Raw genomic sequence first — 57,671 nt, forward strand, 5'->3', positions numbered from 1 at the left:
AGATACGGAAACTCAAATTAGTTCGCTAGGGTATCGGGTCGGAGAAAAATTTACTAAAAAAGGAGTTGCTACAGCAGCCGTAAAATTAATTTTAGATGTAGCGAAAAATAATGAAATTACTGAAGTTCATGCTAAAACAACTACTAATAATCTCGCATCACAAATTGTACTAGAAAAAAGCGGATTTTCTTCTTATCAAAACGAATCAGATACAACTTCTGTAGAATTAAATGGAGAACATGTGAAGTTTGTACACTATATTTGGAGAAATACTTCACGCTTATAATAAGGAGGACTTATTCATGAATGATTTACGTTATCCAATTGGCCAATTTACATACAAACGTCCTATAACTGAAGAAATGATTGATACATGGATTCAAGAAATTGAAGATTTACCAAATGAACTAACAAAGGCAATTAAAGATTTAGATCAGAAGCAGTTAGATACACCATATCGCGTTGGAGGTTGGACTGTACGTCAAGTAGTTCATCACGTCGTTGATAGTCATATGAATAGCTACATACGCTTTAAATTAGCACTGACAGAAAAGAATCCCACTATTAAGCCGTATAAAGAAGAGAAGTGGGCAGAGTTACCCGATTCAAAATTACCGGTAGATGTTTCACTAGTAATGCTAGATTCATTACATAAAAGATGGGTTAACCTTTTATATTCTCTAGAAATTGAAGATTTAGAAAAGACATTTAACCATCCTGAAACTGGTGAAACAAAACTTGCTGTTGCAATAGGACTATACGCATGGCATGGTCGTCATCATACCGCTCATATTACCTCGTTAAGAAAGCGACTTAATTGGTAACATGGAGATTACATTAGAGAAGGCGACAGAAAGTGATGCAGAAGTTATATTTCAAATGCAAATAGACTCATTTAGCCCTTTATTACATAAATATAAAGACTATGAAACAAATCCAGCAAATGAAACTATCGAAAAAACTATTTGTAGAATAAATCATGTAGACGGTGGCTTCTATAAAATAATAGTGGCAATGAATCTTGTTGGAGCGATATGCATTTCACCAAAAGAAACACCCTATAAATTTTGGATCAGTCCAATGTTTATTCACCCGAGTTATCAAGGAAAAGGAATTGCCCAAAAGGTACTTACATTAATTGAGGAAATGTTTCCTGAAGCAACGAGCTGGGAACTTGCTACTATTTTAGAAGAAGAGAAAAATTGCTTTTTATACGAAAAGATGGGTTATAAAAGAACAGAAGTTATAAAGAAATTAAATGATGAAACTACACTTATTTATTACAAAAAAGAAAGGTAAAGCATATAAAATACGCTTTACCTTTTTATGTTATTTTAGATTAAATATACAAAAATAATGTATGTTCTTCCAAAATACTCGGGTTAGTAATTTTAAAAATGAATAAAAATACAAAAAACACTACTTAGTCGTAAAGGTTACTAACGCTTTTTGAATGCTTAAAATACTATCGTCACCTTTAAATTCTTTCGTAATTGGATCCTCCATACTAGACACCCAAATTTTAAGTTCTGCATCTAAATCAAAATGCCCAGCCGTTTCGATGCTATATTGTGTAATACTTTTATAAGGAATAGAATGGTATTCTGTTTTTTTGCCAGTTACTCCTTGTTTATCTACTAAAATAAGACGACGATTTGTAAATACGATTAGATCACGAATTAATTTATAAGCATGCTCTACTTTTTCATCGTCTAGCATAATCTTCTCTAAATCACGTTCTACACTTTCAGAACTCGTATTTGATGCATTTCCTAAAATACCGCTAAATAAACCCATATTAAATTCCTCCTTTAATATATGTGGAATGAATTACTTATATTGTAACATGTTACTCACAAAGATATTATGACATTACTTTAGTAGTTTCTGGTTATTGTTGTAATTAGTTTATATAACCTCATCTTAAAATCTTATGCTAATATGAAATTAAGAAAAAAGAAGCAGAGGGATATAGCATGAAGAATATAGGTTTAGTATTAGAAGGCGGAGGAATGAAAGGTTTATATACTGCAGGTGTACTCGAATATTTCATGGAAAAGAACTTATTCTTTCCGTATGTAGTCGGCGTATCAGCAGGAGCCTGTATGGGAGCAACTTATTTATCACGTCAAAAAGGGAGAAATAAGAAAGTAAATACAGAGCTAGTAGCAGATCACCGTTATATATCTTATCGAAATTTGATTCGAAAACGCGAATTATTCGGAATGGATTTTTTATTTGATGAAGTACCTAATAAAATTGTACCATTTGATTTTCAAACTTTCTTAAAATGTAATGAACAGTTTGTCATAGGGACGACTGATTGCGAATCAGGACAAGCCATTTATTATAATAAAGCAGAACACGGAAATGATATTTTAAAAATCATTCGCGCCTCAAGCTCTGTACCGTTTATAGCACCTGCTGTAGAATATAATAATCGAAAATTATTAGATGGAGGGATTATAGACCCTATACCAGTTTTGAAAGCCCAAAAGGATGGTTATGAAAAGAACGTTGTCATTATGACAAAGCCAGAAGGATATGAGAAGCAGCGAAATAAATTTTCAGGCCTGGCTAAAATTTTATATAGAAAATATCCGAAAATCGCAGAGAATTTAGTAAACCATTATCGTTTTTATAATGAGACGATATCTTATATGAATCGAGAAGAACAAAAAGATAATTTTTATGTAATTCAACCAAGTGTACAGCTTCCTATAAGCGGAATAGAAAGAAATAAGGAAAAGCTCGTTAACCTATATAATCTTGGGTATATCGATGCTCAATATCATTATGAAAACTTATTAAATTGGATAGAGAAATAAAGGGGTGGAAAGTTGAAGTTAGGAAAACGAATTATTTTTAAGGAATTGCAGAAAATGCATAGTCCACTTCATAAACCGTTTCCTTATCGTGCTACAGCAAAATTGCAGCGAGATTTAAAAAGTAAATTTACCGAAGATGACTGTATAAACGCTGATTTTAATCATTATTGGATGCATACAGCGGCTACTTTAAATTCTGTACTAAATGGAAACGAACAGAACATTACGTTTCAACAAATAAAGTGGTTAAGAAAATCGTTTTTCGAGTGGTTTCCGCAATATCGTTTTCTAGAAACAGAAATTGTGAATTATCCCATTTTGTATAGAGATTTCATAAGTTATGAGAAGACCAGAAAGCTATTACTTTATTACCTTACTGAATAAAAGCGAAAACGTACAGGTTACATTACTTGTACGTTTTTTTGTTCATAAAACATTCAATATTAACAACTAGTTTATATAGGAATTCTAATGAGAAGAAAGAAGTACATATAATAGAATGATGCAGGGGAGGAGAGAGGAATAGCTGTTTTACTTTAAGTTATTGTCCAACTCGAATACAGTTAGTTATTTATGTTAAAATATTTCGAGTGAAATCAAGCTTTTAAGGATTTCATTAAACATTAAACAAAACAAGTTAGCAACATAGAAGGGATAACATTAACATGAAAAACGTATCAAATATAGATAAAGTAGAATCAATAAAATCTTTACAGTCAACAATTAGTAAACTTGAAAATGCCTTATCACAGATGACTCAAAAAGGATCAAATACTACTTTAGTGAAAAAAAGACTCAAAGCAGCTAGTATCGGCTTAGCTATGTTAGAAAGTGTTTGGAAGCAAGAAACTCATCATTATACTCAGGAAGATTTAGCAGAAGCTCGTAATGTTCTAATTGGTTTGCTTCCATCAATTGAAAAGATTTACGTTAAGTCAAAGCTTGGGAGTCCTCAAAGAACGCTTTTAGAAAGAAGAATAAAATCGTTGGAACTTTCTATTCAAGCAATAGACAATTATTCTAGTAAATAACTCATTTAAAGAGTCTTATTACAAAAGTGTAGCAAGGCTCTTATATCATTCTATCAAAATTAAATAACCTTACTGCCACATTGCAGCAAGGGCAAAACATCTTGATCTACCTCATAATTATTCTCAAACTTCACATCTTCAAGAACATTTCATTGTCTTTAATAAAAATCCATGCATTAAGTAATCTTCAATCGCAAAAACACTCAATTATTTAATTTACGAAAATGGAATACCGCCATGTATTGCTGTAGATCATGTTAATCAGCTAGAAGAACTAACTTTTGAAAACGATATTCCTTGGATTGAAAATCAAATTTCATCTATAAATTCTATTGCAACTCAACTTCACTTTTATATGGTAGCAGGACAACTTGAAAACAAACCTCTTTTAACGGCCAATAACCACTTGTATAGAGCTTTAAAAGATAAAGGGTACAAAAACCACTTATGAAGAGTTTCGAGACGGTCATGATAGCGTGTGAGGGTGAAAAAAGTTGTTAGATGGATTGAAAGCTTTGAAATAGATAAAAACCACACTATAAAATAAAAAGGAGAGAAAATCTATGAATCAAGAAGAACTAGATAAAAAACTAAAAAAACAAGAGATTTTAGTAAAAGATGAGAAAGTTTGGTCCTATACGTATGAGGATCATATTAGTTCTATCGTTAAACAAGCAGAACAAAAAGGAGCTTTTGATAATTTACCTGGTAAAGGGAAACCTCTTAATCTTGATAAAGATCTTTCTTACAATCCTGAAAAGCAACTTTATAGAACTTTAGCAAATAATCATGTTTTACCTAGGTGGATTGAGCTTTCAAAAGAAATTGATGATTTAAAAGAAAAACTAAAAGAAAATACAAATACTGCAGAAGCAGCGGACTTAATTCGAACTATTAATAAAAAGGTATTAGAACATAATTTACTTTGTCCACCAAGCGCGCAAAAAATGAGGGTGAAAATGGATTTTTAACGATTTTCAATTAAGCTATCGCTTGCTATATAATTAAGTTAGGCATTTTCAATTCATTACTAAAGGGAGGCAAATGTAGTGAAGAATACGTATCCACTTCAAATTCCGAAAGAACTAGAACAGTATCGTAGTATTTTAGAAGAAAGTGTGAAACCGTATGTTAAAGTGTCTGGAACGCAAGCAGAGACAACGCTTTTTGAAAGTAAGTTTGGTGGATATCCGTATTTACCTATAGATCAAGAGCATCCTAAAGACTCAAACGGACAACCTATGATGTTACTTGCGCAGTTAAACTTTGAAGAAATTCCGCATGTTGAATATATGCCTCAAAAGGGAATGTTACAGTTTTTCGTAAGTGCTGGTGATGAGCTTTACGGAGCAGATTTTGATCATCCAACAATCCAAAAAGACTTTCGAATTATTTATCATTCTACAATTATAGAAGATTTAAATAAGGTTATTACTGATTTTAGTTATTTAAACACCTTAGAATTAGAGGACTTTATCATACCTGAAGCAGCGAAATTAAAGTTTGAATTAGGTTATCAACCCGTAACGTCAAGGGATTATCGATTTGAAAAGATGTTTAGTGAGGATATTGATTGGGAAGAAATTGTTGATGAAGAAAATAATACAGAATTAGGCGAACTGTATGATGATTTATGTAAAGATCAAGGACATAAAATTGGTGGATATCCATTTTTCACACAGACAGATCCGAGAGAATGGGAAGAAAAATACCAGCAACATGACATATTATTGCTGCAAATCGATACAGACGATTCATTAAATATTATGTGGGGCGATTCTGGGGTTGCTAATTTCTTTATACGTAAGGAAGATTTGTTAAATCTAGATTTTTCCAATGTCATTTACAATTGGGATTGTTACTAGAAGATATAAATAAAATAATAGCAAACAAAAAATCTTCCTGAAGGTGAGGAGGATTTTTTTATGTTAAAAATAAGCGTTATGTTAACTAGAATAAAAAACAATGATTGTAATGAAAGTCAAGTCTAAATAACAGAAATAACAACAAATAATGTAAAGTTGTAAAACATGTGCAAATAGCAATAAATTCATTAAGTAAAACATAAAATAAAATTACTAATTTATATTTTGTATAGAAATAATTTTTCTGTATAAAAATTTCTTGCCAATCAAAAATGTTTTTAATTCGTTAAATCTTAAGCGATTATTGATTAAGATTTGCTGTGATGAATTTATAACAAATAAAAACGATAAAAGCTGAAGAAATTTGTTTAGATAAGATTTCATGTGAATTTCACTAAAAATCTCTGTTTCGTCTCATTAAGTATAGTTTACTTGGTTTTTGATACCTGATATTACTTTGTTTCTATAACTGCCTATAATATATATTATGTTAACTAACTTTAAATAACAAACTTATTATATGTAAGTTTGTTTTTGTGATTAGCCTCCCCTCGTTCTTTTTAATCATTCTGTTTGATGGATTGTTTAGTTGTTTGTTTTATAAGTTGTTGATGAAAATGTCTCCAGATATAAATTATATTTAAGACAATAAAAAATGCAATTCGTTTTAACTGAACGCATTAACCGAATTGCATGGATATGATTCATAATAAGTTTTTAAAATTAGTTTGCTACAGCAATTGCTTCGATTTCAATTAAAAAGTTATCGTTAATTAACTTTCTAACTTCTACAGCTGAACTTGCTGGTGGATTTTTAGGATTTTATATTTAGTTATCGCTAGTGGACATTGTTAAATTAATCTTTTCATAATCTCTTTTAAATTGATTATCATTTTTTAGCCAACGTTTGAAAGCCGATTCGCTTATTTCTAAATTTGAACAAGTTGTAGTATTACATTTATTTTTCATATATTCTTCAAGGAAATTTTGTTTTCTTTGTTTAACGGCAGTTTGAGTTTGTTTTAATTTTCGATCTTGTAATTGATCTAAATTCAGACTTTCTTTCTGAAACACTTCATATTTTCTATGCAAATAAATATCTTTGTCTTTATAAATCCAATTTGAAAATAGTTGTATTGATTTTCTTCCAGATAAAATAACGCGATAATGTTTGTTTTGATTTAGTAAATCGGCTCGTAAATTGCGATTTTGAAGAATTTGATGTAAAGAATTCATAAAGTTATATGATCCACCTACGAAATTAACTGTATAAGTTTCATACTTGACGTAACCATCCCCATCAAAATACCCACGAACAAAATGATGCAAATATTCTTCTGGTACAAAAGGAAATTCGATGTTAAATGATTTACATGGCATAATTCCGTGTATGTTCATAAGGTCGTCTTTTATTGTTTTGCTATTAATATTTAGCATATATACGCCTGTTTTTTTGTTTTGATAAAGTGGCTGGTTTGTTTTGAGTTCTTTTTTTATATCTTCTAAAATATAACTTTCTTTTTGAGATATACTGACACATTGATTTTCCTTCTGTATAACACCATCTGCTGCTATAAACCCTAAAATATAAGCCATGTTATTTGACCACGTTTTAAAATAATCTTCTGTTATGTCATACTTTCTCTTCCAACTCCCTATAGCGCGCCTTGGTACGTTATTGTCTGATAAAACCATACGAATATACCTTGCAGACACATTAGCAAGTGTAGCGATCTCTGAGGTACTCTTCCCCTCTGCATATAGCTGCGTTATTTCAGATTTTGATAGTTTACATTTTGATTTCTTTTTTCGTTTTATGTGCACTTACATCCTCTCCTTCCTTTCTTTTATTAGAGACATATTTTCTTCTATAACATACAACAGAACGTATGTTCTTTGTTGCGTATAAGAAGGAATTTACTAAATAAAAACAATTTACATGTACTTAATATTTGTCTTAGCTGCTGCTGTGCGATTTGTACTTTATAGATACAAATAATGAATTTGACGGATTTATGAAATACAAGGTATTTTAGATGAAAGGTAAAATAATATAGTTTAAACTACAAATAGCTACAATAACAACATACGTAAATTGTTAATCGTAAAAAGGAGAACGAATGAATAAGAAATATACAAATCAAATTCATACTGATATGAGTTTTAAACCGAAAGATATTATAAGTTTAATGACGGATTACTTTAAAATAAAATCAAAGCTGCGTCCTATAAAGGATTTGCCTATCGTTTTATCAAATAAAGATAATGAACCGTTAGAGAGTGTTACATGGTTTGGCCATTCTGCTTCTCTTTTGAAAATAGAAGGTAAAAAACTGTTATTAGACCCGATGTTTGGAGATGCCTCTTCCCCATTTCCTTTGTTTAATAGTAAACGCTATAGTGGTGCTTTTTCTTTAGAACGTGATGACCTTCAAGAAATTGATGCGATTATCATTTCTCATAATCACTATGATCATTTGAATTACAAAAGTATTATGCAGTTAAAAGATCGCGCAAAGCACTTTTATGTTCCAACTGGAGTTGCACAATATCTTATTAAATGGGGTGTTTCGCCTAGTAAAATTAGTGAGCATAATTGGTGGGACGAAATTACGTTTGATAATATTAAGTTAGTATGTGCGCCTGCAAGGCATTTCTCGGGACGTGGTATGACAGATAGAGATCGTTCATTATGGTGTTCATGGCTTATTCTTGGTCAAGAGACTAAAATTTTCTTTAGTGGTGATAGCGGTTATGCCCCTCACTTTAAGGAAATTGGTGATAAATACGGTCCATTCGATCTTACATTAATGGAATGCGGGCAATATGATCCGAGGTGGTCTGCTATTCATATGTTGCCTGAAGAAACGGTACAAGCTCATATTGATGTTAAAGGAGAATTACTTCTTCCAATTCATTGGGGTGCTTTTACGTTAGCATTACACGAATGGAGTGACCCGATAGAACGTGTTACGAAAGAAGCCAACCGTTTAGGTGTTAAAATTACAACGCCTCAAATTGGCGAATCTATTACGTTAAAATCTACAAACTATCCTTCAACAGCTTGGTGGAGAGAAATTTAATTATAAATAGAAAAAGAGCGAACTCTCTTATAAGGAATTCGCTCTTTTTCTGTATTTAAACTTATTTCACTATATTTGATTTCCCACTATCTAAAATTCTATTTGCTGGTACACTGAACATTTCAATCACTGTATTCATACTTTTATCAGTTAGTTCAATGAGTTCGTTTTCATGTTTTATTTTATTTAAATCCCACACCATCCCATGAAATTCATTATACTGACCACTTACTTTTATAATGCTTTTTGTTTTATTTGAAGGCTGTATTTGAAGATTTGTAAATTGATTCCCACTAATTTCATTTGGCGTAGTTACTTGACTATCCATATAAATCATATTCACACAGTCTTCTAAAGAAAAGTTCATAAAACGATTAGCATTTATCCAAGCTTGTCCGGTGCTCGGTTTTTTTGCTACTAATTTTAGTCCGGTTTCCATTCCTACAATTTTAATGTTTTCGAAGTTAATAAACGAAATTTCATTTTCTTTTCCAGCAGAGTATAAAGAAATTCCGGTACCTTTATTCGTTTCCGTCCAATTAATAATATTTATATCTTTTATTTGTGTTTTGTTCCAAGTGTTATAATATTTATTTTTACCGTCTAAATAAATAACTTCAGAGTTAAATTTAGGATCGTCAATAGCTATATACGCTCCTTCAATGGATGCGTTTTTCTCTAGTTCTAGAACTCTAAAGTTTCCCTCAACCACAAATTGTGATCCATAACCAAATAATAATTTCACACCTTTTTTAACAGTGATTGGTGACGTGATTTTATACTTTTTATCATCAAGCAATACGGTTTTTATTTTACTAGACGCTGCTTTATTAATAGCAGATTGTATTTTTATTGAATCATTTGCCCCTTTAAAGTCTTCTACATACAAGTTAGTACTTTTAGCTGCATAGTCTTTTTTGTTGTATTGATAAAAAGCAAAAATAATTAAAACTATACCAATGAGTAAAACAATTACTTTCTTCATCGTACTCACCCCATATCGATTAATCTATGCTTTTATATTTAGGTTATTATTATTTTGCTTTGTATTTCAGATTACCATTGCTGCTTTGTCTATGATTGAATTATATTATGTAGGATTTAGTAAACTGTTTGCTTTACTAATACATCATTCTTATAATGTATTAATTTATGATTTCATAAAACAAAAGTCTGCTTGTACATAATGTAATCCCTTCCTCTATCCCTAATAAGCTCTTACTGGTGATATAAGATGTACTGCTGCAGATTGCTCTCCTGCTTCAATCAATATCGGTCTCATAGAACCGCCAAAGCTTAAAGTAATCGTTTCTTCTTTTATTGCTCTTAAAGCATCAACCATAAAACGCCCATCGAAAGATATATTTAATTGTTTTTCACCTTGAATCGCATCTATTTGTTGCGTTTCGGATATTTGCCCAATTTGAGAAGCGTTTGAAGAAATTTTAATTGTAGATTCGTTTATGATTTCTAAGTTAACATTGTTATTGGCCCATTCACTTGCTAATAAACTTGATCGGTCTACACCTTGTAATATCTTTTTTCTATCTATGTTAATAATCGTTTTAAAGTCATTTGGAATAAGGTTAGAAATATTAGGATATTTCCCTTCAATTAGTCTTGAATATAATGTAGTTGTTCCAAACGTAAATATAATATGACTCTCTGAAAGGTAGATATATACGAATTCCGAATTGCTGTTCATTAATTTTAGAAGTTCACTAATGGTTGCGCTTGGTACAATACAATTTGCTTTTACATCTGAGGAAAGCAATGTTTCACGTATCGCTAGTCTATGTGAGTCAGTTGCAGCACAAATTAACTTATTATTAGATAACTCTATATGCACCCCAGTAAGAACAGGTCTAGATTCATTTTTCGCTACCGCAAAGACTGTTTGTTTAAATACTTCAATCAATTGCTCTGTCTCTACTTTGATTTCTGCATGATTGTCTATAAGCGGTACATTCGGAAACTCATCTGCAGGAAATCCATTTAAACTTAATGTGATTTCTTCTGATTGTATCGTAATTAATTGCTCATTCTTACTTTTTATTGCTATATCACTTGGCATTTTCTTTATTATTTCAATGAAATACTTTGCAGGTACAACAATAGTTCCTGCCTTTAAAATAGTTGCAATCTTTTCGTCTTCAATTGAAACAGGAATGAATTTTTCGATAAAAATATTCGAGTTACTTGCAATTAAAGTAATTCCAGATTGATCTGCAGTTATTTTTATACCAGATAATATAGGAATTAAAGATTTTGTTGATATCGCTTTGTTAACTTCTGAAAGTGCTTGAGTAAATTGTTTGTGATTAACGATGAACTCCATGTTTTCCCCACCTTACATGAGATAATATTTTTATGAAGATTGATGAACGATTGTTCCGTTAAAAAAGTACGGTACTGTTTCTTTCCTTTGTAATAAATCTAGTAAATGTTCTGGTATGCGTAAATATGGAGCTGCTATATGTAATTCCATCCAAGTAATCTCTTCGATTTCTTTTGGTCTTGATATATATGTCTCCCCGCCAATTATTTCGCCTAGAAAATTAAAGAAAATTGCATGATGATCTCTTTCCTCGAAAAAGGCTTCGCTGATAGAACAAATCCCTTTTACGTTTATATGTAACCCTGTTTCTTCTTTTACTTCTCGAATTACTGCTTCTTCTAACGTTTCTCCTAATTTAACTGCGCCACCTGGTAATGTATAATAAGAACCATTTTCCCCTTTGTTTTTTACCATTAAGATCTTTTCATTAGTTTTATCGTACAAAATCGCGTATGTAACATTAACTTTTTTCATATGTACCTCCTCTATTTTTAATAAAAGGAATTTTCTGTCTTCTATCCATTCTACCATTAACTCCTTTTAATATATATAAGTTAGTAAAGTCTTGCCTTTACCGCTATTGATGGAGTTAATAAAAATAGGCTACTGATATAAAAAAGAACGTACCTTAGGAAGATTATCCAAAGTACGTTCTTACAGTTTTAGTATGAAAATTGATTCAATTAATACTTAAATTAATAATAACCTCGCCCTTATTGCATTTGTATTCCAAATACTAATGTTAACAAATTCTATGTACTTTTTAGCCGTTTTTCTAAATAATAATGATTATGTCCTTTCGGATGATCTTCACTTACTCCAATTACTTTATATCCATGTTTCTTATAAAAATCAGGAGCTTGGAAACTAAAAGTATCTAAATTAATTAACCTACACCCTTTTTCAATTGCAAACTCTTCAATAAGCTTTATTAACTTGCTTCCGTAACCTTCATGCCTATACTCTTCAGAAACCCATAGAAAGTCAACGTGTATATGGTGCCAAAAAGTTATTGCTGTTACCCCACCTACTATTTCTTCTTTTTCATTTCTTACTATGAAACTAACCTTTTCTGAAGGTGTTTTTTCTTCATCTGCGAGATATTTTTGATTATATTCAATTACTTTCTCTCTTATGTAATCACTATCTTCTTGTACCCACTGCTGTACTATTTTCATTTTAAGTGTCACGCTCCTTTTTACTTATCTATTCAATTTTAAAATGATATTGTCCTGTCTTTAATGAGTTGGTAAAGAAGCAAAGTTAATGGAATAAAAAAGAGCCCTAGTATGAGGACTCTTTTTAAAATTAAGCTACTTTCCGATGTAAATGTTTTAGTTCCTTTTTCTTTTCTACATTTGGTGGACGGATTAATATTGAAATAATGAAGGAAATAACACTTAAAACACCAATTATAATGAAAGTTGGTTGAAATCCTCCAAGTATCGCTCCAATGAATGATCCTGCAAGCGCACCAAATCCGAAACCTTGGTAGACAATCCCGTAATTTGTACTATGGTTTTTTAATCCAAAGAAATCTCCGACAATAGCTGGGAATATAGTTATATTACCGCCGAAGCAAAAGGCGACACTTGCTACACAAGCAAAATAGATTCCGTAATTTAGCGGAATAAAACTTAAAGTAAAGACTGACAATCCTATAATAATAAACGTTGCAGAGACAATTTTCATTCGCCCGATTTTATCTGATAACGTCCCAAGAATGATTCTACCTACTGTATTAAAGATTGCAATCATAGCAACGGCGTTTGCAGCGGTTGCTGCGCTAAGTCCAACAAGTTGTACGCCGATATCTTTTACCATACTGATTAAATACAAACCACCCATACACGAGGTGAATAACATAAAAAATAGCAGATATACTTGTTTCGTTCGCATCATTTCACGCGGAGTATAGTCATTGTGTAATGTTTCAGTTACAGCATTACTTACAATTGCCTCACGTAAGAAGAACGATCCGATTAACACTAAAAGTAACACGATAATACCCCAATATAAGAATGCTTGTGATACACCAAGGTTATCGATAAGATTTCCGTTTATATATCTAAAGATTAAGCTGCCCATTCCATACGCTGATACAGATATACCTGAAATAAGCCCTTTCCGATTTGGAAACCATTTAATTAAATTAGATAGTGATGTAATATAAGCTGTTCCATCCGCATAACCAACAACGACACCAGCTAATAAATATAATAGTGGTAAAGAAGAAACTTGTGAACTAAGTATTAAGCCGAGTCCTAAAACAATTCCTGCAGTAGCAATAAGTTTTCGAAGTCCTAATTTTTTCTGCAACTTGGCTGCAAATAAAGTTGAGAATGATAAAGAAAAACTAGTTATGGAGAAAGTTATCGCTACTGAATTAAGATTCCATCCAAACTTACTTACAAGGGGTTGATTAAATAAACTCCATGTATAAATTGTTCCAAGGCCAATTTGAACAATGATTGTACCTAGAACAATTAGTAACGGATTTATAGAAGTTTGTTTCATACTAACTGTCCCCTTCTTTTTTCTTGACATGAATTTTCACAGTTAGTATATCCATCATAAATTGCAAGATACTGTACGGAAAATGGTAATTAAGTTCATATACACAAAAAGACACTTCATAAAGAAGTGCCTTTTGCAGGTTATATCAGATATTTCTAAAGAAAGCTTTGTTAAGATAAGACATTTTCAAATGCTTATGTATATATGTTATCAAATAATTTCTTAAATGTTATGAGACTTAAGACGTATTTTTCATTCATCATATAGTCGGATGAAAAATTAATATTCGATTTCATCAAAATCTTTCGGCTGCGGTACAGTTTGCATATTAGCTGCATCTTTAGGATCGCTATAAATTGCATTTTGCTCTGTATTTACATCTTTTATATTTTGCTTTTTATTTTTGTTCACTTTATCTTTCATTTTCAATCACTCCTTTTTGTTATAGGAGTAATTATGCCCTATTACCGTTACTAAATGTATCAGCGACTAAATTACTAAATTCACGTAAATAATATAAGTAATTATCACCACCGTAGTTATATCTTTTATTATACACTTTTGCAACAACTACATTATATTCAGGTATTACTAAAATAGTCGGTCCAGTAATCCCTAATATTTGATACGACCCTTTTGGAATACGTTCACCAAGTTCGCTTAATTGTGCAGGTTCATTTTGGATGAACCAAAACACCCCATTTTGTGGTAGCTCTTTGTTTATAAATGTTGGGCTCTGCAAACTCGTAGCGATTTTTATAACTTCTTTTGGAACAATTTGTTTATCATCTATCATACCTTGATTTAAATGAAGATTACCCCACTGCGCAAATTCTCTAGCTGAGACAAATAAATTTTTTTCAGTACCGTCATCTACCGTACCAATTTCACTAATTGCGTCTTCATTTGGATTATTAACAACGTCAACTAAATTTTCATCTCGCTGAACTCTCCAACCTGTTTCTTGAAAATTAGCAGGTTTAAACACACGCTCCTTTAACAATTCAGGAAAACTTTTGTTATATAGCTGATAAATAAGACGTGTCATCATTCTTACATTAATATCTCTATACGCCCATGATTGTCCCGGTGCAAATTCACGAAAAATTGTCCTGTCATTCGTTTCTTCTAATCCGTGCGAATATGTTACTAAATGGCTTATCGTCGTTTTACTAAGCAATGCAGGATCAAAGTCTTTAAAATATTTTATCGCTTCATCATCAATAGAGTTTATTTTCCCCTCATAAAGCGCATACGCTATCATTAATCCTAAATAACTTTTTCTAGCAGAAGCAACGTTAAATTGTGAAGATGCTGTTACTCTCTTGGTTGTAGATGTATTTGAGTGATAACCACTATAATGCTCTAGTACGATTTTATTATCTTTTATAATACAAAGTGCTGTAGCAGAACTATGATTTTTTTCTTTTATATCCTCTACCCAAGAAATCAACTTATCATATATATACAAATAAATCCCCCTTAATACACATCAAAATTACAGCATGAAAGAAAAGTGCAAAATAGTTTTTACACCTTTCTTTCATATAAAATAACTTGAATTTTCTATACTTAAATAATCCACCAGTTCCAGCAATTAAAGCAACTGAAACATCCTGCGCATCCTATGCATCCGCCGCAACGACCTGCACAACCACCACATCTACCGCCACATCCACCGCAACGTCCACCACAACCTCCACATCCGCCGCAACGACGTGCATCGTCTTGAATGTAATAGTATGGATATTGACTTTGTTGTTGATCCCAATACACAACATTGCCAGTTTGATAATCATTAAGGTTTAATGATTGTAGTTCTTGTTGAAACTGATTCATTATGAAACCCTCCATTTATAAATGTAAATTCCGTCCAAATATTAAAGTTAATAAATTCTTTTAAACAAAGTAGAAACAAGACTATAGACTAAATGCGTACATCAACAAAATATGAACTTACACTAGGTGATGTACCTTGTTTTTCAGCCTATTTTCTTTATATTCATTCGATGGACGTATTTACTATAAATAAAGTGATTTAAAAATTACTAATCCAACAATTTAGGAGTTCATCATTTAACTTACTTTCTAGTAATTCCTTTACTAAAGGCATTGGCATGATTTCATAATGATTTAAGGCTTCTTTATTATAAGCTATCCAGTGAAATGCTAAATGAGACTCGCTAGATTTCGGTGTTAAGTCCGTATGTAAATCTTGTGACTCTACTTCAAAAATGTGGTTAATTTCATGATGAAGAACTTCTTTATCTTGCCATTGATTTTCTATGACGCCTAAAAATTGTTGTATACTACAGTTTACTCCAAGTTCTTCTCTTAACTCTCTTTTTAATGCATTCTCTGCTGATTCTCCAATTTCAACATGGCCACCAGGTAAAAAATAATGATGGCCGATATATTCAGCAACTAATAATTTTTCATCTTTTATCATGACTGCTCGTACAATATGATGAAATTTACTTTTCAATTGATATTCCTCCTAGTTATTTAATGTATAGTTTCTCAAAATAGTCATTTAGTATTGGTATAATATAAATCATAGGTGTTTCATACGGATGAATATCATTAATAACTTCAAGAGCATCTTTTACAAGTTCTCGTTTACACTTTATTTCAACTTTACATTCTTGTCCTTCGCATATTTGACCAATTTCTCCATTAAAAGGAGATGCCTCTTCTAAAGGTCTCCAATATCCTTTCACTGAACTATAGGAAAGACAATGGTCATATTCGCCCGTTTTACATGCTCCAATTTTATTTAATTCATCCCTTAATGTTTCAATATATTCTTCAGGAATGAACACTTCAATTTTCACTTCAGTAAATTGCATATTTCATTTCACACCTTTACTTCCTAATAGTTAAACAAATAAACGATATACTTGCTCACCATCATACTCCTGTCCTAATGATATGAAACCATATCGTTCATATAATTTCTTTGCAGAGATATTATCTTTATGTACGGTTAATCTAATTTCTTTACATGCCTTAAACGTATTTTTTATTATATTAATACTTTCTTGTAATGCTGCTTTTCCATAACCATTACCTTGTTGCGATTGATCAATAATAAATCCGTTAATCCAATACATATCCGATGTCTCTATTACAACAGCATGCATAACAAAACCAACCATAAGGTCACCATCGTATATAGCGAATGGTATGTACTCTACATTGTCACCATCTGGTTTTATATATACTTTAGCAAGTGAAACTGCTACGGATGGAACAAATTTCAACTGATTTCCTTTCACTTGTAGCTTTAATGCTTCTTCCCAATTTTCTCTCGTAACAACCTTTAACTGGACATTCAATATTGTAAGCTCCTTTATCTAGAGGATGTATTTTTATATTCAACGCATTGAAATAATTCCCTTTTTCGACAGCAACTTATAACATAATTTTTATAAAATCTTGAATGAATTTTTCTGCATCTATTTCTAAAGCTATACGGGCTCCTTCAGATTTAGAGTTAGGGCGAAAATCAGCAAATGTTTGTCCTTTCGTATCTCCGTATGTATCTACATTTACTGTACGATGCACAAATTCAAAAAAACTTGGATTTACTAATCCACTTATTGCAACCACATCATGTAGCAAAGGCCCTTCCATAGATGGATTAAGTTTTTGGTATGCGGATAGATAGTAATCATACATTGGTTTCATTATCATATGAAATGGATTCTTTGTATTAGCTTGAATATAGTTAAATACATTTGGTGTTAACACAGCTTTGTTTGTTACATTTAAAGGGAATATGAATAAATTCTTTGCTTGATGGAAAACAATTTTACTTGCTATCGGATCTCCATACACGTTTGCCTCTGCTAATGGCGTAACGTTTCCTACTTCTAAAAAAACACCACCCATGAAATAGATTCCTTTTACATTTAGCATTAAATCATTCCATAAATTAAAAGCAATTGCTAACGAGGTAGATCTTCCTACATCAACAATCGTTAAATCTTTTCCGTACTTTATAAGAATCGCAGCAATACTGCCGAAATTATATATTGGAATAGATAATATATTTCCTGGAACATGGATGGGCCCTAATCCTTCTGCTCCGTGAATTTCAGGATAGTACGTAGTGATTTCTTCTGTCAGTGGTTTTGTTGCACCACTAATGACAGGAATGTCTTGTCTATTTGCTAACTGTAAAATATACGCTGCATTATGTGCAGCATGTATATGCTCAACATTTCCGTATCCAGTTACAATACCTACAATTTCAATTTCGGGATGCAGTAAACCATACATAATGGCAAATGAGTCATCAATACCTGGGTCTCCGAAAAATAATACTTTTTCCAAGAAATACTCTCCCTTCATAAAAACATAGAGTCATCAATAACTATGTATATGAAAAAAGCAAGTATATCTATGCGAATTTTAGAATGGATAATGTTTTACAAAACATTAAAAAGGAACTAGCGAATGCTAATTCCTTTCTTCAGTAACCATTCTCAAATTTAATTAATTATCGTATCCTTCATAAATTGCATCATTTATTAGATTTTGTGTTTTTTTATCATCAGGTACAGGCTTCCACCAATTTCCTGTAATAAATAACATAGTTAATAAATTATAACTATCACTAAAATAACTTTCTCTCTTATTCTTCATCCAATCCCAACCGCTATTTACCCACTTTTGATTATTGCTACTCGTTATACTTGCAGCAATAAACGGTGAAACAAATACAGCAGTTGGATAACTACCAATATTGGATCCATTTAATTGATAACCATCCACAATTTTAGAAGGATTTCCATTCGTTTTATTTTGAATCCATGAAGAGACTTTATCAGAAATGACTTTACTTCGCTTCTCGCCGTACATCGCATAGTCCATTACAATTCTTAAAGGTACTCGACTAGCATTATAATAATATGCATTTGTATATTCTGACTCATCTAAGAAGTCTTTAGGTGCAGGTTGTGGTGGGTTTTTTACAACAAAATCTGAAATAAGTCCTGTATTTGAAGAGTACTTATTACTAAATTGCGTATAAACATCGTACAAATTATTAATAACAGTAAGCCAAGTTTTATCACCTGTAAATTCATAAAATGCTCTAAGATGTGACATCATCCAATCAGATGGTCTCGTATCAAGTGAACTTTTAGAATCCCAATCTCCTAAATTTAGTCGGTTATTATTTGTAACATTACTAGCTTTAATACCTTTTGTAATCATGTCTTGTGCTTCTTTCAAATAATTAACTGTTCCATTAGATCCCCACTGCTTATGAGCAAGAAGAAGCGAATACGCAATATCTAAATCTCCATCAGTAGCAGAATCAAAATGACCTTGTGCTTTTTTACTATCTGCGACAACCCATCCCATTAAATTAGGATTTTGAGAGCTTTTAAAAGTTCTTGCTGTTTTAAATAAACCGTCATAGATTTTTTGAGCATTCGAATCATAACCAGCCATTAATACTGTAATTATCATCCCATACCCTTGACCTTCTGAAGTTCCAAGTGGCTTAAACCCATCCGCATCACCTGTAATCTCTCCTTTTACGTAATAACCACCAGGTAAAGAAGATAAATCATTTTTCAAATATTTCTTTTTCCAATTATCGTAGTAACTTCTTACAGAAGCATTTAAACTTTCCTGTGTAACATGATTCGGTTTTATAACACCTGCATAATTAACTTGCTGGGGAAATGGTTTCATTTCCTTTGCAGCAGCTACTTGTTGATTAACTACGGGAATAGAATTTTGTATTGAATTGTCCGTTACACTTGCTGCGGAACTAGAATTAGAAAAACTAGCTATTCCGATTCCTACAATAGAAATACATGTGAAAATATTTCTTTTTCCATTCATTATGTTGTCAGCTCCTTTTAAAATGCTTACTACATAAAATGTAACATACAATATTTAACTGAAATACAAAATATTATATTTATCAACATAAGAAAGAAACTATATGAAAAAGTATCATAAGATCATTATTGAATTACATTATACGGATTGATTATTTGCTAAATTCCTATATTTTTCTTTTCTTAATACTGGTATATGAGCAATCACAATTCCAAGTATAGTAATTCCTCCGCCAATTATCGAAACTAAAGTTGGCACTTCTCCTAACCATATCCAAGCAATGAAACACGCAGTTATTGGCGTTAAATATAGAGAACTTGTTGCTTCAGAAGCACCAGCACGAGATATAATATAGGCCAATGCAATATACGGGAGTACTGTTGGAAAGACACCTAAATATATAACGCTCAAGTTAACTTCAAGAGGAGCTGCTAGTATTTCTTGATAAACTCCGGGTAAGAAAATAAGCATACATACAGTACTAGACAAAATTGTATATATGGTAAATGGTAAGAAGCCGTATTTTTTTAAGTAAGATGTTTGGAAAACGAAAAATAGACTTTCTGAAATCGCCGCTAATAATATAAATAATCCCCCGCTATTCAATTGAATAGCATCGCCCTGGCTAAATGAAATTAAGGCAATTCCTGCAAAACTAATTACACCACCAAGCCAACCATTTAATTTCATTTTGTCATTCAAAAAAACAGAAGCAAGAATTGCCGTCACTATTGGAGTGACTGAAATTATTAAACTTGCAGATCCAGCATTTACTGTTTTTTCGCCGTAGTTTAATGCGATGTGATAAATAGTAAATCCTAGAGCACCAAATATGAAAATTGCTGGGATATCCTTTAAATCCGGTAGTCGTAGTTTGTATATAAATGAAAATAACAAAAGTATAAATGAGGCGATTAATAAGCGTAGTAAAGTAAGGTGTTCAGGCGTATAAGATTCAAGCCCCAGACGAATTGCTGGAAAAGCAGTTCCCCATATAAGAATTGTAAAAGCATGAGCACATATAATGCGTAAATCCCATTTTTTATTATGCATGTTTTCTCTCCCTCCTTAATAAACCAACCATTTTTAAATTACCAATTATTTCTTTTCATCATATTTAATAGTTGATACAATGTCTTCAACCAGTTATTTATCGGAAAAACCAACCACTTTGAATCTTTTAAATTAACGAAGGAGTTTTTTATATGACAACCGATAAAAAAGTGCCCAAATATCGGCAGATAATAGACTATATGAAAGAAAAAATTGAAAACGGAGAATGGCCAATTGGAAGTAAAACCCCTAGTCAGCGGCAGTTAGCACAATTATTTCATGTAAATCGAAGTACTGTAATAAATGCGCTAGATGAACTTATGGCAGATGGTTTAATTCAAGGACAAATCGGAGCAGGAACAATTGTAACAAATAATACATGGTCATTATTAGCAACTAATCCCCCGCCCGATTGGAGTGAATATGTAAAGGCCGGTATTCATAAACCAAGTAAGTTAATGGTGCGAGAAATAAATGAAGCAGAAGCAAATAAAACGCTTATCCATCTTAGTAAAGGTGAACTTGCACCTCATCTTTTCCCGCTCGAAACTATGCAATCTATAATAAAAAACGTCAGTGAGGAATTAGATTATTTCGGATACGAAGAACAAAAAGGTTTTTATCCGTTACGTGAAGCAATAAGCAAATATGTAAAATCATTTGGAATACATGCATCACCGGATTCTATATTAATAGTCTCTGGTGCACTCCAAGCATTACAATTAATATCGATTGGTCTTTTACATAGAAAATCAACTGTTTTACTTGAACAACCTTCTTACTTATATTCACTTCATGTTTTTCAATCAGCAAATATAAATTTATCCGGTATATCAATGGATCATCACGGTATTTTACCTAACGACTTATTAAAACGAATTAAATATAGTCAAAAGAATAATATTTTATATTCAATCCCTTGTTTTCAAAATCCAACGGGGATATTGATGTCCAAAGAGCGAAGAAAAGAAATATTAAAAATATGTGAAAAAGAGCAATTGCCTATCATCGAGGATGATATTTACCGAGAGTTATGGCTTGATGAATCACCTCCAGCTCCTTTAAAGTCGATGGATAAACATGGACATGTATTATATATTGGTAGTCTCTCTAAAACACTTAGCCCAGGACTTAGAATTGGATGGATAATCGGACCAGAACCTGTTATTGATAGATTGTCAGATATAAAAATGCAAACAGACTATGGATCCAGCTCTTTATCTCAAAGAGTAGCTGCTGAATGGATAAATGAAGGTTTTTATGAAGAACATGTAGCAAACGTAAGAAAACACCTGAAAGAACGAAGACAAATAATGATACGAGCTTTAAATAAATATTGTGCAGATATTGCATCATGGGATATTCCTAGTGGTGGATTTTTTATATGGCTAAAGGTTGTACATAACATTCCGATGAAAAAACTATTTTCAGAGGCACTATCAAAAGGAATTCTTTTAAATCCGGGACGTATTTATGAAGAAGAATCAGATCAGTACATTCGTTTATCATATGGATATGCTACTCCAGAACAAATGACTAACGGAATTAAATTGCTCAGTGAATTAATTCGGAAGTTAACGGCATAAAAAAAATCCTCTTTTGTTTTTGGAGGATTTTTTTTATGTATCTTATTTACCACAATTTCATTTCCTGCCCTAATAAAATAAGTTCTTCATAAGGATCTCCGTCAATATTTAATACTTGAGCAAAAGCAGGTTCTGTTTTTAAACCTTGTTCCTTTAAGCGAATAACTTCTTCCCTTATATGGGGATGCTGCATTAATAGCATGTGTTCCACTATCATGTGTCTATATGCATTTTGATTACGCACTGGCTTCGGTTGAGCAAATAATTCAAATTCAAAACCTTCGAATTCAAAATTCACCTTTATCGATTCAGTACCTTTAATTTTTTTCTTTTTTATGTTGAACCCTCCATAAGAACCATATAAAGATCTCATTTCCTGCTCAAAAACATCAAAGTTATATACTTCCATTACAATATCTAAGTCAGATTGAGGAGTATCAATTCTTATAGGGATTGTCCCGCAAAGAACGGGATTATATAAAGCTAAATCCTCCATTATGTTTAGGCTATTCAAAACATCATATATTTTTTGTTGTTTCTCATTGCCCGATTGTAAATATGTAATAGATGTAAACATAGAAGTCTCTCCTTCATTTAACATAATAATCATCTCACTAAATATTTAAATCATTGGGTTTTGTTCTAGGAGTACCTTTATTTCAATATATTAAGCCGAACTAACTATATTTTTCAACTTTTCTCCTATACTGCAATACTATAAAAATAAAAAAGGAGGAATTATTATGAGCATTTTTAACATTCTTTTAACCATACACATCCTATTTGGAACAATATGCTTAATCACTGGTATTGTAGCGATGGTTGCCCAAAAGAAGAAAGGAAAACATACCGAATGGGGCGAAATATATCATGCATCCTATGTTGTCATTACCCTTACGGCAATAATATTATCCATTATCAACTGGGATAAAATCGCATATTTATTTTATGTAGCAATCTTCTCTTATTCATTTGCGATTTATGGATACCTTGCACGAAAAAAACGTTGGAAAAATTGGCTCCATCACCACATTAGAGGTATGCTAGGTTCTTATATTGGTGCAGTCACCGCACTTTTAGTAAATATCGGCATCCATATTCCCATTTTAAATTTACTTCCGCCAATATGGTTTTGGTTTTTACCCACCTTAATTGGTATCCCCCTCGTAGCCAGTGTATCAAAAAAATATAAAAAGCGTAGTTGAAATTAATTACATTTTGATTACTTTCTGATTATTAGAATGAAAAATTATACTCTATGTATCACGAATGATATTATGAGTGTTCGCCCTATGAATATTTAAAATAAAGAGCCGCCCAACTGGACGGCTCTTATTTTCACTTTACAAACGTAACATATTCACCAGAAACCCATTGATTTCCACCAACATTATACCAACCATCTTTATATCCAAACGATTGATATTTTTCACCTTGATACACGTTTTTCACAATGCCGTAATTTGTTCCAGGGCCGGTACGAACACGCAATACATCCGCGATTATAGTAACTACACCTACACCATCATTTGTTGATTGTGAAGTTGCTGGTACATTTCCTCCCGTATAACGAATGTATGATGGATCGTTATAAATCCACTGATCGCCACCTAGATTTAACCAGCCATTTGATTGTCCAAATACTTTGTAGGACTCTCCTTTCCCTAATTGACGAATAACGCCATATCCAGTACCAGGTCCTTTTCGTAAATTTACATTACTACCGTTAATATAAGCAACCCCTACATTATCATTCGACGTGGGAGGAGTCACTACATTTTGAGCACCTTTTCCAAAAGTATCCGTTCCATACCCTTTGTAGTTATATTGCAAATGCGGGCTATCCACAAATCCTTTCCAGTCACCGCCCCATTCAAAACCAATTTGTTTAGCATAACGAATTGCTGATGCCCACGGTTCTTTGTTATAGCCATTCCAATCTTCTGTACCATTCGACTGAATTGGAACAAAATCTAATGCCTGTCCTACTAAGTGATATGAGCGCATCGTTTGTGATGCTCCTTTACGAACATATTCACGTTGTTGCTCGACTGTACGGATTGTTTCATAAATTAATACTTCAATTCCATTGTCGATACAGTACTGATACCACTTAAAAGCTGCAGCTTTCGTATTATCCGCTAATTTATTCAGATTATTTACGTTTCTAGTTTGGTATTTCAATATGCAACATCTCCTTTTCTATTATCATATGCAAAACTCGTCTCATGGGTTGTACATATACCTAGAACGATCCGAAGTACAAATACATAAGAAGCCAATTCATCTAAATAGATTTACATTTCTAGCTTCAAACTTTGTAAACTGAAATCTAAGCAATAAAAAAAAACCGCAACCCAGGTCTTCCAGTTGCGGTTTTTGGTATTTTCTTTTTATATGCAACATGCCATCTTACATTGATAACCCTAATATATAGGTTGTGTAAATTTCCCTTTTATGAATAACACTTCTTATTCATGACTTTTCAAATCCAATATTGAATGTAAACGATCCGGATAATTAGTAAACATCCCGTCGACTCCCCATGAAAGTAACTTTTTCATATCTTTTTCATTATCTACTGTAAATGGATGAACTTCTAATCCGTTTTTCTTTATTTTATTTACATAATCTGAATCAATATATTTGTAATTCATACCAAGACCTATGCAGTACGTTTTATACTTTTCTATCTCTAATTCTGTTAATTGAACTGCTTTTTTATAAGGTAATAATTGTACTAAAGATATATTACTATTTAAGCTATGAATCTTTTGTAGACTTTCTTCACTAAACGATTGAATAATTATTTTATCCTGTATTTCGTAGTGATTAATAATTTCTAATAATTTTTCTTCCATTCCTGGATATTCATTAGGTGATTTTGTTTCAATATAATAGTTCGCATTTTGCCCAAACGTTTCAACAATTTCTGTTAATGTCGGGACTTTAGCATTTTCAAATTCTTTCTTTGCTAAGTTCGGATATTTTTCGTTGAAAAAAGAATCTGCATTTAGTTGCTTTATTTCTACTAATGTATGCTCTTTCACTAGCCCAGTACCATTTGTTGTACGATTTAAGGTTTCGTCATGCATTGCCACTAAATGCCCATCTTTTGTCATTTGGAGATCAATTTCTATATAATCTCCATTCATTTTTTGTCCTAATTTATATGCTGTTATTGTATGTTCAGGCGCATATGCAGAAGCACCTCTATGTGCGATATTTTTTATATGATTTGATTGATTAATAGCTTTAGTATACTTATGTTCATTTATTTTCTGAAAAACAAAGATACTTATTACTATAAAGGCACAAATTATTGTAACGAGATATATCTTTTTCATAACGATTTATAAGCTCCTATATAAAGACGATTTAACTTGAATGATTTACTCAATTAAATGTCGATTTTCCAATACAGTCATTTTGCCGATAGCTTGAAATCCCGATTTTTTATAAATATTGATTCCATCGGGTGAAGCTTGTAATACACAATACGTATTTTTAAATTTATGTGATTCTTGCAGCAGGAAATTGAACATAGCAGATCCGAACCCTTGTCCTCTCATTCCTTCTTTAGTTGCTATGTCATAAATACCAATACTATCTTTTGAACATATCAATGAACCAACAGTTACGACTTCACCTTCATATAACCCTAAAAATAATTTCATATTCTCACTGTTACATATATCAAGATTAGAAATTTGATTATAGAATGCTTGTACATGTATACCTTCTTCTGATGTGCCGAATAGATTAGCTAACGTTTCTCCAAATTTATTTATTTGTCCAGGTGAAGATGCTTGTTGAATAGTAAAACTTACTGGCATGTTTATTGTTGGGGAAATTGTTTTTAAGTCTGCTACCATCGCAATATTCTGTTCCACTTCTTTTAAACCGATTTTAATTAACTCACTTTTTATATCCCGCTCTTGCTCCTCATCCCATAACCAAACACTCATTGGAAAATTTCTTTGATAATAGTATTCTACCTCTTTATATAATTTCTCGATCCCTTCCGTTAAATTATTGTTTAGTAGAGTGATGATATTAAATGTATCGGCAGGTAATCCACAATCAACAGCAATATAATCTTTCGTTTTTTTTATACTCATTCCGGGCACAAATTGTGCAACATATGAAGTTTTAAATGCAAAGTTATCTAGTAGTAGTTGTTTATAATTCATCAATAGTTCTCCTTTTCATAAAAAGTAACACTCGAATTTTTCTATATTAAATATAACATATTAGAAATTTACCATTTTCTATAAAAAGTACCTCTTTAAATTGTGCTCTATAGTTTAAAATAATTAAAAATGATATAACGTTGTCGGAATGAAAAAAGTGGTATATAATAAATATTAACATTACTAGTAATTATTTTAGGTATTCCTAGAATAAAGGAGCGATACATATGAAAATTACTATTTATTTCGGAAGTCATGAAGATCAAGATGTTCGTACTATGGACTGTCATTTAGATGTAGAAGATACAGAAGAGATTGTTTCTGTATCATAATATAAATAGTTAGGGTAAACCCTATCCCTTACAGCGTTTAAGGCACCTTTTATAAGGTGTCTTTTTTGTTATATTTTCATCAAAAACCCTTTACTTTATAGCGTTTTAATAGTAAAATATAAATATACGAACAAACGTTCTTTTTATTTTAAACGTACATGAAGGGATGATTTTAACAATGGCTCCATTAAAGCGCAGAGGAAGAAAAAAGCAAGCACCTATTATTTCAAATACAGGCTTTATCGGCTCTGTCTTTATTGATACATTGGAGTTACAAAAGAAATCCTATTATTTCGCTCGTAAAAAACTTCAAATTGTTCATCACGTACTAGATGGTCTCTCTGGAGCAACAAGTGCTTTATTTAAAGAACATAACATTTCAGCATACATGTCATGTGTGTATTTACATAAACAAAAGAAAATTGGTTTTGTTCTTTCAACAAAACCATTTGAACAAAGTGATGGCGTTGCTTATTTTGTAAATTATTTAATCGAAAAGAATTTTTATGGCGGCCATGATGAAGATGTAGAATATCAAGAAGTATTTAATACAGGTTTTATCGGTGTAGTATTCGCTGATTTATCTAGTATAGATCGCTTTAATTTCGAGTTTGAAATGGGTATGCTAACGAAATTAATGAAAGATATGATTATTCCGGTTAAAGAACTCTTTTTACGCCATAATGTACCGGCTTACATCTCCACTTCTCACTTAGAAGAACAAAACAAATTAGGTTTCGTTCTCTCTGTAAAGCCATATGACGAACGCGCTGAAGCAGATTTATATTTTGAGGCATATTTAAAAGAACGCGGATTATTTATTGGTGATGAAGAAGATGATATTGATAAGATTGTCATTAGAAAAACCGCTGAATTACGATAGAAAAGCGCAGGATGCTGATCCTGCGCTTTTTATAATTTATGAAACTAATTTACCAAATAAACGGTATTAATTTTTTTGTTTTCTGTTTATAGACTGTAAATTGTTCTCCATACTTTTTCTGTAAGTAACCATCAGATTTTGGAATATATTCAAAAACGAATACAAAGAACAGGCCTAGAGGTATAAATAAACTATAAATATTGCTAGCGATAAATGCTAAACCTAACACCCAAAGGCAATCCCCCAGATAATTAATATGAATCGCATATTTAAATAAACCACATGTATATAGCTTACCTTGATTTACAGGATTGTCTTTAAAGGATTTTCTAAGTAGCTCTGAAACTGTGTTTAACATACTTCCTCCTAAAAACAATATCCAACCTATTGTAAGTAATATTAAATTAGGATCCTGATTACTAGTAATCATTAAGATTGGAAAACCTAAATAATAAATTCCAAAAGCAATACTGTTCATAATGGCTTCTTGCCATGAAATCCCTCTAGGCAACCATATAAACATCATAGCCGTTAATCGTAAAGCGGTGATAATCAAAGCTATAAACAGCCCTATTGAAATGCCTGGTTTGAAATAAGTAATGAAAAGTAAGTAATACGCAATGATTAGATAGATAATCTCAGTAACTAAAATTAATATTTTTTCTTTTATTGTTGGCCGGTTTATACCATACATTGTGATACGCTCCTTCCTTTATTCATTTTATAGGAAAATAAACTTCTATGATATTATTCTCCTCCTGTGTGCTATAAGGATTCGTTTTATAAACTTCAAACGGAGCTCCATTCAGTTTATAGTTATTTTCTTCAATCCAAACGTGTAGCTTTGTATGAATAAAAGGTAATTCTTCGTAAGAACCAATAAGCGTAGCCATTGCGCAAAGACCGGGATTAAACACTTTTGTTTTATTTGTGGCTTCTGCAAGGGGAATCGCAATTTCCACATCATAATTTTCAGGTACATATTCTGAACTATGGAAAATAGCAAGTGGTTTTGCAATAGGTAATAAATTTTCAAATGAAATTTTACTAAACAACTCATTAAAGTGTGTTAGGAAATCAACGGTATTAATTTGTTTTCGCTGAGATGATATATTATAGGTTAAGTGATTTACAAGATTAATCTCAATATGATTTAAGTAACCTATGATACTTTCCTCTTCATCTAATTGTTGAATATCACGCTTTAATTTTTTTAATAAAGAAGAATAATATGTTATCTGCTGTGTTAGATCTTCTTGTTTGGTTTTCATTTTAGAGTTAAGCAATTCAGTTTTCTCCCGATTTTCTAAAATATCCTTAATTTCTTCCAGCGAAAATAAATAAGTTTTTAATCGTGTAATCAATAAAGCTATTTCTAATTGGAAAATATCATAGTAGCGATATCCATTCTTAGGGTCTATGAAAGCTGGTTTTAAAAGCCCAATTTCATCATAATAGCGCAGCGTCTTCATTGTAAGATGAGATATTTTTGAAAACTCTCCAATTGAAAGCATAACACTCACCTCCTGTAATTAATTATTTTAAATATACTGCTTCCTGTAAGGGGAAGGTCAATCAACAAAGTTAAATTTTCTTATTGTATTTAGAACGATATTCATCCCCCTCAACCTACAATTTTAAAGTAGTCTCCAAAACGAATATGTAATCTTTTCAAAATTGTTCATGGGAAATCAGCCGATTTTTTCATTTTATAGTATTTGCATTTCTTATCTTGAAAAATGTAGCAGTATCCATTATATAAATAATCTAAGATCTACTAAGCGCTATAATCTTTCGAATGAACTTCTAATATGAAACAATTCGATGAAACTTTAATTACTATTAAATATAAGATTCCCCCTACAATTGTAATCATGTAGGCTGGAATATAATTTAATAATAGACCGGATAGCGCCATTGCTATAGGAAGCATCATTTTACTTATACTTAATCCAATGCTGAGAACCCTCCCTCTATATTCATCAGGAATCTCTTTTTGCATGAAATAAGCTATAGGTATATCAATAAGCACTATAATTAGTCCTAAAAAGAACATAACAACACAATAGGTAATAACGTATACAAAATCATTTACCTCAAAACTTTTGAATAAAACTGGAATTCCTGAAATAATCATAAAAACCGCCAACATAAAGCTTAACTTTTTCAAAAGATAAGCGTAAGAAAAACGATCGGTTATCTTTTTTACTAAAATCGCACCAATTATCATGCCTACTGGAAAAGTCCCTTGAATCATACCAAATTGTTTAGAACCAAGATCGAGAACTGTATTAATAATGTATGGCAATGGAACAGTTACAGCAAACCCTAAGAAGAAATTAAGTGAAATTAAAATACTGAACGTATTTTTTAAGCTTTTCCGCTCCATTAAGTAAGAGTATCCCTCCTTTATATCTTCAATAAAATTAATTTTTCTAATTGAACATTCCTCATTTATGTTTTGCTCAAACAATTTAAAGTTAATAAATAATATGGAAATAGCCGAAAGGATAAATGAAATACCGTTTATAATTATAAAAATTTTAATATCAAAGACTGCAAAAACAATACCACCTAACATAGGACCTAGAATTAAAGATATAGAATCGATAATTTTACTTATAGAGTTAATACTCATTAGCCTCTCTTTGGAGACGATATTTGGTTTTGCAGCTTCTAATCCTATTCCAAAAAATGTTGTAAATATCGTTATAAGAAAGGTAGTAGCATAAATGGTGAATAAGTCTAATCCATAATTACTGCTAAATATATAAACAGTAATTAATAAGCTTCCACTTAGTAAATCCATACAAATGACCAATTTCTTTTTATCAACTTTATCTGCAATTACACCAGCAAATGGATTCATAACAATCATCGGAATAGTTCCTAAAATAAGCGTAATGGCAAAATTTAATGCTGATCCGGTTATATGTAAAACATATAATCCTAATGCAAAACTATAAATAGAGCTACCAAATATTGATACTGTTTTCCCGAATGAATAGAGACACATATTTCTTAGTTCTTGGTTTCTTTTTTTATTTTCTATATGTAATCGGAAACTTCCCATCACTTTTCCCCCTACCTAACTTTGTGTTACGTACATTGTAAGTTCTTGGGTCAACCCAATAGCAATATGTACTATTTGAAAAGTTTTAAGGGGAAATAAATAAAAGATGGGGTTAACCCCATCTTTTTCCGAAAAATGAATATGTATAAATTTCTTCTCCTTGAACAAAGAAATCCTCGTACCTTCCCCCTCGTATCAAATAATTTGAAGTACTTTCATCAATAGATTGAAACTGTAAATTTTCGATTTCTTTTGTTACTTTTGCAGATGTAAAATTCTCTCTGAGTCTAGGTGCAATTTGGCTATTTATGCTGAATTTATTAAATAAAATAAATGAACTTAATAAATAACAATTGTGTTTAAAAAGGGAATTTAATTCACACAATAAGAACTCCTCATATTCAAAACTATAATTACTTGTACCTGATTGATCAATTACAATATCAACAGAATTATTCTGAATAGGTATGTTTAGAAAGTCGGCACAGATAAATACAATATTTCTTTTCACATTTCTTCTCTCAATTACATCTTTTAAAAGTAAAAGTTTATTCAAATCTCGATCAACAGCAATATATAAACACTCTTCCGGTAGTTCTTCATAAATATTTCGTAAAAAGAACCCAATACCAGACCCTAAATCAAGTAGTATTTTTTCATTTAAATCTAATTGCATTAGTTTCTTTTTCGCCCATTCCCCTCCTCTTTGAACATTTTCCAAAAAAGCAGTATCAGTTTCATGAATATAATCCGAAATAGAATCTTCAAGTGATTTCTTTTCATACGCTTTCACTGAGTTGCCAGCTGTTAAAACCCCTGAAATAATCGTGTATTCTTCACCACAATTACAAGTTAACTTTCCCTCAATAATTTGATTCTTATTAATAATGCCATCTTCAAGAATTAAATTTCCGTTACACTTAACACATTTAAATAAATGAAGTACTTTTAAATCTATCCCTAAAATTGAACTCGAAATTTCAGTTTCTATAGATAAATTATTTAACGTTTTCTTTAATTTATCTTTTCGTTCCTTTAAGGTTTTTATCTCTTGTTCAATCTTTTCATATTTTACTTTAAATAAAGATTGATAAAAAATATCCTTTTCATAGTCTAAGGATTTCCCTAAATTTTTATAAAGAAACAGTTCTTTAATTTCATTCAAGCTAAACCCTATCCATTTGTACTCTAATATAAGTTCTATATCCTTTTGACAATACTCGTCAAAAAAATAGTGACTTCCTTTTTTCTCAGGAATAACGAGTCCGAGATCCATATAATGTCTAATCGTATCTACACTTACATTATTTACTTCTGCAAACTTACTGATTTTCATCCTAATCACTACCATTTATATATTTGTTTATACATACTTCTTTATTATTTTAAAAAATCCTTTCATCTCCCTATATAAAATTGTTTATATTATGAAAAAGATGTAATTAATTTTAGAGTTCCGCCACATATCCATCAAGCTAAGCTTATTTAAGTTTAGCTACTCTTTTTAATCTTGAATTTTAAAAAAGAGTAGCAGGTAGTACGGTTATGTCTATATATCTAAAAAACTTAAAATTAAACTATGAGTTCATGGATAAATTAAAAACTGCGGCGTAAGTACTACAGTTTCTTCCTTCTTCATTGAGTTGAAATATGTAAAGTTACGTACTTTAACTGTAGCGGACTTGTACTACGCGTTCATATTAATTTTATAGACGTTTAAGGATTTTGTTTTATGGTAAGTATTTTTGCTGTGAAATCAGGATTGTAAATATAGATGAACGTGATTCAAATCAAAAAAAGGTACTCCTAGAAGTACCTTTTTTACTATTCTACATGTGCGAACGCTTTCGAAATTATTGGATATAAATTGATGTACGCATTGTATTAAATGGTGCATTTATAGATGTCTTTTGGTACTCAAAAGTTCCTTGTTGGTGTCCAGAAGCATCCCATTTATAATACCAGCCAACGATTGGTCTTCCGCCAATTATAGTGGAATCAATACTTTTTACATTAGAACCATTCATTTTAGCAAATGGGTTTTGGCCATAGCCCATTTCTTTCGTTGTAATATATAAGTATTTTCCCCCGTGGTTACGCGATGTGCTGAAGCTGTTCTGATTAATTGTTTCTACCCCGCCTAGCTCAGACTCTACTTGTACGACGTTTAGTGAAGTAAGTGGTGCTGCTGGTCCAGCTGAAGCTTCTGTTGCCATTCCTAATCCGACGAACGCTGTGATTGCTAACGATGAAATCCCTAGTGCTGCTTTTTTAAACATAAAAAACATCCCCTTCCATCTATTGTTTTCTCTTTCATTTTCAATATAATCCTAATAACCTTATATGTAAATAGATTGTAGCTGTATAAATATTAGTGCGAATATTCTATTATATATTTCTGCAATTTATTATTTTCATTATTAACTAGCGTATACCGAATTTAAACCATATGAACCATTGTCGCTATTTTTTTGGTTCATAAACAGATGCCTATATTTCTTGTTACTGTATAATAATGTTACATCAAACTGATGTCAGCACACATAGAAACAATAAAAGAGAGCATATTTTAAAAGATTTATTAAAACAAGCTCTCTTTTTATTAATTTGAATGAATCTTTCAGTAAAAAAGTACATTGATTTGTATCCTTTATGTAACAGAAATAATCGTTTTAAAAATCTTGTTTTTATGCTTTTTCCTATTATTCTTAAAGATAATTTATTGAATATTTTTATTGTATTCTAATTGATTTTGAATTCCTGATCTATCAATTTGAATCCAATACTCTGAAATTTTCCCGTTTTCTATTCTATACACTGCACTTGCTATTTGAATTATAGGGAGACCTGTAGGTTCATACCCATCTATTTCTCCTATGTGTGTACCTACTTGTTTCCAGCGTACATATACTTTACTATCTTGTACTAATAATTCTTGAATTTCTAAAGAGAAATTCCCATATACTTCAACCATCTCTCTTACATGCTCAGCGTAATCTTTTGGCGATCTATATACTGTTTGTTCCTCTTCAGATATAACTTGATGTGCCAATACTTTATCTGCCATATATCGATTTGAAAAATCCGGATTACTCCCTGAACGCACTTCTTTAAAGAAATTTCTGATAATTATTTCTGGTTTCATTAAACATCCCCCTTAAAAATAAATCCAATACTAATAACCCCTGAATGTATCGGATAAGTGTTATATTTTCATTCTCACTCTTTCTCAATAAGTATGTCAAGTTTGAAGTGTTGACATTAAAAATTGTAAATTTGCATAGGGTTAGCTGAGCAATGGTTTAAAAATGCAATATTACTAAGTTCGATGGAGATATGTCGAGATCCCATTTTGTTTTAATTAAATAAAAAACCCGTGAATAATTCACGGGTTTTACTTTAATAACTAATTGCTATTGTACCTTCACCTGCATGAACCGCAAATGAAATTGGTAATGGATATAATTTGAAATCCATTTCAGGGAATGCTTGTCTAATATCTGCAATCCATTCTTCGGCTCCATCTTTATCATTAGCATGGAACATATGAAGTACTTTTGGTAATTCTTTTTCAAGTTCATTTTTAATATATTCTCGACATTTTTGGATTTTACGAACTTTCTTTTCAAGTAAAAGCTCTCCACCTTTTACTTCTAATATTAAGTTAACACTTAATAAACTTCCAAGTAAAAATTGAATGCCCTTTACACGACCACTTGCATAAAGGCCTTTTAAACTTTTCGGGAATACGTGGAAAGGTCTTCTTTTTTCATCTACTAATGTTTTGTGTATATCTTGTAAAGTCATACCATCATTGTATAACGATTTCGCTTTTCTAATTAGTTCATCCATTGGATAACTTGTTGTTTCACTGTCTAATACCGTTAATGGAAAACCTGCCATTTCTGCAGCTAGCTTCATATTTTGATAGGTTCCACTTACTTTTCCGCTAATAGCAACTGCAAATCCTTCTTCATATTCTTCTTTGCATTTCGTAAATAACTCTACCATTTCCCCAATATTAGGTTGTGAAGTAGTGACTGTTTTACCTTCGTTTAACGCATTATAAACACGTTCACGTACACCTTCTTCACAATCTTTGTACGACATTCCATCAATAATAACTTCGATTGGGATAACAAAGTTATCTCCTTCTGTTTTTAAATTCGCAGTTGTACTATCAGTAATCCAAGCAACACGCTTCATGTTGTTCCTCCCTTAATTCAATTCCTCTTTTCTAATTTTTCTATATATTTATGTTATAAAAAGAGAATATCCCTGTAATAGTAACAGGACTTTATTGTTTTGGCTATAGTAGATGTATATTAAATGTGACTATTTCTTGTCTATTTCACAAATAAAAAAGAAAATCAAGGAATTTGCTCGATTTTCTTCTTATCATATACTATTTAAAAGTTTCATTATCTAAAATTACAACATAATCATTCGTTAATCTTCCAGCTTCTTTTGTATAACTAACAAGCCTTTGTATATTATCACAGCAAATTTTTGCTCCCCATACGAGTAACGGTACGCCAATAAAATCGATATGGAACCTTCTAGAAAACAGACCACCAAAAGTCATTGGTAAAGGTACAGTTGGTGATGTATTAGAAAAAATAATTTTTTCATGACTTTGATAATGTTTTTGCAAGATTTCTCCTAAATGCTTCATCGCAGGTACAACAACTTTTGATGCGCCACATCCAATCGTATATACAGGATGACCATGTTCATCAATTCCATGAAAAATAATTTTTCCCATATCTTCTGTTTTCAATTTATTAAAGTAATCTACATTCAAAATTTCTTCTTTCGTTAACTTACGATCCGTTGGTAATTTATTTAAATGATACGCTGCAGCAAGTGAAGTTGTATGAGTACCGCCGAAGTCTGTGTAAATGTATATCATATTATCATCCCTTGTTGTAAAAGTTCAATGTTAATTAGTATTACCGTTCTTAGCAATGTTAAACAAGGGATGAATGTATTTACGCTTTTTGTGTTAATTCATTATATTTTTTCCAAATATAATAACGTCTACTAATCACGGTGCCTAATGTAATACATAAAAAGGCGTTTGTTACAACCATTAATGTCTGGTGTGTACTACCAGAAAACATACTTTGTTTAATTATAATTTTTGCTCCTAAAATAATAAGAAGGATTATTGTACTTACCCAATTTCCTTTTCGTAGTACATGACCTGTTTCACTATCTACTCGAAATGTTAAAGCTCTTCCTCGTATAATTCCAAGACCTAAGCCGATTCCAAGCATTACAACAAACAGTAGTCCTTGCAGCAAAGTTATTTGTCCCATATGAATAATGGACTGGATTGTTACAAAGCACAACAAAGCCGGAATGAGACAAATACGGTTTATTTTCACTTTTCGTTCTTTACTTTGCATCAAAACAATAATAAGAACAACAAGTAAAATATCCATTTAGAATCCTCCTATAAACTTGTTTATCTTTAAAAATTATATTCTCCTCTTTTCATTCCATACTTGAAATACGATAGCTACTTTCAAGTGTAAGATGGAAAATGTGATTTCTCATCAGCCTTAAGCATTATTTATAAAAATAAAAAGACGTACTTTTTACTCGTACGCCTTTAATAACTCGTTTAAACTCCTATTTATCAACTAATTCCACACCTTTAGAATTAGTTTTACCCAACACTCGAATGTTAAATTTATTAATGGCTTTTAAAAAGATATTATAAATAGAATATCCAATAATAGAACCTATAACATTACAGATCACATCATCAATATCAGTAATACGTCCCACTCCACTAAATAAAGACTGAATTAATTGTAGCAATTCAATACTAACTGATATAGTAAATCCCAATAAAATAGTATTTTTGAACTTTTTATATTTATCCCATAAAATTGGTGCTAAAAATCCTAAAGGCATTAATAATAAAATATTCCCGCCTACATTTCTTACAATTAGACCAATCATAAATAGGGCATCCCCATCATAAGCACTACCAATTTGATTGATGTCTTTAATAATTGATGCAAATGGAATTATATTGACCGAGCGATTCAGATTTTCAATATTAGAAGGAAAACCGATTGGTAAAGGGAATAAAGTTACTGCAACAACCATACAAATGTAGACCACGAATAAAAAACTTATTATTTCTTTCCACCAAATCATATGTTTTTTATTTTTTGTACCAATTAATATTCCACGTACAATTAAATAACAAATAACCCCTAAAATAATAAACAAACTACCGTTGATCATATACAAATTGTTAACACATCCTTTCATATGAATTAATAATTTAAATTTACAATTATATAGTAATGTTTTTTAATTTAAAAATCCATATAAACATATGTAATTGTGCAGAATTACAAAAACCCCTTATTTAATAAATAAAGGGTTCCTCGTTAACTAAAATATTTTTCAGAACAGAAACAATCATAAACCCGTTTAAATTATTTTCGTATCTCTTCTTTTATATCCATATAATTAAAAAGTTCTTTCTATTTCTGTCATTAATTTTTCAGGTCCTGCCCCTTTATTCGATGGAATAACTAAAGTGATTCCTAATTCTGGATATATGGCCGAGCGAAAACTGACGCCTGGATCATATCCCATTACATGATATTTGAATACCTTGTTTTCTCGTGTTTCAATCCATATTCCATATCCGTAAGACTGTTTATCATTTACATGAATGTGGGGAGTTAAAAGTAACTTTGTATATTCCTTTCCTAAAATTTCATTATTAAATAGTGCCGCCCAAAATTTCAACATGTCTGGTGCAGTAACATATGCACCTCCATCAGCCCCTCCTTTTATTGGTATAGAGTAAGCGTTTGTTCTCCAATTTTGGTTGGTTTCGTCCTTTATATATCCTAGAGCTGTATGTCTTGGTAATTTATCTAACGAAAAATAGCCAGAATCATTCATGCCAATCGAATTAAAAATGTTTGTTTCTATATACTCCGTAAATTTAAGTCCCGTCTGTTCTTCTATTATTAATCCAAGTATGATAAAACCTGCGTTGTTGTAGTGAAACTTACTCCCAGGTGTAAACATCATATTACTGTTTTGGAATAATGGTAAAAAGTCTTTTAAGCTCTTTAATAGATACATAGGTGTTTGTTTCCAAAGATCCTCGAAGTTATCCATAATACTTTCATCAAAATAATCTGGTATACCAGAGCTATGCGTTAGTAGTTGATGTATTGTAATATCTTCATCGAAGTTTGGAAGTTTTATCTCTAGACAATCCTTTAATTTTGTATGAAAAGAAATAACACCTTTTTCAACAAGTTGACAGATGCCAATTGCAGTGAAAATTTTACATCCTGAAGCAATGCCAAATCTTGTTTGTATCGTATTGTTTATACATTCACTTTGGTTTGCGTAACCCATTGCTTTTTCATAGATTAAGTCTTTTTCTTTTTTTACTAAAACTACCCCAGAGAAATCTATTTTCTTTTGTATTTCTTTTACAATTTTATTAATTTCATCTTTTGTTTTTATCACGACAACCACCCTTGTCTTTCGGTATTGTTCTTTACCCTTATTAATTTTTCCATATAAAGGGGAAAGAACCCTTTTATTAAATACGATAAATTGTTAATGAGAACACAAAGTTCATTTCGAATGTATGCCGCTATTTGTGGGCAGTAGGACCCCCATCTCAAAATTCAGCGAAAGCAAAGAAGTTAAGTGGGGACCCTGCTGCCCGTAAAAGCCCGATTGGTGAGGGCTGATAATCAGTGGGGGATGCCCCCCTGATTAAAGTTTCACTTTATTGATTCAGTAGAATACAACTTAGATTGTGATGGGAATAAAGTAAACACACACAAGACGATAGTAATAAATAACATGATCAATGAACCTACAATAACTACAAGTTGTATAGAAATGAACTGAGTCGCAACACCAGATAATATTGTAATAAAGATTGTTACTAACGCAATAACAAGTCCATATATACTTCCGATCCGTCCCATTATATGAACGGGAACGTTATTTTGGTAAAACGTATAAAAGCCTGTATTTGCATATGCCATAGAGAAAGATAAAATAAAGAATCCAATAGCAGCTATTAAAAATATATTTGAAAAAGCATAAATTAAATAACCAATTGCGATGAATAATGATCCTATTCCAATTAGAAATGAAGGTGCTAATTTCTTTGACAAAATTGTATTTGTTATGGCACCTAAAATAAATCCTGCACCAGCTATACTAACTAGAAAACCATATTCACTATCTGTTAGTAGTAATACCTCTTTCGCAAACGATAGTTCAAGTGAATCAGTAGCAGTTGCTAATACGAACATACTTTGAAATAAGAAATACACACATACGACATACACATGTTTTCTACTAAAATTTATAACAGTGTTCCAATCTTTTTTTAATACTGTAAGAGATAATGTATTACTTGTTGTATCCGAAGCTTCTTTCTTATCAAGATTAGGTAAAAGTAATGTAATTAATCCTGATAAGAGAAATGCTATAGCATTCATATATATAGCAAACTCTGGTGTACCTGCAATTAATAATCCCCCCGCTACTGCTGGTCCAATTAATGATGCACCAGATCCTATTAAAGTACGTAATGAGTTGAAACGTTGTCTTTGCTCTACTGGAATTAATTTCGTCATATACGTCATAGCAGTTGGCTCATAAATTGCACTGGCCATACTTATAAAGAATACGAATACATAAACAATCCAAAGTGACGGAAGTAAAGGTAAAATAGCGATAAATAACGCACGATATATATCGAGGTGAATCATTAATTTCCGTTTATTTAAACGATCAATCATACTCCCAGACCAAGCGTTTGTAAATAAAGTGGCTAATGGTTTTATTACATATAAAGTAGCGACAGCTAAGGCTGAGCCACCCATATGATAGACAAGTACATTCAGTGCTATTAAGTAAATCCATGCCCCTAAATTCGCAATACCAACTCCGGACAATAGTAATAAAGGATATTTCCAATCTTTAAGTAAATTTTTCATTTTTGGCCCCCGCTTTCAAAATTGTTTTACAACAATAAAAAAATCCCACCCCCAAGACTTTTAATCTTAGGGACGAGATTTATCATCGCGGTGCCACCCTAGTTTGTTAATATGTCACCATACTAACCTTATCAGGTACTGCATTCTAATTCATGCTTATACCATAGCTCTATAACGGGAGCTCCCGTCACACCATCCCCTAATAATAAGTTCCGATATGCTGCTCAGAGGCTTGGTTCAATAAAGAATTTTTACTCCTTTTCAGCTACATGGAGCTCTCTGTGAAAAATTCATTTTATTTACTCTTCTCTTCACTGCATTTATTTTTTCCATATTATCACATATGCATTTAACTGTAAATAAACAATAATCAGATATTTAACAACGTGTCACTTTTAGTTCTTTTATTTATTATTTTTTCTAAAAATTACGGTGCGTGAAATTACTCGCAACTCTAACGAAAGAGCTATTTGCATATAGCTCCTTCCAAATGCCTGGATTAATTCGTATTCGCCTCTGTTAACGGTTGTAACGGCGGTTCTAATTCTAGTTCTAGTGTATCTCCTTCTTGTAAATCTTGTCCTTTTTCAATACTTTGACTCGTTACATAACCCGTACCAGAAGTTTTCAAATCTAATTTCAAAAGTTTAGAGAAATACATAACATCACGCATGGACCACCCTTTTACATTTGGCATTTGTGCGTTATTCCCTAATAAAAATATACGATCACCTTCACTCATTACCTCGCCAGACTGTGGATATTGTTTTATTATTTTTCCTTCTCCTAAAATTATCGGTTGGAGTTTCTCTTTTTTTACATTATTCTCTACCGTATCCATCGATTGATTTACATAATTTTGTACTTTTAATTGAGATTGTTTTGCTGCATCAGCTATTTGTTTTTCTGTATACGGTTTCACCTTTAAATATTCAAGGCTGTTTTTTATAACAGGTTTAAATATTTCAGCAAGAGGCTGAGCTCCATACTCATCTCCTTTTAACTTTGGCTGCTTAATAGCTAAGTATACGATTAACTCCGGATCATCAATTGGAGCCATTCCTAAAAAGGAGAAAATGTAATTCTCTTTCCCTTCCATATATCGGCCGTTTTCAGGATTCGGGATTTGTGCTGTTCCTGTCTTACCTCCAATTGGATAACCATCTACTTTATACATTGTACCAGTTCCTTTTGAAGATGTTATAACACGCTCCATTAAGCTTCTAACCTTGTCCGCTGTTTCTTTTTTTATCGGATTCCCAATTTCTTTCGGTTGATTTTCCATAATAACTTCTTTGTTTGTTGGATTTACAACTTTATCAACGATATATGGTTGCATCATTTTCCCGTCATTTGCTATAGCAGTAGCCGCTTGGATTAATTGAATCGGAGTTACTGTAGAACCTTGACCGAAAGAAGTTGTAACCTGTTGAATTTGTGTATTTAATAATAAAGTATTTTTCCTTTCTCCAGGTAAATCTATCCCTGTTTTTTGATTGAATCCAAATTTATTCATATATTGCTTAAATTTATTTGGTTTCAGTAACTGATCTTCTAAAATAGAAAAAGCTACGTTTGATGACCTTTCAAATCCTTCATCAAATGTAATTGATCCCCATCCAAATCCACCATTATGGTCTTTTATATCAGATGAACCAACGGAATATTTTCCAGATTGAAAATATTCTTTTCCGTTATATACACCTTCATTAATGGCAGCTGCTAATGTAAAAACTTTCATTGTTGAACCTGGTTCATATGCATTTGCAATCGGGTCATTTAAAAAGTATTCGATATCACCTACATTAGGATTGTAACTAGGTTTACTAGACATCGCTAAAACCTTTCCTGTTTTTGGATCAGCAATAATGCCAATTAACATAGAAGGATCATAATGTTCTTGCGCTTTGTTCATCGCTTCTTCTAAAAAACTATTAATTTGTTTATCAAGCGTTAAATATACGTTATTCCCATTTTTAGCTGGTTCTACTTTACCTATATCATTTGTAAGCGGAATTCCCCTTCGTGTACCCACATATTCTATATTTCCGTTTGTAGAGCGCAAATATTTATCCAAACTCTTTTCAAGCCCAAACTTCCCTTCCGTATTCCCTTTATCATCTGGTCTAGCAAAACCAAGTATATAGGATGCAAAGTCTTCATTCGGATACACTCTTGCTTTTTCTGACATAAAAGATACACCTGGTATTTTTAAATCATTAATTTTTTCCTTCTTTTCCCTAGATAAGTTCCGACCAATTTTCCCAATTTCAACTTGCGTACGCCCTTCATGAAAGTTTTTTAATACTTCTTCTTTATCAATTTCAAGCGCATCGGCTAATTGTTGTGCGGTTTCATCTTTATTTTTCACTTTATCTTTTCCTTTTAAATTCACAACAACTCGATACGTTGTAGAATCTTGTACTAACACCTTTCCGGTTTGATCATAGATAGTGCCACGATTCGCTTCTAAAACACCTTTTTTATTATGTTGTTCATTCGCGAGATCCTTTACATTCACATTATGCACGACTCCTACTGCCTGAATATAGAATATACGCAAAATCATAATAAGAAACAAAACAATAAAAGCAATCATCATATATCGAGCGCCTTTATTCGTTTGGAGTTTTTGCATACTTATCTCCTCTCTTTTGGAATGGATTCGTACGAAGATCCGTTTTAAAATTTGTAGTTTTTGTTTACGATACTATATGTTTCGAAGTTTTCTTTTTAATTCCTTTAAAACAATGCAAAACTAACTGTTGTTATTTTGTGTTATTATTTTATATATTTAAAATACGGTGCGTGAAATTTCAGAATATTAATTAGTACAACTTGATTACAGAGCACTCTAAACTCTTTTCGTATTTCCTATAAAAAAATTCCCCTCTGGATGTCCAAAGGGGAACTTTTTATAGGAAAATTATGCGATATGGTTATATTTCGCTAAGAAAGGAATTCGTCTCGCTACTAATGCATACATTTTGAATACAAGTTTCGCTATTGGTTCAAACATACGTGTACTTTGCATTACTAAAGCACTCGTAATAAGTGTTAAGAATGCTGCACCAAGTATATCTAAAGGATAATGAACACCTACGTACATACGTGATATACCGACTAGTACTGCCCATAATAGCGCGATATATTTCAGTTTTTCTCCTCTAAGAATAAATACGAAGGCGATTGAAAATACAAGTACAGAATGATCACTAACGAATGATGAATCTGCTGCATGTGGTACTAATTGATGTACATCATGTGATACGAACGGACGCGGATGGTAATATACCGCGTGTATAAGAACATTTACTAATAATGCAATAATAACCGAAAGCGTCGTATATAAAACTGTATATTGTTTTCTAATTGCCTTTTCTTTCTTTCCATTATTAAACCATAAGATAAACATAAATAGAACGGCTACGTATGCAGCGCTATTTGTAATAGCAATCATTAACGTATCTAATAGTTTGGATGAATCAGCAAAATTATTAAACCACTGAAATACTGTGTAATTCATTAAACTCTCTCCTTACATACAAGTGTTCTTGATTTACACAGTATACAATACCATTATGAAAATAGGCTTAAACTTTTTTCATCTAATTCTCATTTTACTATTACTCATGTGACAATTATTAAACAAATTTTATACGCTATTTATGTATAAAGCCGGTAAGCCTTTATAATAAGGCGGTTCGTATTTTTTTCATGTTTGAAATACATAACATATTCATTTAAATATACTAATTGCAAAATCATATTTTTTAATTCATTTGAAGTACAATATTTCCGAATTGTTCCCCATGTTCCATACGGCTTAGTGCTCGAATTGCTTCTTCTAACGAGTAAACCTTATCAATAATTGGTTTAATTTGATATTTTTCAATAAACTTTATCATCTCATTAAATTCCTCACGGCTACCCATGGATGTTCCCATAATATCAATTTGATTATAAAATAATGCGCGTAATGGTAATTCAATTTTATCTCCTGAGCTTGCACCAAAATTCACGATTCTTCCATTTGGCTTTAATACATCAAAATATTTCAAGAAAGTTGCCGGGCCTATACTATCTATTATTAAATCTACTTTTTCACCTTGTAAGCTCTCTTCCCAATTTCCGGTACTATTAAAAGAAATATCTGCACCATATTTTTCAGCAAGTTCCCTTTTATTCTCTACCCTTGAAGTAACACTCACTTTTGCGCCGATTGCTTTCACGAATAACATGGCAAATGTAGCTACACCACCGCCTATTCCCGGAATTAAAACATGTTCACCGCACTTCAATCTACCCTTTGTAAAAAGTGCTCTATATGCTGTTAATGCGGATAAAGATAAAACACCTGATTCTTCCCAAGTAAGATATGCCGGCTTTTCTACTACATTTTCAGCCGGTACAATTACATATTCAGCAAACGTTCCATCTTTCGGTCCACCTAGCACTTCCGGTAACTCCGGTACTTCAGTAGCATGTTCCCATCCAATACTAGGATTAATAATAACTTCTGTATGTAGTGTAATATTTGAAACTCCTTCTCCTATTTCTGTAACAATTCCTGAGCCATCTGACCCTATTACTAATGGTAGATCCATTTCTTTTCTATTGTTTATAATAAATAAATCCCTATGATTTAACCCTGCAGCTTTTAACTTTATTTTTACTTCACCTGCATTAGGACTTATCTCAGGTGAAAATTTATATTCTAACCCCTCTAATCCTTTTTCATATTGATGTACAATAGCTTTCATTACTTAATTCCCCCTTAATATTTCCAATGTACTAGAAATATCAAAATAAATAAAATAGTTTGCCTCCAATAATTAGAAATTATATATTTTGTCATGAAAAAAACAAAAAATCCTCTCCCTATAAAAAGTATAGGAAGAGGTTTCAAAACTAGTTAGATAAGAATCTATAAATTTATTGAATTCTAGCCAATTCTAATATTTTTCGAATAAATGGCGCTTTTGCCTTTGTATATGAAACACGATCAAAAGCATATGTAATAGCAAGCCTCTCTTTTAATTCTCTATATTCTTTACGTGCCCATTCATGGCTTATTAGAAAGTCACGAAATAAAATATTGTTTCTCCACTCATCACTATTATAAATATAAATATGCAAATGATGAGTACCCGCTCTCCATTTTCCCTTTCTAAAAAAACGCCAATTGGTTGCATCTTTTGGAACATACTCATATCCAATTTCCGATAGAACTTCAATCCAGTTTTCAGTAATTTGTAAGTCTGTTACGCCAATCATCATATCAATAAGAGGTTTAGCTCCTAATCCTTCTACTGCTGTGCTTCCTATATGTTCAACAGCAATTATTTCTTGTCCTAACAAGGAACAGAATTTCTCTTTTTCTTTTATATACTCTTCAACCCAGTCTTTTTGATATGCTTTAATAACAATTTGTTGATCCATTGTATTCACCTCTTTATAAGTGTTTATCATTATATTTATAAAATTTTATATTATTAGCATAGGATTTCCATAAAATATGTCGAATAGTGGCATGTACAACATAATTATATTAAATGTGAGGTAATCTATGAAAGATAATTCCGTGGAAATTCAGTTAAATAACGTAACATTCCAATTAAAAGAATATCATAATTTTGATTGGCTTATTAAATTAGGGACCGTATTTGCAGTTTTTGACCAGCAAGACTCAGGTAATATAAGTTTTGGTGTAGAAAAAGATGGGCATAAGAAATTTATCAAATACGCAGGAGCACAAGCAATTGCATTTGAAGGAACAACGGGTCACGCTATTAAAAGGCTAAAAAATTCAGTTACTATCTATGAAGATTTAAAACATGAATCGCTCATAAGACTAATTGATCATTTTCCAGCTCAATCTGGATATGTATTAATTTTCGATTGGTTTGATGGTGAATGTCTTCATTCGCATTGGAGTTTCCCACCTCCTGAGAAATATAAAAATCCAAACTCACCATTTTATAAATTTAGGCATTTATCTGCTATAGAACGAATTCATTCCTTACATTCCCTTTTTTCTTTCCATACTTATGTAGAAAAGAAAAACTATGTAGCGATAGATTTTTATGACGGTAGTATTTTATATAATTTTAATACAAACGAAACAAAAATTTGTGATATAGATTTATACAGTAAGAAACCTTACATAAATAAAATGGGCCGGCTATGGGGTTCCTCCCGTTTTATGTCACCAGAGGAATTTGAACTAAACGCAACAATTGATGAAAGAACAAATGTATTTAATATGGGAGCAATGGCTTTCTCACTTTTAGGCGGTGAAAAAGATCGTTCTTTTATAAAATGGGAAGCAAGTAAGGAATTATATGAGGTAGCGTATCGTGCTGTAAATAACAATCGAGCAGAACGGTATGCATCAGTTACAGAATTCTACGAAGCGTGGTTAAAAGCAGCTAACGCAGAAAATATATAACCTTAAATTATTAAAAGAAATATAGAGTTTATACTATACTTGTTTTGTTTTCTTTGCTATTGCAAACTTCAAAAAAGCTGCAAGTAGGAGGAGGAGCGGTATTCCCTGAATAAAGAGACATCCTCCAAAAAAATCAAGCGTAGTGCTATATGGAGAGTCTGTTGCCATCACACCTATAAATAAAGCCATTGGACTTGTGAGTAGATTTATCCCTAAACAGATCATTATCAATGATAGATTTTTAGCCTTAATTTTTGATGAACCAGACAAGAAAAATAAAAATATCGCAGTACCAAATATAAGAAACAGTGTTACATAAAAACTTACCATAATATCCCTCCATGAATCTAATTGTACCATTAGAAAGGACAAATTTGAATAAATAGGATATTTATGTAAGTCAGATATAGTGTCTCTTTATCAGTGGCAAGAAAAAAGTGGATCCCTACTCTCTCACAAGGAATCCACTCTTTCTATTTCTACAACTCTATTTATATACGTTCCTCTTTTTGTCCTTACGAGAACTGCCATCACTAGATCATTAACATAATTATCTTTAGCGGAAGTTAAAGGTTTTTATTTTCTTGCTCAATTAAAGCACCTGTTAGTTAAAGATTATGGATAATTAATTTGAAAGTTTTTTATCTAAATACACCTTTTCTTTTGGAAAGCCAATCTTCTAAGGCATCTTCGTGTAGTTTTGTGAATAATTTTGGTATTTGGTCTATTGGGAAGTATTTTAAATCCAAAGTCTCAATACCATCTACAGTAAGTTCTCCACCAATTGGCTTACATTGAAAACAATGAGTGATAGTCTGAGCTTTATCTCCGTTCGGAAACTCACCAGAATATTTAGAATAGACACCTATAAGATGTTCAACTTCAACATTTAATCCTGTCTCCTCAAATATTTCTCGTTTAGCGGTTTCTTCAAGAGATTCTCCAAGTTCCATAGCACCACCTGGAAGACCCCATTCATTTCTATCTCCCTGTTTTTGTAAAAGAATTTCATTTCGTTCGTTATAAACAATACCTCCAGCAAAATTAAGAAATATTAAATCATGTCCTACTTTTCCCCGGATATAACGAATGTAGTCCTTATTTGTAGTCATAAATTCCCTCCTAATTTATATATAAAATACAAATTAATTATATATAAAGATAGAAGAAAATAGTAACAAAAATGATAATATTCCTTATTCTCATAAGGGATTTGCCCTTTACTTTTTATCAATCTATGCGTTTATTAACCATTTCTTAAAACAATTTTATCGCAGTTCTAAAAATTGGTGTCCTCTAGTTTTCTAGCCGGACTATATTCTATTTTCAAGCCCATTTCTATCTCCCCATGAATAAAACTCAACGTTCTGTTTATACTACAACTACATCTAGAGACACATCACTGTTTAGAGCGGCTAGGTTTTGTTAGCTGCTCTTTTGTGTTTTACACAAATAAAATCAATAACTCAGCATACAATATCTATGTAGCTAGACTATTACCTCTGTATCGAGCAGTTAGGCTGGGCTAAATGCTCTCTTATTTATGACAAAATAAAACTTTTAAACAGAATTACTTTCGTATAACATTTTCAATCTCGCTTACACTATAACTGTAAATTTAAGTTACACATCTATTACTTGTAGGGCCTAATTTTCTTTTGTGTAACAATTGGTTAGCTCATAAAGTTAACCAATTTGTTGCCTTAAATATTTTTTATTTCTCAATACTTAATACCTAGAATTAATTCTAATTTATTGGCATTAAACTATTGACATTGATTTTCCTCATATGCAATTTTTGAAAAGGCCTTTTCTCTCACATTAGGCTCTTTTATTTATTAAAAAAAGATTATTTTATATAGATTACTATAAGCATCCATAAAGCCAAAGCACCAATGATAGCGAGTACTATACGTGTAGATAGTATCCTTACTTCAAAGTCTGTTTTCTTGGAGGGTTCAGGATATGCAATTATGTAAACTCCCTTTAATAATGCAAGCCATGCAATAACCGTTAGGAATCCCTGCCAGTTGAATACCCATACATTATGTAGAATTACAGTACCTAATCCTAGGAAAATTGATAGAAAACCATACATAATACCAAACCCTCTGTCTTCAACCACTAATTTTTTTAAGTCACGTAGCACCGATGGACGGACGAAAAGTATTCCCGATACGATAACCGTCATCCATCCCCAGAACAGCCCTAAAAAAGTACTAGTTTCCATTATTATTTCACTCCCCTCAATTATATTTATATTTCAGATATTCCTTCCTTTAGAACAATTCCAGCACTTTTATGTGTAGGTTAAAGTCTGCTCTTTTTTAATACAAACATTCCGTATTCAATGCCCATACTTAATCACACCATTTCTCTACAAAATGAAATTTTTATTAATCTTCCTCATCTCCGTAACAGTTATATAATTCCTAGCATTCTTCCGACTTGCTATTCTACTTTGATTCACTGGTCTTGTATAAAAACGAACTGTTGCATGAAGTACGATCATATACTCAGCGTACTCCTGTATAGTTCTAATCCATAGAAATGATTCACTTTTATAAACGACGTACTCCTTTACGTTCAATGTTCATTCTCCCTTTTGATTAAAATAGCGCTTTTATTAAAAGTTTCTATCTTTATCATTCCCTATCCGCTTCTACTGTGCCAAAGCTTGTACTATTTGCATACGCTATTAATAAGTAAGAAGATAGGAGGTGTAAATAGAATGTCTTGCATTATCACAGGGTTAACTCAGCCACTTTGTTTAACTCTTATTTATAATATTTCTAACGGTAAACTTGTATCCTCCTCCGTTGAGTACGGATCATGTTCACTATCAACAGAATTTGATTATGATAGTAAGAATCTAGTTATTAGAGTGCCATTTACTGGTGAAGGTACACTTGTATTTAACAATAATTTCGAAGCAAGTTGCGTCACAACGAATATAACTCAACCGTAATCAAATTTATTTATCCTTAGGGAAAAGTAGAATTGTACTTCTATTTCCCCCCTTCTCCCTCCTTTAGTAAGATAAAACTCGCATTGATAATTCAAATAACGATTTTGTTTCAAAATTGCACCATCATTAAAAACATACATACAATATGATGTGAACCGTTTTTTCAATATACATCTTAGTCATAGGGCGCTTTAAAAGGCGCTCTTTAGTTTTGAAATAAAGAATTTGTTCGCTTTTTTGATACATTTATGAAACATTCATATGTTATCTTCAGTACGTTCTTTTCTCTTTATAATGCCGTGTGAGATATACTCAGATTTGAAGCCCTAGCCCCCCTAAATCTAGGGCTTCTCTATTCAAATAACATTTTTATTTAAATTTAATAAAACCTCCCTTTATCCAAATAGATTCAAATTTAGCTATTTAGCATATATAATACTTTTAAACAATTTAAATTCTATACATAAACAATGGAGGCTTTAAAATGGGGAGTGTCCAAAATTTAACACCACAACAATCAATCTCAAAAAAACAAATTGACCCTAATAAGAATCAACAAACGAATAAAAAGCTAAAACGTCGTCTGTTATTAGCACTTGCTTTTATGCTACCTATGGTTATTTCCATTCAAATCTACATTTATAAACAAGAAGATATGATTCAAGAAAAACAAATTACACTTAATAAAGAAAAGAAAAAATTGTCTGAATTAGAACTAATAGGACGTTATTTTGAAAACGATGTTAAAACTTTAACAGAGAGCGAAGAAGGTATTTTAAAGTTCGCAAGGAAACTATATGGATTCTCCAGACCTAATGAAACTATATTTCAAATAGCTGAATGACTTTTCAATACATAAGCGATTGTCATTAATCAAGGAGTGAGTTAATGATCATCCCTTTTTATCAAAATTCTATCAAATAACTATTTTATTAAAACATTTCACCTTTTAACTGGACAAGCATATATTATTGTATGGAGTCATCCACTCATAGAAATCTACCTTTCTTGTCCAAGAGCACGCTTATATGCGTGCTCTTTTTGATTGTATATAAAGACTTCACATACATTAGAAATATACATACAATACTCTTTTAACTGCTGTATTTGCTCTGGATCACGTATTGGTTGAACAAAATTCATTATTCATTGCCTCCCTTTTCTTCTGTCCCGTAAACTTCTAATCCAAGTGCAAAAGCAAGTTTATAAAACGCTTTAGACTTCCAGCGTCGATAAGTGCGCTTTGACATCCCTATTTCGTTATAAACCATGTAATTACATACGTCCTCTTCTTCTAAATAACGTTTATAAATAATATCTCTTTGAATGCTTCCTGCACGCCCGTTTTCTAATCGATTTAGAAACTGATCAATACGTACTAAAATTCTTTCAAGCCACTCTTCTCGTTCGTTTTATTGAATATTTGCTATAGCAACATCTTCTAATGGTTTTCCAACTGTAAGTGTAGGACCATGCTCACGTATTTCATAAGAAGGAGTGACTTTCATTTCTTTACGTATTGTCCCAAATTGTCTTTGTATACGTACGCTTTCCAACACACCTTCTAATTCTTCTTGTGTCGCTGTTCTATCAATTTTTGGTAAGAAAGATAATTGTTTAGTCATGTAAGATCACTCCTTTTTATTTTTAGATTACTTTTGTCTTATCGCTCCGCGTCTTCGTTCATAACAAGGTCTATGCATTCCCATTAACTCTTTAATTTCACGAGTACTTAATTTCTCTTTTGGTTTTGTTTTATTTTTCTTCTTTCCTTGCTTGGATTGCTTTTTCCATTCGCATAATTGGGCTTTTAGTGCCTTCATATTTCCCCATCTCCCTTTTCAAAATAAAAAGGACACCTATTCCTAAAACAACTTTAACTGCTGCTTTAATGAATTGGCGTCCTCTAGTTTTCTAGCCGGACTGTATTCTACTTGCGTTCACTTTCTATTCAAAGGATTATTTTTTTGGGTTTTATTAAATAAACCAGTCTCTTAATACATCTAAGAAACTGAAAAAATTCACACTAGCGGCCCTTTATATGGAATACGTGGCATATTAATGAAATCATACGTCACAATATCTTCTATATTTGCCAGATAGGCATGTAAGCTTTCAATTAACATAAGATTAGGTATACTTTCTTTTTCTTTTATCAAAATAATAGGCTTTTGGAATGCATATGCGTAACCAAGTTCAAAAGCCGTGCCACTATCTACACATCCATTCACAAAATCATGAATTGCCACTACTACATCCGCTCTTCTTAAATATTTTAAATCATTATGAAAAACTACAGTTCTCCACTCCGTAGATCCAAAAGTTAAATGTTCATGTTGATAAAACCTAGCTGAAAAAATATCTGCAACAAAAGGATTGTTACCAAGCGCATTTTCTAGTCTCTTTATCCTGTTAATTTGTTCATCATTAAAAAATGGACCTGCTATAAATACCCTAACTACCCTGGTATTCTTTTTTTTCATACCACCTATACCTCCTTTCGCCCTTATAAACTTTAAATATTCCGTGTATTACAAAGATATTATCGTTTATTTTAAAATTATGAATATCTATCCCTTGAATAAAACCAAATATTCTGTCAATAATGAAAACACATGATTATCTTTCTCCGATTTCCTTATTTGAGTAGTTAGCTTTTGCTAGCTGCTCTTTTATTTGCGAACACTTTAGACAAGATTTCATACAATATATCCAGTCCTTTCTTATAATTTGAGCTCGTCACTTTCGTTATAAAAATAGGGTTATGTCCTATAACTTTTTTCAGGAATCATCCATATGTTATATCTGAAAAAGTGGCTCTGCTTTATAAAAAGGTGGTTGCGGAAACTACCGCCTTTTTATTTATGACAAAATGAAATTTTTATTCAGTTTCTTCTAATTCATGTATACATGCCATACATAACTCACTAACTTCATCGATCCAATCCGTTTCCTCTAAACAGTTACTGCAGCGTTTCATTCTACTTCATCCTCCAATACCTTGACAGTTATATAATTTCTAGCATTCTTTCGGTTTGCTATTCTCCTTTGATACGCTGGTCTTGTATAAAAACGAACTGTCGCAGGAAGTACGCCCATATAATTAGCGCATTTCTGTATAGTTCCGATACATAACAATGATTCACGTTTATAAACGACGTACTCCTTTAAGTTCATTTCTAAGTCCCCTTTTCTAATAAAATAGCGTTTTTGTTTAGTTTCACTCTAAAAGTAAAATTTTCATTTTTTCATTCAATCAAGTTCATAAAATATTCTTTTCCCCCGATAAAATAATGATTAGGTGTCCCACGCGCATTTTATCCACTGGAAATAATACCTTTCACGTACTTACGTATTAGAAACTTCATTTCTGCTTCTTCTCCACTAGCAATTTTGTTCACTTTTTTGATACATTTATGAAACATTCACATGTTATCTTCAATATGTTCTATTCTTTTTGAAAAACCATGTGAGAATACCAAAATAAGAAGCCCTAGAGCCCTAACTCTAGGGCTTCTTGTTTTCAAATAAGGATTTTGCTAAAAAACTACACATTTATTAAGAACATGCATAAAATATAATGTGGTATTCTTTTTCAATATTAATGTTTATCCGAGAGCGCCTTGAATGGCGCTCTTTAATTTCCAAATAACATTTTTAGATAATTACGAGAGCGGATTTTATTATGTTGTACAAGCACTACTTCACTTTATTAAATAGACTATATAGATATTTAAAAGAAGGGAGCTTTAAATTCATATGGCTGATTACTTTTATAAAGATGGTAAAAAATATTATAAAAACCAATCACATTCCAACAATCAAAAAAATAACTGTTTTATTGAAACTCATACGATAGCTGGTTCTGCAGAAAATGAAAATGGAAATATACCTGTTTCAGTTTTCCTTGAAACCACCGCTCCACAAACTGTATTTGAGGATTTTACAAACAATCATAACAAAACATTAATTCAGTTATTCGTTGTCGGTATGAGTGCACCCGTTCAAGTAACTATTCTAACAAAAAGATCTAGCGTACCAATTACTACTACATTACAACCTGTTCAAACAAAAATATTTCAAGTTGAAGATTTTCAAAGTCTTACTCTTACAAAGCAGGAAGGTTCTACTAGTGTAGTTAGTTTATTTGTTCAAAAAACATTTTGTATATGCTGTAACGATAATAACGATTCATGTGATGAATATTACCAAGAATGTAATTGATAGATTAAATCACCAGAAAAACCCTTTATATAAAGGGTTCTTTTCCTTTTACTCCCCTCATTTTCCCGTTTTTTATTAAAATAACGATTTTATTATGTTTCCTAACTTACAGTAATGTCCTTAAAAAACATTCATATATATTTATCAGATGCACTTTTAAATCCCAGAGTATCAAATACTTTTAAGAGTTGACTGACCAATAATATTCGAATTATCTTTAAAAACTTATTAAAAATAACTTAGATACAAAAAAGCTACGTTTTATATAGGATAAAAAATTATCTTAAGTAAAGGAGCTTGATTATTTGTGAATTATCAAAATGATAACAACTCTAACATTCACAAACCTTGTTCTTGTCCATCTCCCACGGCTAACAGTTTAAATGTTGTTCAAACTACCCCATCAATAGTTTCTGTAAACTCTGCGATTCCACTAGATACTGTGGTAAATTCTAATGGCACGGCAATCTCATTCACACCACCTACAACTGTTTTACTTGAAGGTGGAAGAACCTATTTAGCAATCTATGAAGTGCAAGTTATCATTCAACCAGGAGGTAATTCAGCAGGTATCACTATGTATCTGAATAATAATCCAATCATTGGATCAGGTACTTCTCTAGGATATACAGCCGGATTCACTTCTGTATCAGCCCCCGCAATTTTCACTACACCTCCAGGTATAACAAGTACTCTTACTGTTAATGTAGGACCATATTCTAATACATTAAATACGTTGGGCTTAACTCTTGCTGTTGTAGCATTGACATAATGAAATGTAAAACTCTCTACTATGATTTTCTTTGTCCTTTAACTGTTTTTTGGGCTAGCCTCTAGGAACTCAACATAACTACATATAGAAAAAGAACATTATTTGGTTCGATAGTACTAGGTGACTCGGCTAGCACAATTGCTGAGTCACCTATTTATCTATAACAAAATAAAGCATTTGTTTAATTTATTACTTGTTCTTTTTAATGCATTATTCTATTACAATTCATTTTCATGTTATAATTACCAACAGTACATATTTTAATAGGCACAACAAATCTCATAAATATAGGAGGACCTTAATGATCCTAACTCAAGAAAAGAACATAAAATTAATTATGCATTTTCTTACATTATTATCTTTTTTTATTCTTATTTTCTTTAGTGTCACAATTTTTTATATACCTTTGGTTTTCTATTTTGTATGTAAATCACAAAACATTCGGAAAAATATTCTTGAAGCTGTTTTTTTTCAACTATTCATTTGGATAATTACAGTGATTTGGAATCTTTTCATAATAAGAATCTTAATGCTATTTTGGTCTAATTTAGACTTGGCTTCAAATAACGCTTTGATTATTTTCGGGGTAGCTTCTTTATATCTAATACTGTTTCTCTTGTTAATTTTTGGACCTATAAAAGGAATTTTATATGTGCTACAAGAAAAAGACTTTCATTATCCTATTATTTCTAAATGGATTAACAAATAAAAATACGTGTAGAAGAATTCAGAGTTTCACTGAATTCTTTTTTTATGGATCTTTTAAAATCTTTTACATCTTCCTTCATTCCTTCTTTTTAATAAACTTCAACTTTTATTACAATAACGCTTTTTTAAAATACAATCGTTTTTCTATAAACTTTGTAACCTTCATTTCCTTTCCTATGATTACAATTTCCTACTAGCAACCAAGTATTGGCTATCCCCCCATATGAACACCTCAATTTTATTGGCATATACTTTGAAGGAAAAAACATTTCAATTAAACATATACCTACAAATTCAGTTGCTAATAATTTACCAAAAATTACTTAACATTTAATTTTTTAAAGGAGGTATTTATGAGATATAATCGAAAATCAAATTCGTGTGATAAATTTCAGCAACCCTGCTTTGTTTCTATATCCCCTTGTGATCAAATTAATTGCTGTACACCTGTTTTTTTCTCGAATGCTCAACAACAAGAATTATTGCAAATAATAAATCAATTAAATCAAGCCACCCTTTCTTTTTTCACAACACCAAATCCAACAACTATACAAATACTCCAATCAGCATTACAGGCATTAAATGATTTATTAATAGCAGTACAACCAAATACACCAAATAGAAATTTAGTTATAAGAACTATAAATCAATTAATTAATTCTTTACCTACCGCATCTCTCACTCAAATCTCAGCATTATTCCAATTTCTATTCCAAAGCTTGTCTTCACTTATAAGTTGTTCAAATATATCGGACCCCTTATTACAGCAAACATTCAACTTAATTTTACAAGGAATCTTAAATAGTTCGCTATTAAGTAACATCGGAACACCGGGGCCGACTGGAGCCACTGGACCTAGAGGATTTCCTGGACCTAGAGGCGCTCAGGGTTCTCAAGGTGTGCAAGGAATTCAGGGGCCTGAAGGACCTGAAGGACCTCAAGGTGTGCAAGGGATTCAGGGACCGGAAGGGCCTGAAGGGCCTCAAGGACCTCAAGGTGTAGAAGGAATTCAGGGGCCTGAAGGACCTGAAGGACCTGAAGGACCTCAAGGTGTACAAGGGATTCAAGGACCACCAGGACCACCTGGGCCTACTGGTTCAGGGACCGGAATGGGAATTCCTGGACCACCGGGACCTACTGGGCCTCAGGGTATCCAAGGGATTCAAGGACCGGAAGGACCGGAAGGGCCCACTGGACCTCAGGGTGTACAAGGAATTCAAGGGCCGGAAGGACCGGAAGGAGCCACTGGACTTCAGGGTGTGCCAGGAATTCAAGGGCCGGAAGGACCACCAGGAGCCACTGGACCTCAAGGTGTGCAAGGAATCCAAGGGCCGGAAGGACCACCGGGACCTACCGGAGATTGTGATTGTCCACCGGGACCTACTGGACCGACCGGACCTACTGGGCCAACCGGACCTGCATGTAATTTCCTAGTATATGCTACAAATGCAGGACTCATAGATGACCCTACAAATGATACAGTATCTGTAATTAACACCGGAACAAATATAGTAGTTGATACAATTACTGTAGGTAATGCACCACTTGAAGTAACGGTTTCACCAAATGGAGCTCGTGCCTATGTTACTAATATTTTTTCTGATACCGTTTCCGTTATTGATACTGCTACGAATACTGTTATCGCTACCATTCCCGTTGGAACTGATCCAATCGGTGTAGCTGTTTCTCCAGATAACACAACTGTTTATGTTGGAAATCATGGTAATAATACTGTTTCTGTTATTAATGCAGCTACCAATGCAGTTATCACTACCATTCCTGTTGGCCTCGCTCCACAAGGAATCACTGTTTCACCAAATGGGACCTTTGCATATGTTGCAAACGAATTAAGCAACACAATTTCTGTTATTAATACTGCTACCAATGCAGTTATCGCTACCATTCCTGTCGGTATTCGTCCTAGAATAATCGTCTTCACACTAGATGGTACTCGTGCTTATGTCACAAATCAAAACAGCAATACTGTTTCTGTTATTAACACCGCTACCAATGCAGTTATTAATACAATTAACGTAGGTACCGAACCTGTTGGTATAGATATTACACCGGGTGGAAATCTTATTTACGTTGTAAATAAAGTTAGCAATAATGTATCTGTAATAAATGTGGCGACAAATACTGTGATTGATACAATTTCTGTTGGTTTATCCCCTGATCAAGTAACTATCATACCTGATGGCACTCGAGCATATGTTACAAATCAAGCTAGTAATACTGTTTCCGTTATTGATATTGCTACGAATACTGTTATCACTAATATCCCAGTAGGTGTCGCTCCAACCGGAATAGCTACTGGAACTATTTGTGAATAAAATAAAGAAATGAAAGCCACAGATAGTTTTTATTAACATTGATAGTATGTGATATTCTTTCTTTAACTACGTTCAAACAACCAGGATAAACCTCTATATTCTGTTAATATTCTTTTCTGTTTTGTCTTACAGAACCTGCCGAGCCGCTAGCTGTTGTTAGCTGCTCTCTTTCTATAAAATCCAAATCAAATACCAATCAATTTACTGAAATTGATTTTTTTGGAATTACATGATAATATTTACCTATAAAATCATTACCCTTATACAAAGAGCTATGAGCCTTTCCACTCATGGCTCTTTTTTATTACGATTTTCACTTCACATCTACACGATCAACTTTACCGTTTATCCAAACCGCGACTTGCTCACCAAATCCACTCATTGGTGGATTGACTACTGTTACATTTCCGCCCTTCACTATTAAAAGTTTGTTGCTACCAACATCAATTTCTACTTTTTTCAAATATCCATCTCCCTTTTACTACCGCATGTACTCGACAACATCAGTTTTAAAGCCACTTCCCAAATAAACCCTTACTGGAATTACTACACGA

At 32.0% G+C, this 57,671-nt stretch carries 64 protein-coding genes, 2 pseudogenes and 1 other annotated feature (1 of these 67 only partly in view); of the genes and pseudogenes, 20 read left to right on the top strand and 46 right to left on the bottom strand.

Translation table 11 applies throughout. The annotated features are described in order from the left end of the window. The 3 genes in view from BM089_RS20395 to BM089_RS20405 are tightly spaced (at most 16 nt apart) and all read left to right on the top strand, a layout consistent with a single transcriptional unit that may run on beyond the window. A protein-coding gene (locus BM089_RS20395; RefSeq protein ID WP_078401728.1) for a GNAT family N-acetyltransferase crosses the window boundary here: on the top strand, positions 1 to 286 show its 3' portion. It extends 242 nt beyond the left edge of the window; only the last 286 of its 528 coding nucleotides appear in the window; the start codon falls outside the window, past its left edge; the stop codon is at positions 284 to 286. 16 nt (positions 287 to 302) lie between these two features. Continuing rightward, on the top strand, positions 303 to 824 hold the full coding sequence (locus BM089_RS20400; protein ID WP_000999070.1) for a YfiT family bacillithiol transferase: 522 nt from the start codon (positions 303 to 305) through the stop codon (positions 822 to 824). Between the two features lies 1 nt (position 825). Next, positions 826 to 1,299, top strand: coding sequence for a GNAT family N-acetyltransferase (locus BM089_RS20405; RefSeq protein ID WP_090977900.1), 474 nt, complete (start codon positions 826 to 828; stop codon positions 1,297 to 1,299). A gap of 120 nt (positions 1,300 to 1,419) precedes the next feature. On the opposite strand, the gene BM089_RS20410 is transcribed toward BM089_RS20405, so the two are convergent. Further along, complete coding sequence (locus BM089_RS20410) at positions 1,420 to 1,797, bottom strand: PH domain-containing protein (protein ID WP_000522472.1); 378 nt, start codon at positions 1,795 to 1,797, stop codon at positions 1,420 to 1,422. Positions 1,798 to 1,976: 179 nt separating this feature from the next. Between BM089_RS20410 and BM089_RS20415 the strand changes: the two genes are divergently transcribed. From BM089_RS20415 to BM089_RS20445, 6 genes and pseudogenes are all read left to right on the top strand, one after another. Further along, positions 1,977 to 2,828, top strand: coding sequence for a patatin-like phospholipase family protein (locus tag BM089_RS20415; protein WP_029442485.1), 852 nt, complete (start codon positions 1,977 to 1,979; stop codon positions 2,826 to 2,828). A gap of 12 nt (positions 2,829 to 2,840) precedes the next feature. Next, the gene (locus tag BM089_RS20420) at positions 2,841 to 3,212 is read left to right on the top strand and encodes a YxiJ-like family protein (RefSeq protein WP_000765936.1); all 372 of its coding nucleotides are present in this window, start codon (positions 2,841 to 2,843) and stop codon (positions 3,210 to 3,212) included. A gap of 281 nt (positions 3,213 to 3,493) precedes the next feature. After that, on the top strand, positions 3,494 to 3,859 hold the full coding sequence (locus BM089_RS20430) for a hypothetical protein (protein WP_029442483.1): 366 nt from the start codon (positions 3,494 to 3,496) through the stop codon (positions 3,857 to 3,859). 97 nt (positions 3,860 to 3,956) lie between these two features. Next, a pseudogene (locus BM089_RS31575) lies at positions 3,957 to 4,341 on the top strand (hypothetical protein); the annotation flags it as partial. Between the two features lie 81 nt (positions 4,342 to 4,422). Continuing rightward, a complete protein-coding gene (locus BM089_RS31580) occupies positions 4,423 to 4,830 on the top strand; it encodes a DnaJ family domain-containing protein (protein WP_001987779.1) in 408 nt (135 codons plus the stop codon). 78 nt (positions 4,831 to 4,908) lie between these two features. Then, complete coding sequence (locus tag BM089_RS20445; RefSeq protein WP_090977901.1) at positions 4,909 to 5,724, top strand: YwqG family protein; 816 nt, start codon at positions 4,909 to 4,911, stop codon at positions 5,722 to 5,724. Positions 5,725 to 6,552: 828 nt separating this feature from the next. On the opposite strand, the gene BM089_RS20455 is transcribed toward BM089_RS20445, so the two are convergent. Continuing rightward, positions 6,553 to 7,548 carry an LAGLIDADG family homing endonuclease gene (locus BM089_RS20455; protein ID WP_090977903.1) on the bottom strand — a complete coding sequence of 332 codons (996 nt, stop codon included), beginning with the start codon at positions 7,546 to 7,548 and terminating at the stop codon, positions 6,553 to 6,555. Between the two features lie 296 nt (positions 7,549 to 7,844). On the opposite strand from BM089_RS20455, the gene BM089_RS20460 reads away from it, so the two are divergent. Next, a complete protein-coding gene (locus tag BM089_RS20460) occupies positions 7,845 to 8,807 on the top strand; it encodes an MBL fold metallo-hydrolase (RefSeq protein ID WP_090977904.1) in 963 nt (320 codons plus the stop codon). 61 nt (positions 8,808 to 8,868) lie between these two features. Here the strand turns inward: BM089_RS20460 and BM089_RS20465 are convergent, their stop codons facing one another. The 14 genes from BM089_RS20465 to BM089_RS20530 form a co-directional block, all read right to left on the bottom strand. After that, the gene (locus tag BM089_RS20465) at positions 8,869 to 9,792 is read right to left on the bottom strand and encodes a hypothetical protein (protein WP_090977905.1); all 924 of its coding nucleotides are present in this window, start codon (positions 9,790 to 9,792) and stop codon (positions 8,869 to 8,871) included. A gap of 222 nt (positions 9,793 to 10,014) precedes the next feature. Further along, the gene (dnaN, locus tag BM089_RS20470; RefSeq protein WP_071732165.1) at positions 10,015 to 11,145 is read right to left on the bottom strand and encodes a DNA polymerase III subunit beta; all 1,131 of its coding nucleotides are present in this window, start codon (positions 11,143 to 11,145) and stop codon (positions 10,015 to 10,017) included. A 30-nt stretch (positions 11,146 to 11,175) separates the two neighbouring features. Next, positions 11,176 to 11,619, bottom strand: coding sequence for an NUDIX hydrolase (locus tag BM089_RS20475; protein ID WP_048656831.1), 444 nt, complete (start codon positions 11,617 to 11,619; stop codon positions 11,176 to 11,178). 278 nt (positions 11,620 to 11,897) lie between these two features. Continuing rightward, a complete protein-coding gene (locus BM089_RS20480) occupies positions 11,898 to 12,323 on the bottom strand; it encodes a GNAT family N-acetyltransferase (protein ID WP_053564302.1) in 426 nt (141 codons plus the stop codon). 130 nt (positions 12,324 to 12,453) lie between these two features. Then, positions 12,454 to 13,662, bottom strand: a complete 1,209-nt coding sequence (locus tag BM089_RS20485) for an L-lactate MFS transporter (RefSeq protein WP_000815136.1) — start codon at positions 13,660 to 13,662, stop codon at positions 12,454 to 12,456. 279 nt (positions 13,663 to 13,941) lie between these two features. Further along, positions 13,942 to 14,085 (bottom strand): hypothetical protein, encoded by a 144-nt coding sequence (locus BM089_RS31145; RefSeq protein WP_000653680.1) that lies wholly within the window; start codon positions 14,083 to 14,085, stop codon positions 13,942 to 13,944. A 31-nt stretch (positions 14,086 to 14,116) separates the two neighbouring features. Further along, positions 14,117 to 15,133, bottom strand: a complete 1,017-nt coding sequence (locus tag BM089_RS20495) for a serine hydrolase domain-containing protein (RefSeq protein WP_090977907.1) — start codon at positions 15,131 to 15,133, stop codon at positions 14,117 to 14,119. Positions 15,134 to 15,234: 101 nt separating this feature from the next. Continuing rightward, entirely contained in the window at positions 15,235 to 15,501 is a 267-nt protein-coding gene (locus BM089_RS20500) for a heterocycloanthracin/sonorensin family bacteriocin (RefSeq protein WP_001071389.1), read from the bottom strand. A 199-nt stretch (positions 15,502 to 15,700) separates the two neighbouring features. Then, positions 15,701 to 16,147, bottom strand: a complete 447-nt coding sequence (locus BM089_RS20505; RefSeq protein ID WP_000836831.1) for an NUDIX domain-containing protein — start codon at positions 16,145 to 16,147, stop codon at positions 15,701 to 15,703. A gap of 16 nt (positions 16,148 to 16,163) precedes the next feature. After that, positions 16,164 to 16,511 carry a divalent cation tolerance protein CutA gene (gene cutA, locus BM089_RS20510; protein ID WP_001160791.1) on the bottom strand — a complete coding sequence of 116 codons (348 nt, stop codon included), beginning with the start codon at positions 16,509 to 16,511 and terminating at the stop codon, positions 16,164 to 16,166. Between the two features lie 30 nt (positions 16,512 to 16,541). After that, on the bottom strand, positions 16,542 to 17,000 hold the full coding sequence (locus BM089_RS20515) for a GNAT family N-acetyltransferase (RefSeq protein WP_090977909.1): 459 nt from the start codon (positions 16,998 to 17,000) through the stop codon (positions 16,542 to 16,544). 76 nt (positions 17,001 to 17,076) lie between these two features. Beyond that, entirely contained in the window at positions 17,077 to 18,000 is a 924-nt protein-coding gene (locus BM089_RS20520) for a nucleoside hydrolase (protein ID WP_090977911.1), read from the bottom strand. Positions 18,001 to 18,162: 162 nt separating this feature from the next. Continuing rightward, positions 18,163 to 19,524, bottom strand: a complete 1,362-nt coding sequence (locus tag BM089_RS20525) for a family 8 glycosyl hydrolase (protein WP_090977913.1) — start codon at positions 19,522 to 19,524, stop codon at positions 18,163 to 18,165. Between the two features lie 138 nt (positions 19,525 to 19,662). Beyond that, a complete protein-coding gene (locus BM089_RS20530; protein ID WP_090977915.1) occupies positions 19,663 to 20,577 on the bottom strand; it encodes a DMT family transporter in 915 nt (304 codons plus the stop codon). 152 nt (positions 20,578 to 20,729) lie between these two features. Between BM089_RS20530 and BM089_RS20535 the strand changes: the two genes are divergently transcribed. Further along, positions 20,730 to 22,163 carry an efflux pump transcription regulator NorG gene (locus BM089_RS20535; protein ID WP_090977917.1) on the top strand — a complete coding sequence of 478 codons (1,434 nt, stop codon included), beginning with the start codon at positions 20,730 to 20,732 and terminating at the stop codon, positions 22,161 to 22,163. A 46-nt stretch (positions 22,164 to 22,209) separates the two neighbouring features. Here BM089_RS20535 and BM089_RS20540 read toward each other — a convergent pair whose 3' ends face one another. Continuing rightward, complete coding sequence (locus BM089_RS20540; RefSeq protein ID WP_000495197.1) at positions 22,210 to 22,740, bottom strand: DUF4269 domain-containing protein; 531 nt, start codon at positions 22,738 to 22,740, stop codon at positions 22,210 to 22,212. A gap of 166 nt (positions 22,741 to 22,906) precedes the next feature. Here BM089_RS20540 and BM089_RS20545 point away from each other — a divergent pair, with 166 nt between their 5' ends. Beyond that, positions 22,907 to 23,368 (top strand): DUF2306 domain-containing protein, encoded by a 462-nt coding sequence (locus BM089_RS20545; RefSeq protein WP_053564312.1) that lies wholly within the window; start codon positions 22,907 to 22,909, stop codon positions 23,366 to 23,368. Between the two features lie 133 nt (positions 23,369 to 23,501). Here BM089_RS20545 and BM089_RS20550 read toward each other — a convergent pair whose 3' ends face one another. The 3 genes from BM089_RS20550 to BM089_RS20560 all read right to left on the bottom strand — a co-directional run bounded on the left by BM089_RS20550 (position 23,502) and on the right by BM089_RS20560 (position 26,356). Further along, positions 23,502 to 24,347, bottom strand: coding sequence for an SH3 domain-containing protein (locus BM089_RS20550; RefSeq protein WP_090977919.1), 846 nt, complete (start codon positions 24,345 to 24,347; stop codon positions 23,502 to 23,504). 287 nt (positions 24,348 to 24,634) lie between these two features. Next, positions 24,635 to 25,510 (bottom strand): glycerophosphodiester phosphodiesterase, encoded by an 876-nt coding sequence (locus BM089_RS20555; protein ID WP_090977921.1) that lies wholly within the window; start codon positions 25,508 to 25,510, stop codon positions 24,635 to 24,637. A gap of 45 nt (positions 25,511 to 25,555) precedes the next feature. Then, positions 25,556 to 26,356, bottom strand: coding sequence for a GNAT family N-acetyltransferase (locus BM089_RS20560; RefSeq protein WP_139213302.1), 801 nt, complete (start codon positions 26,354 to 26,356; stop codon positions 25,556 to 25,558). A gap of 510 nt (positions 26,357 to 26,866) precedes the next feature. Here BM089_RS20560 and BM089_RS20570 point away from each other — a divergent pair. Continuing rightward, complete coding sequence (locus BM089_RS20570; protein WP_000035355.1) at positions 26,867 to 27,571, top strand: hypothetical protein; 705 nt, start codon at positions 26,867 to 26,869, stop codon at positions 27,569 to 27,571. A 49-nt stretch (positions 27,572 to 27,620) separates the two neighbouring features. On the opposite strand, the gene BM089_RS20575 is transcribed toward BM089_RS20570, so the two are convergent. From BM089_RS20575 to BM089_RS20650, 16 genes are all read right to left on the bottom strand, one after another. After that, positions 27,621 to 28,265, bottom strand: a complete 645-nt coding sequence (locus BM089_RS20575; protein ID WP_090977925.1) for a methyltransferase family protein — start codon at positions 28,263 to 28,265, stop codon at positions 27,621 to 27,623. Positions 28,266 to 28,287: 22 nt separating this feature from the next. After that, positions 28,288 to 29,085: a MerR family transcriptional regulator gene (locus tag BM089_RS20580; protein WP_090977926.1), complete on the bottom strand. Its 798-nt coding sequence runs from the start codon at positions 29,083 to 29,085 to the stop codon at positions 28,288 to 28,290. Positions 29,086 to 29,348: 263 nt separating this feature from the next. Continuing rightward, positions 29,349 to 30,644, bottom strand: coding sequence for an MFS transporter (locus BM089_RS20585; RefSeq protein WP_090977928.1), 1,296 nt, complete (start codon positions 30,642 to 30,644; stop codon positions 29,349 to 29,351). Positions 30,645 to 30,756: 112 nt separating this feature from the next. Beyond that, on the bottom strand, positions 30,757 to 31,980 hold the full coding sequence (locus tag BM089_RS20590; protein ID WP_090977930.1) for a MerR family transcriptional regulator: 1,224 nt from the start codon (positions 31,978 to 31,980) through the stop codon (positions 30,757 to 30,759). A 517-nt stretch (positions 31,981 to 32,497) separates the two neighbouring features. Then, the gene (locus BM089_RS20595) at positions 32,498 to 32,923 is read right to left on the bottom strand and encodes a DUF4879 domain-containing protein (protein ID WP_000472916.1); all 426 of its coding nucleotides are present in this window, start codon (positions 32,921 to 32,923) and stop codon (positions 32,498 to 32,500) included. Between the two features lie 440 nt (positions 32,924 to 33,363). Continuing rightward, a complete protein-coding gene (locus BM089_RS20600) occupies positions 33,364 to 33,789 on the bottom strand; it encodes an ester cyclase (RefSeq protein WP_053564321.1) in 426 nt (141 codons plus the stop codon). Between the two features lie 254 nt (positions 33,790 to 34,043). Then, on the bottom strand, positions 34,044 to 34,850 hold the full coding sequence (locus BM089_RS20605; RefSeq protein ID WP_000831926.1) for a DegV family protein: 807 nt from the start codon (positions 34,848 to 34,850) through the stop codon (positions 34,044 to 34,046). A 199-nt stretch (positions 34,851 to 35,049) separates the two neighbouring features. After that, complete coding sequence (locus BM089_RS20610) at positions 35,050 to 35,556, bottom strand: DUF3189 family protein (protein WP_000639421.1); 507 nt, start codon at positions 35,554 to 35,556, stop codon at positions 35,050 to 35,052. 79 nt (positions 35,557 to 35,635) lie between these two features. After that, the gene (locus BM089_RS20615; protein WP_090977932.1) at positions 35,636 to 36,091 is read right to left on the bottom strand and encodes a CcdC protein domain-containing protein; all 456 of its coding nucleotides are present in this window, start codon (positions 36,089 to 36,091) and stop codon (positions 35,636 to 35,638) included. A 190-nt stretch (positions 36,092 to 36,281) separates the two neighbouring features. Further along, the gene (locus BM089_RS20620; RefSeq protein WP_061660852.1) at positions 36,282 to 36,914 is read right to left on the bottom strand and encodes a VanZ family protein; all 633 of its coding nucleotides are present in this window, start codon (positions 36,912 to 36,914) and stop codon (positions 36,282 to 36,284) included. A 225-nt stretch (positions 36,915 to 37,139) separates the two neighbouring features. Next, the gene (locus BM089_RS20625; protein ID WP_139213303.1) at positions 37,140 to 38,165 is read right to left on the bottom strand and encodes a serine hydrolase domain-containing protein; all 1,026 of its coding nucleotides are present in this window, start codon (positions 38,163 to 38,165) and stop codon (positions 37,140 to 37,142) included. 263 nt (positions 38,166 to 38,428) lie between these two features. Then, positions 38,429 to 39,661, bottom strand: a complete 1,233-nt coding sequence (locus BM089_RS20630; protein WP_090977934.1) for an MFS transporter — start codon at positions 39,659 to 39,661, stop codon at positions 38,429 to 38,431. A gap of 65 nt (positions 39,662 to 39,726) precedes the next feature. Then, positions 39,727 to 39,985, bottom strand: a binding site (T-box leader). A 175-nt stretch (positions 39,986 to 40,160) separates the two neighbouring features. Beyond that, on the bottom strand, positions 40,161 to 42,299 hold the full coding sequence (locus BM089_RS20635) for a penicillin-binding protein (protein ID WP_090977936.1): 2,139 nt from the start codon (positions 42,297 to 42,299) through the stop codon (positions 40,161 to 40,163). A gap of 288 nt (positions 42,300 to 42,587) precedes the next feature. Beyond that, positions 42,588 to 43,187 carry an undecaprenyl-diphosphatase gene (locus BM089_RS20640; RefSeq protein WP_001110124.1) on the bottom strand — a complete coding sequence of 200 codons (600 nt, stop codon included), beginning with the start codon at positions 43,185 to 43,187 and terminating at the stop codon, positions 42,588 to 42,590. Between the two features lie 247 nt (positions 43,188 to 43,434). Beyond that, positions 43,435 to 44,424, bottom strand: a complete 990-nt coding sequence (locus BM089_RS20645; RefSeq protein WP_090977938.1) for a zinc-binding dehydrogenase — start codon at positions 44,422 to 44,424, stop codon at positions 43,435 to 43,437. 172 nt (positions 44,425 to 44,596) lie between these two features. Next, on the bottom strand, positions 44,597 to 45,103 hold the full coding sequence (locus BM089_RS20650; protein ID WP_000372679.1) for a GrpB family protein: 507 nt from the start codon (positions 45,101 to 45,103) through the stop codon (positions 44,597 to 44,599). A 127-nt stretch (positions 45,104 to 45,230) separates the two neighbouring features. On the opposite strand from BM089_RS20650, the gene BM089_RS20655 reads away from it, so the two are divergent. Next, positions 45,231 to 46,112, top strand: coding sequence for a protein kinase domain-containing protein (locus BM089_RS20655; RefSeq protein ID WP_000654531.1), 882 nt, complete (start codon positions 45,231 to 45,233; stop codon positions 46,110 to 46,112). A gap of 33 nt (positions 46,113 to 46,145) precedes the next feature. Here the strand turns inward: BM089_RS20655 and BM089_RS20660 are convergent, their stop codons facing one another. From BM089_RS20660 to BM089_RS20675, 4 genes are all read right to left on the bottom strand, one after another. After that, on the bottom strand, positions 46,146 to 46,442 hold the full coding sequence (locus BM089_RS20660) for a hypothetical protein (protein WP_000253417.1): 297 nt from the start codon (positions 46,440 to 46,442) through the stop codon (positions 46,146 to 46,148). Positions 46,443 to 46,753: 311 nt separating this feature from the next. After that, positions 46,754 to 47,224, bottom strand: a complete 471-nt coding sequence (locus tag BM089_RS20665; RefSeq protein WP_090977940.1) for an NUDIX hydrolase — start codon at positions 47,222 to 47,224, stop codon at positions 46,754 to 46,756. A gap of 737 nt (positions 47,225 to 47,961) precedes the next feature. Further along, complete coding sequence (locus tag BM089_RS20670; protein WP_090977942.1) at positions 47,962 to 48,342, bottom strand: hypothetical protein; 381 nt, start codon at positions 48,340 to 48,342, stop codon at positions 47,962 to 47,964. Positions 48,343 to 48,489: 147 nt separating this feature from the next. After that, positions 48,490 to 48,702 (bottom strand): hypothetical protein, encoded by a 213-nt coding sequence (locus BM089_RS20675; RefSeq protein ID WP_090977944.1) that lies wholly within the window; start codon positions 48,700 to 48,702, stop codon positions 48,490 to 48,492. A gap of 141 nt (positions 48,703 to 48,843) precedes the next feature. Here BM089_RS20675 and BM089_RS20680 point away from each other — a divergent pair, with 141 nt between their 5' ends. Then, a complete protein-coding gene (locus BM089_RS20680) occupies positions 48,844 to 49,080 on the top strand; it encodes a hypothetical protein (RefSeq protein WP_001277643.1) in 237 nt (78 codons plus the stop codon). A 484-nt stretch (positions 49,081 to 49,564) separates the two neighbouring features. Then, positions 49,565 to 49,924: a septum formation initiator family protein gene (locus BM089_RS20685; RefSeq protein WP_000536042.1), complete on the top strand. Its 360-nt coding sequence runs from the start codon at positions 49,565 to 49,567 to the stop codon at positions 49,922 to 49,924. A gap of 155 nt (positions 49,925 to 50,079) precedes the next feature. On the opposite strand, the gene BM089_RS31150 is transcribed toward BM089_RS20685, so the two are convergent. From BM089_RS31150 to BM089_RS20705, 5 genes and pseudogenes are all read right to left on the bottom strand, one after another. After that, positions 50,080 to 50,223 (bottom strand): hypothetical protein, encoded by a 144-nt coding sequence (locus tag BM089_RS31150; protein ID WP_002094038.1) that lies wholly within the window; start codon positions 50,221 to 50,223, stop codon positions 50,080 to 50,082. Beyond that, positions 50,223 to 50,705, bottom strand: a pseudogene (locus BM089_RS20690) (ArpU family phage packaging/lysis transcriptional regulator). Before BM089_RS20690 ends, BM089_RS31150 begins: the two are co-directional and overlap by 1 nt. A 27-nt stretch (positions 50,706 to 50,732) precedes the next feature. After that, positions 50,733 to 50,903: a hypothetical protein gene (locus tag BM089_RS31155; protein ID WP_000645522.1), complete on the bottom strand. Its 171-nt coding sequence runs from the start codon at positions 50,901 to 50,903 to the stop codon at positions 50,733 to 50,735. 198 nt (positions 50,904 to 51,101) lie between these two features. Then, the gene (locus tag BM089_RS20700; protein WP_025118696.1) at positions 51,102 to 51,563 is read right to left on the bottom strand and encodes a nucleoside 2-deoxyribosyltransferase; all 462 of its coding nucleotides are present in this window, start codon (positions 51,561 to 51,563) and stop codon (positions 51,102 to 51,104) included. A gap of 493 nt (positions 51,564 to 52,056) precedes the next feature. Continuing rightward, the gene (locus BM089_RS20705) at positions 52,057 to 52,257 is read right to left on the bottom strand and encodes a hypothetical protein (protein WP_090977946.1); all 201 of its coding nucleotides are present in this window, start codon (positions 52,255 to 52,257) and stop codon (positions 52,057 to 52,059) included. A gap of 582 nt (positions 52,258 to 52,839) precedes the next feature. On the opposite strand from BM089_RS20705, the gene BM089_RS20710 reads away from it, so the two are divergent. The 4 genes from BM089_RS20710 to BM089_RS20725 all read left to right on the top strand — a co-directional run bounded on the left by BM089_RS20710 (position 52,840) and on the right by BM089_RS20725 (position 57,117). Beyond that, on the top strand, positions 52,840 to 53,304 hold the full coding sequence (locus tag BM089_RS20710) for an exosporium protein D (RefSeq protein WP_090977948.1): 465 nt from the start codon (positions 52,840 to 52,842) through the stop codon (positions 53,302 to 53,304). A gap of 307 nt (positions 53,305 to 53,611) precedes the next feature. Then, positions 53,612 to 54,076 carry a hypothetical protein gene (locus BM089_RS20715; RefSeq protein WP_001109242.1) on the top strand — a complete coding sequence of 155 codons (465 nt, stop codon included), beginning with the start codon at positions 53,612 to 53,614 and terminating at the stop codon, positions 54,074 to 54,076. Positions 54,077 to 54,377: 301 nt separating this feature from the next. Next, on the top strand, positions 54,378 to 54,785 hold the full coding sequence (locus BM089_RS20720; protein ID WP_065228914.1) for a magnetosome magnetite crystal formation protein family: 408 nt from the start codon (positions 54,378 to 54,380) through the stop codon (positions 54,783 to 54,785). 352 nt (positions 54,786 to 55,137) lie between these two features. Next, on the top strand, positions 55,138 to 57,117 hold the full coding sequence (locus tag BM089_RS20725) for a YVTN family beta-propeller repeat protein (RefSeq protein ID WP_090977950.1): 1,980 nt from the start codon (positions 55,138 to 55,140) through the stop codon (positions 57,115 to 57,117). 313 nt (positions 57,118 to 57,430) lie between these two features. Here BM089_RS20725 and BM089_RS20730 read toward each other — a convergent pair whose 3' ends face one another. Further along, a complete protein-coding gene (locus tag BM089_RS20730) occupies positions 57,431 to 57,580 on the bottom strand; it encodes a DUF3954 domain-containing protein (RefSeq protein WP_000754941.1) in 150 nt (49 codons plus the stop codon). Positions 57,581 to 57,671 lie beyond the last annotated feature (91 nt).

The sequence above is a fragment of the Bacillus sp. 5mfcol3.1 genome, from assembly GCF_900114335.1.
Lineage (GTDB): Bacteria > Bacillota > Bacilli > Bacillales > Bacillaceae_G > Bacillus_A > Bacillus_A thuringiensis_S.

Excerpts from the sequence above, each read along its gene's own strand:
- BM089_RS20400 (WP_000999070.1), top strand. The coding sequence starts at position 303 with ATGAATGATTTACGTTATCCAATTGGCCAATTTACATACAAACGTCCT.
- BM089_RS20405 (WP_090977900.1), top strand. The coding sequence starts at position 826 with ATGGAGATTACATTAGAGAAGGCGACAGAAAGTGATGCAGAAGTTATA.
- BM089_RS20410 (WP_000522472.1), bottom strand. The coding sequence starts at position 1,797 with ATGGGTTTATTTAGCGGTATTTTAGGAAATGCATCAAATACGAGTTCT.
- BM089_RS20415 (WP_029442485.1), top strand. The coding sequence starts at position 1,977 with ATGAAGAATATAGGTTTAGTATTAGAAGGCGGAGGAATGAAAGGTTTA.
- BM089_RS20430 (WP_029442483.1), top strand. The coding sequence starts at position 3,494 with ATGAAAAACGTATCAAATATAGATAAAGTAGAATCAATAAAATCTTTA.
- BM089_RS31580 (WP_001987779.1), top strand. The coding sequence starts at position 4,423 with ATGAATCAAGAAGAACTAGATAAAAAACTAAAAAAACAAGAGATTTTA.
- BM089_RS20460 (WP_090977904.1), top strand. The coding sequence starts at position 7,845 with ATGAATAAGAAATATACAAATCAAATTCATACTGATATGAGTTTTAAA.
- BM089_RS20465 (WP_090977905.1), bottom strand. The coding sequence starts at position 9,792 with ATGAAGAAAGTAATTGTTTTACTCATTGGTATAGTTTTAATTATTTTT.
- dnaN (WP_071732165.1), bottom strand. The coding sequence starts at position 11,145 with ATGGAGTTCATCGTTAATCACAAACAATTTACTCAAGCACTTTCAGAA.
- BM089_RS20475 (WP_048656831.1), bottom strand. The coding sequence starts at position 11,619 with ATGAAAAAAGTTAATGTTACATACGCGATTTTGTACGATAAAACTAAT.
- BM089_RS20480 (WP_053564302.1), bottom strand. The coding sequence starts at position 12,323 with ATGAAAATAGTACAGCAGTGGGTACAAGAAGATAGTGATTACATAAGA.
- BM089_RS20485 (WP_000815136.1), bottom strand. The coding sequence starts at position 13,662 with ATGAAACAAACTTCTATAAATCCGTTACTAATTGTTCTAGGTACAATC.
- BM089_RS31145 (WP_000653680.1), bottom strand. The coding sequence starts at position 14,085 with ATGAAAGATAAAGTGAACAAAAATAAAAAGCAAAATATAAAAGATGTA.
- BM089_RS20500 (WP_001071389.1), bottom strand. The coding sequence starts at position 15,501 with ATGAATCAGTTTCAACAAGAACTACAATCATTAAACCTTAATGATTAT.
- cutA (WP_001160791.1), bottom strand. The coding sequence starts at position 16,511 with ATGCAATTTACTGAAGTGAAAATTGAAGTGTTCATTCCTGAAGAATAT.
- BM089_RS20525 (WP_090977913.1), bottom strand. The coding sequence starts at position 19,524 with ATGAATGGAAAAAGAAATATTTTCACATGTATTTCTATTGTAGGAATC.
- BM089_RS20530 (WP_090977915.1), bottom strand. The coding sequence starts at position 20,577 with ATGCATAATAAAAAATGGGATTTACGCATTATATGTGCTCATGCTTTT.
- BM089_RS20535 (WP_090977917.1), top strand. The coding sequence starts at position 20,730 with ATGACAACCGATAAAAAAGTGCCCAAATATCGGCAGATAATAGACTAT.
- BM089_RS20540 (WP_000495197.1), bottom strand. The coding sequence starts at position 22,740 with ATGTTTACATCTATTACATATTTACAATCGGGCAATGAGAAACAACAA.
- BM089_RS20545 (WP_053564312.1), top strand. The coding sequence starts at position 22,907 with ATGAGCATTTTTAACATTCTTTTAACCATACACATCCTATTTGGAACA.
- BM089_RS20555 (WP_090977921.1), bottom strand. The coding sequence starts at position 25,510 with ATGAAAAAGATATATCTCGTTACAATAATTTGTGCCTTTATAGTAATA.
- BM089_RS20560 (WP_139213302.1), bottom strand. The coding sequence starts at position 26,356 with ATGAATTATAAACAACTACTACTAGATAACTTTGCATTTAAAACTTCA.
- BM089_RS20570 (WP_000035355.1), top strand. The coding sequence starts at position 26,867 with ATGGCTCCATTAAAGCGCAGAGGAAGAAAAAAGCAAGCACCTATTATT.
- BM089_RS20575 (WP_090977925.1), bottom strand. The coding sequence starts at position 28,265 with ATGTATGGTATAAACCGGCCAACAATAAAAGAAAAAATATTAATTTTA.
- BM089_RS20580 (WP_090977926.1), bottom strand. The coding sequence starts at position 29,085 with ATGCTTTCAATTGGAGAGTTTTCAAAAATATCTCATCTTACAATGAAG.
- BM089_RS20585 (WP_090977928.1), bottom strand. The coding sequence starts at position 30,644 with ATGGGAAGTTTCCGATTACATATAGAAAATAAAAAAAGAAACCAAGAA.
- BM089_RS20590 (WP_090977930.1), bottom strand. The coding sequence starts at position 31,980 with ATGAAAATCAGTAAGTTTGCAGAAGTAAATAATGTAAGTGTAGATACG.
- BM089_RS20595 (WP_000472916.1), bottom strand. The coding sequence starts at position 32,923 with ATGTTTAAAAAAGCAGCACTAGGGATTTCATCGTTAGCAATCACAGCG.
- BM089_RS20600 (WP_053564321.1), bottom strand. The coding sequence starts at position 33,789 with ATGAAACCAGAAATAATTATCAGAAATTTCTTTAAAGAAGTGCGTTCA.
- BM089_RS20605 (WP_000831926.1), bottom strand. The coding sequence starts at position 34,850 with ATGAAGCGTGTTGCTTGGATTACTGATAGTACAACTGCGAATTTAAAA.
- BM089_RS20610 (WP_000639421.1), bottom strand. The coding sequence starts at position 35,556 with ATGATATACATTTACACAGACTTCGGCGGTACTCATACAACTTCACTT.
- BM089_RS20615 (WP_090977932.1), bottom strand. The coding sequence starts at position 36,091 with ATGGATATTTTACTTGTTGTTCTTATTATTGTTTTGATGCAAAGTAAA.
- BM089_RS20630 (WP_090977934.1), bottom strand. The coding sequence starts at position 39,661 with ATGAAAAATTTACTTAAAGATTGGAAATATCCTTTATTACTATTGTCC.
- BM089_RS20635 (WP_090977936.1), bottom strand. The coding sequence starts at position 42,299 with ATGCAAAAACTCCAAACGAATAAAGGCGCTCGATATATGATGATTGCT.
- BM089_RS20640 (WP_001110124.1), bottom strand. The coding sequence starts at position 43,187 with ATGAATTACACAGTATTTCAGTGGTTTAATAATTTTGCTGATTCATCC.
- BM089_RS20645 (WP_090977938.1), bottom strand. The coding sequence starts at position 44,424 with ATGAAAGCTATTGTACATCAATATGAAAAAGGATTAGAGGGGTTAGAA.
- BM089_RS20650 (WP_000372679.1), bottom strand. The coding sequence starts at position 45,103 with ATGGATCAACAAATTGTTATTAAAGCATATCAAAAAGACTGGGTTGAA.
- BM089_RS20655 (WP_000654531.1), top strand. The coding sequence starts at position 45,231 with ATGAAAGATAATTCCGTGGAAATTCAGTTAAATAACGTAACATTCCAA.
- BM089_RS20660 (WP_000253417.1), bottom strand. The coding sequence starts at position 46,442 with ATGGTAAGTTTTTATGTAACACTGTTTCTTATATTTGGTACTGCGATA.
- BM089_RS20665 (WP_090977940.1), bottom strand. The coding sequence starts at position 47,224 with ATGACTACAAATAAGGACTACATTCGTTATATCCGGGGAAAAGTAGGA.
- BM089_RS20670 (WP_090977942.1), bottom strand. The coding sequence starts at position 48,342 with ATGGAAACTAGTACTTTTTTAGGGCTGTTCTGGGGATGGATGACGGTT.
- BM089_RS20680 (WP_001277643.1), top strand. The coding sequence starts at position 48,844 with ATGTCTTGCATTATCACAGGGTTAACTCAGCCACTTTGTTTAACTCTT.
- BM089_RS20685 (WP_000536042.1), top strand. The coding sequence starts at position 49,565 with ATGGGGAGTGTCCAAAATTTAACACCACAACAATCAATCTCAAAAAAA.
- BM089_RS31150 (WP_002094038.1), bottom strand. The coding sequence starts at position 50,223 with ATGAATTTTGTTCAACCAATACGTGATCCAGAGCAAATACAGCAGTTA.
- BM089_RS31155 (WP_000645522.1), bottom strand. The coding sequence starts at position 50,903 with ATGAAGGCACTAAAAGCCCAATTATGCGAATGGAAAAAGCAATCCAAG.
- BM089_RS20700 (WP_025118696.1), bottom strand. The coding sequence starts at position 51,563 with ATGAAAAAAAAGAATACCAGGGTAGTTAGGGTATTTATAGCAGGTCCA.
- BM089_RS20705 (WP_090977946.1), bottom strand. The coding sequence starts at position 52,257 with ATGAACTTAAAGGAGTACGTCGTTTATAAACGTGAATCATTGTTATGT.
- BM089_RS20710 (WP_090977948.1), top strand. The coding sequence starts at position 52,840 with ATGGCTGATTACTTTTATAAAGATGGTAAAAAATATTATAAAAACCAA.
- BM089_RS20720 (WP_065228914.1), top strand. The coding sequence starts at position 54,378 with ATGATCCTAACTCAAGAAAAGAACATAAAATTAATTATGCATTTTCTT.
- BM089_RS20725 (WP_090977950.1), top strand. The coding sequence starts at position 55,138 with ATGAGATATAATCGAAAATCAAATTCGTGTGATAAATTTCAGCAACCC.